The 54,249-nt window shown below is 64.2% G+C and carries 61 protein-coding genes (1 of these 61 only partly in view); 25 read left to right on the forward strand and 36 right to left on the reverse strand.

The features are described 5' to 3' along the window. Positions 1–83: 83 nt before the first annotated feature. The 6 genes from JAB6_RS16375 to JAB6_RS16400 all read right to left on the reverse strand — a co-directional run bounded on the left by JAB6_RS16375 (position 84) and on the right by JAB6_RS16400 (position 5,876). Positions 84–1,103, reverse strand: coding sequence for an aldo/keto reductase (locus JAB6_RS16375; protein WP_070303649.1), 1,020 nt, complete (start codon positions 1,101–1,103; stop codon positions 84–86). A gap of 11 nt (positions 1,104–1,114) precedes the next feature. Beyond that, positions 1,115–2,338: a UxaA family hydrolase gene (locus JAB6_RS16380; protein WP_070303650.1), complete on the reverse strand. Its 1,224-nt coding sequence runs from the start codon at positions 2,336–2,338 to the stop codon at positions 1,115–1,117. After that, entirely contained in the window at positions 2,335–2,670 is a 336-nt protein-coding gene (locus JAB6_RS16385) for a UxaA family hydrolase (RefSeq protein WP_070303651.1), read from the reverse strand. Before JAB6_RS16385 ends, JAB6_RS16380 begins: the two co-directional genes overlap by 4 nt. Positions 2,671–2,695: 25 nt before the next feature. Beyond that, the gene (locus JAB6_RS16390) at positions 2,696–3,613 is read right to left on the reverse strand and encodes a GntR family transcriptional regulator (RefSeq protein ID WP_034759665.1); all 918 of its coding nucleotides are present in this window, start codon (positions 3,611–3,613) and stop codon (positions 2,696–2,698) included. A 114-nt stretch (positions 3,614–3,727) separates the two neighbouring features. Continuing rightward, the gene (locus JAB6_RS16395) at positions 3,728–4,864 is read right to left on the reverse strand and encodes a D-mannonate oxidoreductase (RefSeq protein WP_070303652.1); all 1,137 of its coding nucleotides are present in this window, start codon (positions 4,862–4,864) and stop codon (positions 3,728–3,730) included. Between the two features lies 1 nt (position 4,865). Then, the gene (locus JAB6_RS16400) at positions 4,866–5,876 is read right to left on the reverse strand and encodes a zinc-binding alcohol dehydrogenase family protein (RefSeq protein ID WP_070303697.1); all 1,011 of its coding nucleotides are present in this window, start codon (positions 5,874–5,876) and stop codon (positions 4,866–4,868) included. Positions 5,877–6,215: 339 nt separating this feature from the next. On the opposite strand from JAB6_RS16400, the gene JAB6_RS16405 reads away from it, so the two are divergent. Then, the gene (locus JAB6_RS16405) at positions 6,216–7,250 is read left to right on the forward strand and encodes a MerR family transcriptional regulator (RefSeq protein ID WP_070303653.1); all 1,035 of its coding nucleotides are present in this window, start codon (positions 6,216–6,218) and stop codon (positions 7,248–7,250) included. Between the two features lie 67 nt (positions 7,251–7,317). Then, positions 7,318–8,397, forward strand: a complete 1,080-nt coding sequence (locus JAB6_RS16410; RefSeq protein ID WP_070303654.1) for a hypothetical protein — start codon at positions 7,318–7,320, stop codon at positions 8,395–8,397. Here the strand turns inward: JAB6_RS16410 and JAB6_RS16415 are convergent. Both JAB6_RS16415 and JAB6_RS16420 read right to left on the reverse strand, forming a co-directional pair. After that, positions 8,394–9,596, reverse strand: coding sequence for a D-amino acid dehydrogenase (locus JAB6_RS16415; protein WP_070303655.1), 1,203 nt, complete (start codon positions 9,594–9,596; stop codon positions 8,394–8,396). The genes JAB6_RS16410 and JAB6_RS16415 overlap by 4 nt on opposite strands. After that, entirely contained in the window at positions 9,593–10,045 is a 453-nt protein-coding gene (locus JAB6_RS16420; protein ID WP_070303698.1) for a helix-turn-helix domain-containing protein, read from the reverse strand. Before JAB6_RS16420 ends, JAB6_RS16415 begins: the two co-directional genes overlap by 4 nt. An 87-nt stretch (positions 10,046–10,132) precedes the next feature. Between JAB6_RS16420 and JAB6_RS16425 the strand changes: the two genes are divergently transcribed. Next, on the forward strand, positions 10,133–11,326 hold the full coding sequence (locus JAB6_RS16425; protein ID WP_070303656.1) for an MFS transporter: 1,194 nt from the start codon (positions 10,133–10,135) through the stop codon (positions 11,324–11,326). A gap of 7 nt (positions 11,327–11,333) precedes the next feature. Here JAB6_RS16425 and JAB6_RS16430 read toward each other — a convergent pair whose 3' ends face one another. The 4 genes from JAB6_RS16430 to JAB6_RS16445 all read right to left on the reverse strand — a co-directional run bounded on the left by JAB6_RS16430 (position 11,334) and on the right by JAB6_RS16445 (position 14,743). Continuing rightward, positions 11,334–12,029, reverse strand: coding sequence for a Crp/Fnr family transcriptional regulator (locus JAB6_RS16430; protein WP_034759676.1), 696 nt, complete (start codon positions 12,027–12,029; stop codon positions 11,334–11,336). A gap of 155 nt (positions 12,030–12,184) precedes the next feature. Next, the gene (locus JAB6_RS16435; protein WP_034759680.1) at positions 12,185–12,832 is read right to left on the reverse strand and encodes a response regulator; all 648 of its coding nucleotides are present in this window, start codon (positions 12,830–12,832) and stop codon (positions 12,185–12,187) included. A gap of 32 nt (positions 12,833–12,864) precedes the next feature. Further along, entirely contained in the window at positions 12,865–14,097 is a 1,233-nt protein-coding gene (locus JAB6_RS16440) for a GAF domain-containing protein (protein ID WP_070303657.1), read from the reverse strand. A 64-nt stretch (positions 14,098–14,161) separates the two neighbouring features. Further along, entirely contained in the window at positions 14,162–14,743 is a 582-nt protein-coding gene (locus JAB6_RS16445) for a DJ-1/PfpI family protein (protein ID WP_058051378.1), read from the reverse strand. A 171-nt stretch (positions 14,744–14,914) separates the two neighbouring features. Between JAB6_RS16445 and JAB6_RS16450 the strand changes: the two genes are divergently transcribed. From JAB6_RS16450 to JAB6_RS16460, 3 genes are all read left to right on the forward strand, one after another. Next, entirely contained in the window at positions 14,915–15,325 is a 411-nt protein-coding gene (locus tag JAB6_RS16450) for a hypothetical protein (RefSeq protein WP_070303658.1), read from the forward strand. A gap of 27 nt (positions 15,326–15,352) precedes the next feature. Further along, entirely contained in the window at positions 15,353–15,826 is a 474-nt protein-coding gene (locus tag JAB6_RS16455) for a host attachment protein (RefSeq protein ID WP_070303659.1), read from the forward strand. An 83-nt stretch (positions 15,827–15,909) separates the two neighbouring features. After that, on the forward strand, positions 15,910–16,209 hold the full coding sequence (locus JAB6_RS16460) for an antibiotic biosynthesis monooxygenase (protein ID WP_034759700.1): 300 nt from the start codon (positions 15,910–15,912) through the stop codon (positions 16,207–16,209). An 8-nt stretch (positions 16,210–16,217) separates the two neighbouring features. On the opposite strand, the gene pncB is transcribed toward JAB6_RS16460, so the two are convergent. Continuing rightward, entirely contained in the window at positions 16,218–17,408 is a 1,191-nt protein-coding gene (pncB, locus tag JAB6_RS16465; RefSeq protein WP_070303660.1) for a nicotinate phosphoribosyltransferase, read from the reverse strand. A 79-nt stretch (positions 17,409–17,487) separates the two neighbouring features. Then, a complete protein-coding gene (locus JAB6_RS16470; protein ID WP_070303661.1) occupies positions 17,488–18,351 on the reverse strand; it encodes a cysteine hydrolase in 864 nt (287 codons plus the stop codon). 72 nt (positions 18,352–18,423) lie between these two features. Between JAB6_RS16470 and JAB6_RS16475 the strand changes: the two genes are divergently transcribed. Continuing rightward, positions 18,424–18,663, forward strand: coding sequence for a TIGR02450 family Trp-rich protein (locus tag JAB6_RS16475; protein WP_034759713.1), 240 nt, complete (start codon positions 18,424–18,426; stop codon positions 18,661–18,663). Here the strand turns inward: JAB6_RS16475 and JAB6_RS16480 are convergent. The 3 genes from JAB6_RS16480 to JAB6_RS16490 form a co-directional block, all read right to left on the reverse strand. Next, entirely contained in the window at positions 18,645–18,818 is a 174-nt protein-coding gene (locus JAB6_RS16480; RefSeq protein ID WP_254671650.1) for a hypothetical protein, read from the reverse strand. The two genes, JAB6_RS16475 and JAB6_RS16480, sit on opposite strands and share 19 nt — an antisense overlap. Before the next feature lie 329 nt (positions 18,819–19,147). Continuing rightward, positions 19,148–19,654: a nuclear transport factor 2 family protein gene (locus JAB6_RS16485; RefSeq protein ID WP_175444562.1), complete on the reverse strand. Its 507-nt coding sequence runs from the start codon at positions 19,652–19,654 to the stop codon at positions 19,148–19,150. Positions 19,655–19,798: 144 nt separating this feature from the next. After that, positions 19,799–20,404: an FMN-dependent NADH-azoreductase gene (locus JAB6_RS16490; protein WP_058051372.1), complete on the reverse strand. Its 606-nt coding sequence runs from the start codon at positions 20,402–20,404 to the stop codon at positions 19,799–19,801. A 133-nt stretch (positions 20,405–20,537) separates the two neighbouring features. Here JAB6_RS16490 and JAB6_RS16495 point away from each other — a divergent pair, with 133 nt between their 5' ends. Further along, the gene (locus JAB6_RS16495; protein WP_034759729.1) at positions 20,538–21,455 is read left to right on the forward strand and encodes a LysR family transcriptional regulator; all 918 of its coding nucleotides are present in this window, start codon (positions 20,538–20,540) and stop codon (positions 21,453–21,455) included. A 159-nt stretch (positions 21,456–21,614) separates the two neighbouring features. Beyond that, positions 21,615–21,842, forward strand: coding sequence for a hypothetical protein (locus tag JAB6_RS16500; RefSeq protein ID WP_034759733.1), 228 nt, complete (start codon positions 21,615–21,617; stop codon positions 21,840–21,842). Positions 21,843–21,845: 3 nt separating this feature from the next. On the opposite strand, the gene JAB6_RS16505 is transcribed toward JAB6_RS16500, so the two are convergent. The 6 genes from JAB6_RS16505 to JAB6_RS16530 all read right to left on the reverse strand — a co-directional run bounded on the left by JAB6_RS16505 (position 21,846) and on the right by JAB6_RS16530 (position 26,819). Beyond that, positions 21,846–22,157 (reverse strand): MerR family transcriptional regulator, encoded by a 312-nt coding sequence (locus JAB6_RS16505; protein ID WP_070303663.1) that lies wholly within the window; start codon positions 22,155–22,157, stop codon positions 21,846–21,848. 3 nt (positions 22,158–22,160) lie between these two features. Beyond that, positions 22,161–23,081: a DnaJ C-terminal domain-containing protein gene (locus JAB6_RS16510; RefSeq protein ID WP_070303664.1), complete on the reverse strand. Its 921-nt coding sequence runs from the start codon at positions 23,079–23,081 to the stop codon at positions 22,161–22,163. Between the two features lie 96 nt (positions 23,082–23,177). Next, entirely contained in the window at positions 23,178–23,858 is a 681-nt protein-coding gene (locus JAB6_RS16515; protein WP_070303665.1) for a beta/gamma crystallin-related protein, read from the reverse strand. A 159-nt stretch (positions 23,859–24,017) separates the two neighbouring features. Continuing rightward, on the reverse strand, positions 24,018–25,013 hold the full coding sequence (locus JAB6_RS16520; RefSeq protein ID WP_070303666.1) for a beta/gamma crystallin-related protein: 996 nt from the start codon (positions 25,011–25,013) through the stop codon (positions 24,018–24,020). 101 nt (positions 25,014–25,114) lie between these two features. Continuing rightward, positions 25,115–25,987 carry a beta/gamma crystallin-related protein gene (locus JAB6_RS16525; RefSeq protein ID WP_070303667.1) on the reverse strand — a complete coding sequence of 291 codons (873 nt, stop codon included), beginning with the start codon at positions 25,985–25,987 and terminating at the stop codon, positions 25,115–25,117. Positions 25,988–26,165: 178 nt separating this feature from the next. Beyond that, positions 26,166–26,819, reverse strand: coding sequence for a beta/gamma crystallin family protein (locus JAB6_RS16530; RefSeq protein WP_081368163.1), 654 nt, complete (start codon positions 26,817–26,819; stop codon positions 26,166–26,168). Positions 26,820–27,008: 189 nt separating this feature from the next. Here JAB6_RS16530 and JAB6_RS16535 point away from each other — a divergent pair, with 189 nt between their 5' ends. The 3 genes from JAB6_RS16535 (at position 27,009) to JAB6_RS16545 (ending at position 31,659) form a co-directional block, all read left to right on the forward strand. After that, positions 27,009–28,403 (forward strand): MATE family efflux transporter, encoded by a 1,395-nt coding sequence (locus JAB6_RS16535; RefSeq protein WP_070303668.1) that lies wholly within the window; start codon positions 27,009–27,011, stop codon positions 28,401–28,403. Positions 28,404–28,420: 17 nt separating this feature from the next. Beyond that, positions 28,421–29,260, forward strand: a complete 840-nt coding sequence (locus JAB6_RS16540; RefSeq protein WP_070303669.1) for a PhzF family phenazine biosynthesis protein — start codon at positions 28,421–28,423, stop codon at positions 29,258–29,260. A gap of 191 nt (positions 29,261–29,451) precedes the next feature. After that, the gene (locus tag JAB6_RS16545) at positions 29,452–31,659 is read left to right on the forward strand and encodes a S9 family peptidase (protein ID WP_070303670.1); all 2,208 of its coding nucleotides are present in this window, start codon (positions 29,452–29,454) and stop codon (positions 31,657–31,659) included. 70 nt (positions 31,660–31,729) lie between these two features. Here JAB6_RS16545 and JAB6_RS16550 read toward each other — a convergent pair whose 3' ends face one another. The 3 genes from JAB6_RS16550 to JAB6_RS16560 form a co-directional block, all read right to left on the reverse strand. Beyond that, positions 31,730–31,915: a CsbD family protein gene (locus JAB6_RS16550; protein WP_034759763.1), complete on the reverse strand. Its 186-nt coding sequence runs from the start codon at positions 31,913–31,915 to the stop codon at positions 31,730–31,732. A 175-nt stretch (positions 31,916–32,090) separates the two neighbouring features. Beyond that, entirely contained in the window at positions 32,091–32,735 is a 645-nt protein-coding gene (locus JAB6_RS16555; protein ID WP_070303700.1) for a methyltransferase domain-containing protein, read from the reverse strand. Positions 32,736–32,805: 70 nt separating this feature from the next. Then, entirely contained in the window at positions 32,806–34,890 is a 2,085-nt protein-coding gene (locus JAB6_RS16560; protein WP_070303671.1) for a M13 family metallopeptidase, read from the reverse strand. A 289-nt stretch (positions 34,891–35,179) separates the two neighbouring features. On the opposite strand from JAB6_RS16560, the gene JAB6_RS16565 reads away from it, so the two are divergent. Continuing rightward, complete coding sequence (locus JAB6_RS16565; protein ID WP_307788907.1) at positions 35,180–35,431, forward strand: flagellar protein FliT; 252 nt, start codon at positions 35,180–35,182, stop codon at positions 35,429–35,431. Between the two features lie 109 nt (positions 35,432–35,540). Beyond that, entirely contained in the window at positions 35,541–35,741 is a 201-nt protein-coding gene (locus JAB6_RS29000) for a hypothetical protein (RefSeq protein WP_139143408.1), read from the forward strand. Positions 35,742–35,847: 106 nt separating this feature from the next. Here the strand turns inward: JAB6_RS29000 and JAB6_RS29880 are convergent, their stop codons facing one another. Continuing rightward, on the reverse strand, positions 35,848–36,966 hold the full coding sequence (locus JAB6_RS29880; RefSeq protein ID WP_139143409.1) for a FimV family protein: 1,119 nt from the start codon (positions 36,964–36,966) through the stop codon (positions 35,848–35,850). Positions 36,967–37,138: 172 nt separating this feature from the next. On the opposite strand from JAB6_RS29880, the gene fumC reads away from it, so the two are divergent. From fumC to JAB6_RS16585, 3 genes are all read left to right on the forward strand, one after another. After that, on the forward strand, positions 37,139–38,533 hold the full coding sequence (gene fumC / locus JAB6_RS16575) for a class II fumarate hydratase (protein WP_070303673.1): 1,395 nt from the start codon (positions 37,139–37,141) through the stop codon (positions 38,531–38,533). A gap of 96 nt (positions 38,534–38,629) precedes the next feature. After that, on the forward strand, positions 38,630–38,851 hold the full coding sequence (locus JAB6_RS16580; RefSeq protein ID WP_035825476.1) for an RNA-binding S4 domain-containing protein: 222 nt from the start codon (positions 38,630–38,632) through the stop codon (positions 38,849–38,851). Between the two features lie 124 nt (positions 38,852–38,975). Then, positions 38,976–39,260, forward strand: a complete 285-nt coding sequence (locus tag JAB6_RS16585) for a hypothetical protein (RefSeq protein WP_070303674.1) — start codon at positions 38,976–38,978, stop codon at positions 39,258–39,260. 4 nt (positions 39,261–39,264) lie between these two features. Here JAB6_RS16585 and JAB6_RS16590 read toward each other — a convergent pair whose 3' ends face one another. From JAB6_RS16590 to JAB6_RS16625, 8 genes are all read right to left on the reverse strand, one after another. Further along, entirely contained in the window at positions 39,265–40,893 is a 1,629-nt protein-coding gene (locus tag JAB6_RS16590; RefSeq protein WP_070303675.1) for a DUF692 family multinuclear iron-containing protein, read from the reverse strand. 17 nt (positions 40,894–40,910) lie between these two features. After that, on the reverse strand, positions 40,911–41,213 hold the full coding sequence (locus JAB6_RS16595; protein ID WP_070303676.1) for a DUF2282 domain-containing protein: 303 nt from the start codon (positions 41,211–41,213) through the stop codon (positions 40,911–40,913). A gap of 264 nt (positions 41,214–41,477) precedes the next feature. Then, positions 41,478–41,678, reverse strand: a complete 201-nt coding sequence (locus JAB6_RS16600) for a YjfB family protein (RefSeq protein ID WP_034781856.1) — start codon at positions 41,676–41,678, stop codon at positions 41,478–41,480. A 57-nt stretch (positions 41,679–41,735) separates the two neighbouring features. Beyond that, positions 41,736–42,272, reverse strand: coding sequence for a molybdopterin-guanine dinucleotide biosynthesis protein B (gene mobB, locus JAB6_RS16605; protein ID WP_058051167.1), 537 nt, complete (start codon positions 42,270–42,272; stop codon positions 41,736–41,738). Positions 42,273–42,366: 94 nt separating this feature from the next. Further along, positions 42,367–43,851, reverse strand: coding sequence for an alkaline phosphatase family protein (locus JAB6_RS16610; protein ID WP_070303677.1), 1,485 nt, complete (start codon positions 43,849–43,851; stop codon positions 42,367–42,369). Positions 43,852–43,951: 100 nt separating this feature from the next. After that, on the reverse strand, positions 43,952–44,626 hold the full coding sequence (locus JAB6_RS16615; RefSeq protein ID WP_070303678.1) for a general secretion pathway protein GspB: 675 nt from the start codon (positions 44,624–44,626) through the stop codon (positions 43,952–43,954). A gap of 1 nt (position 44,627) precedes the next feature. Then, positions 44,628–46,262: an ExeA family protein gene (locus tag JAB6_RS16620; RefSeq protein ID WP_070303679.1), complete on the reverse strand. Its 1,635-nt coding sequence runs from the start codon at positions 46,260–46,262 to the stop codon at positions 44,628–44,630. A 51-nt stretch (positions 46,263–46,313) separates the two neighbouring features. After that, a complete protein-coding gene (locus tag JAB6_RS16625; RefSeq protein ID WP_070303680.1) occupies positions 46,314–46,838 on the reverse strand; it encodes a hypothetical protein in 525 nt (174 codons plus the stop codon). 414 nt (positions 46,839–47,252) lie between these two features. Here JAB6_RS16625 and JAB6_RS16630 point away from each other — a divergent pair, with 414 nt between their 5' ends. Then, a complete protein-coding gene (locus JAB6_RS16630; RefSeq protein WP_139143410.1) occupies positions 47,253–47,531 on the forward strand; it encodes a hypothetical protein in 279 nt (92 codons plus the stop codon). Between the two features lie 51 nt (positions 47,532–47,582). On the opposite strand, the gene JAB6_RS16635 is transcribed toward JAB6_RS16630, so the two are convergent. Further along, positions 47,583–47,870 carry a hypothetical protein gene (locus JAB6_RS16635; protein ID WP_034759823.1) on the reverse strand — a complete coding sequence of 96 codons (288 nt, stop codon included), beginning with the start codon at positions 47,868–47,870 and terminating at the stop codon, positions 47,583–47,585. A 348-nt stretch (positions 47,871–48,218) separates the two neighbouring features. On the opposite strand from JAB6_RS16635, the gene JAB6_RS16640 reads away from it, so the two are divergent. The 7 genes from JAB6_RS16640 to JAB6_RS16670 form a co-directional block, all read left to right on the forward strand. Continuing rightward, entirely contained in the window at positions 48,219–49,091 is an 873-nt protein-coding gene (locus tag JAB6_RS16640; RefSeq protein WP_070303681.1) for a BadF/BadG/BcrA/BcrD ATPase family protein, read from the forward strand. A gap of 2 nt (positions 49,092–49,093) precedes the next feature. Further along, complete coding sequence (locus JAB6_RS16645) at positions 49,094–49,828, forward strand: GntR family transcriptional regulator (protein WP_046685618.1); 735 nt, start codon at positions 49,094–49,096, stop codon at positions 49,826–49,828. Beyond that, the gene (nagA, locus tag JAB6_RS16650; RefSeq protein ID WP_070303682.1) at positions 49,825–50,937 is read left to right on the forward strand and encodes an N-acetylglucosamine-6-phosphate deacetylase; all 1,113 of its coding nucleotides are present in this window, start codon (positions 49,825–49,827) and stop codon (positions 50,935–50,937) included. Before JAB6_RS16645 ends, nagA begins: the two co-directional genes overlap by 4 nt. Beyond that, positions 50,927–51,940 carry an SIS domain-containing protein gene (locus tag JAB6_RS16655; RefSeq protein WP_034759831.1) on the forward strand — a complete coding sequence of 338 codons (1,014 nt, stop codon included), beginning with the start codon at positions 50,927–50,929 and terminating at the stop codon, positions 51,938–51,940. Before nagA ends, JAB6_RS16655 begins: the two co-directional genes overlap by 11 nt. A gap of 132 nt (positions 51,941–52,072) precedes the next feature. Continuing rightward, entirely contained in the window at positions 52,073–53,332 is a 1,260-nt protein-coding gene (locus JAB6_RS16660) for an ABC transporter substrate-binding protein (RefSeq protein ID WP_070303683.1), read from the forward strand. Between the two features lie 7 nt (positions 53,333–53,339). Next, positions 53,340–54,209, forward strand: a complete 870-nt coding sequence (locus JAB6_RS16665) for a carbohydrate ABC transporter permease (protein ID WP_070303684.1) — start codon at positions 53,340–53,342, stop codon at positions 54,207–54,209. 12 nt (positions 54,210–54,221) lie between these two features. Then, positions 54,222–54,249, forward strand: the beginning of a protein-coding gene (locus JAB6_RS16670) for a carbohydrate ABC transporter permease (RefSeq protein ID WP_070303701.1). Its footprint extends 821 nt past the window's final position; 28 of the gene's 849 nt are visible here — the first part of the coding sequence; its start codon is at positions 54,222–54,224; the stop codon falls past the right edge of the window.

Here is a 54,249-nt window from a genome sequence, read left to right on the forward strand (position 1 = left end):
TCGTGGGCTCGGAGATGTGTATAAGAGACAGCACCAGCACCGTGCCGGCAGCTGCCAGAAGTGCTGGTGGGCGTCGATGCGCATCATGCGGCCACTCCCGCAGGCAGCGGCGCGCGCGCATCGATCAAGTCCGCGTCCCGCAGCGCCAGCCACAGGGCGTCGGGCAGCGGCGTAGCGAACCAGTCCAGGTTTTGCCGCAGCTGCGCCAGGTCCTGGCCGCCCGGGATGCAGGAAGCGACGGCAGGATGGGCGAGCGGAAACTGCAGTGCCGCAGCCTGCAGCGGCACGCCGAATTCACGGCAGACGGCGTCCAGGCGCGCCACGCGCTTGAGTATCGCGGCCGGCGCATCGGCGTAGTTGAATTTGCCGTTCCCGGCCAGCACGCCCGAATTGAACGGGCCGCCGATCACGATGGCGTTGCCGCGTTCCACGCACAGGTCCAGCAACGGCGACAGCGAGGCTTGTTCCAGCAAGGTATAGCGGCCGGCCAGCAAGGTGCAATCGAGGTCGAATTCCGCCATCGCGCGCAGCACGATTTCGCATTCATTGACACCTAGGCCCACGGCCTTCACCTGGCCGCTGGCGCGCAGTTCATCGAGGGCGCGAAAACCGCCACCGGCCGTCAGTTGGCGCCAGTAGTGCTGATCGTGTTCGCCATGCGTGGCCTTGCCGATATCGTGCACGAACAGAATGTCGATGCGGTCCAGCCCCAATCTTTGCAGGCTGTCCTCGTGCGAACGCAGCACGCCGTCATACGTATAGTCGTAATGGGGACGGAACGGCAGCGGCGCGGCAAAGCCGTCGTCGCCGGGGCGCACGGAGGCGTCGGGCCGCATCAGACGGCCCACCTTGGTGCTGATCACAAATTCATGGCGGGGCCGCTCGCGCAGCGCCGCGCCCACGCGGCGTTCGGACTGGGTATAGCCATAGAACGGCGCCGTGTCGAAGAAGCGCACGCCGGCATCCCACGCGCCATCGAGCGTGATGCGCGCCTGCGCGTCGCTGACGGGCTGGTACAAGCCGCCTATCGGCGCGCAGCCCATGCCGATGCAGGGCAGCGACAGGCCCCCGCGCAGCAAGGTATGCAATTGTGTGACATCCATGAATCCGGCCCTCAAGCGGCGCGCAATGGGAAGCAGCCTGGCCCCACCGCGTCGAATTGTTTATAGGTCAGCACGAATTCCTGATGGCCCAGGTCTTCCGAGCGGCTCAGTTCTCCGTTGGCCACGTTCAGCACGGCGGCGACGATCTCCGCACCCACTTCTTCGAGGCTGGCTTCGCCCGTGAGGATCTTGCCCGCGTTGATATCCATGTCGTCGGCCAGGCGCTCGAAGGTTTGCGGATTGGCGCACACCTTGATGACGGGCGAGATCGCGGAACCGACGACGGAACCGCGGCCCGTGGTAAACAAGGTGATGTGGGCGCCGCAGGAAATGAGTTCGACGATTTCCGCGTTGTCGGACACGTTCGGGAAGCCGAAGCGCGGCTCGCCGTCCGGCACCACGTCGAGCAGGTACAGGCCACCTCCGGCCGGCTGGTCGCCCGGCTTCAAAATGCCGACGATGGGCGAGGAACCGCTCTTGGCGTAGGCGCCCAGCGACTTTTCTTCCTGCGTGGTCAGGCCGCCATCGGCGTTCCCCGGCGAGAAGCTGCCATGGCCCATGATGGTGTAGTAGCGGGCCGCCTTGGCCACGGTTTCGACGATGGCATTGCCCAGGTCCGGACTGACGGCGCGCCGCTGCATGTGGTATTCGCAGCCCACCAGTTCGCCCGTCTCTTCGAAGATGCAGGGGCTGCCGGCCGCGATCAGGGTGTCGAACGCGACGCCGACGGCCGGGTTGGCGCTGATGCCGCTGGTGCTGTCGGAGCCGCCGCAGATGGTGGCGACGACCAGTTCATCGATCCCCATCGGCACACGCTCCTGCCGCGCCAGGTGTTCCAGCGCCCAGCTGATCCACTCAACACCGCTGCTCACGCTGGGACGGGTGCCGCTGTTTTCCTGGATGGTAATCGTGTGCACGGGGCGGTCGCTGTCGGCCACGGCGCTGGAGAGGCCATATTTGTTGAAGCCTTCGCAGCCCAGGGAGACCAGCAGCACGGCGCCCACGTTCGGGTGCGTCAGCAAACGGCGCATCACCTGGTCCGCGTATTCATTGGGGAAGCAGCCCGTAAAGCCGATCAGGTGCACGGGCTGGCCGGGAAAGGCATTGACCATCAGGCGCGCCACATGGTGCGCGCATTCGACCATATAGGCCACGACCACGATATTACGGATGCCCTTGCGGCCATCGGCACGCAGGTAGCCCGACAGGGCGGGTGTCGTTACGGGAGCGTTCATGCTTGGTCGTCCTTGTCCAGGAAATGGTGGCCGTCCTGGCCCAGGGTAAACGTGGGGATGTAATCGCTTGCCAGGTTGTGCGTATGGATATGCTCGCCGATGGCGACGGGGGCCGTGATGCTGCCGATCAGGGCGCCGTAACGCAGCACCTTGTCGCCCACGGCCAGCGCGCGGCGCGCCACCTTGTGGCCGATGTGGATGTTTTGCGCCAGGGTGACGGGCACGCCATCGATGGCGACGACGTCGCCGCAGGCCAGGGCTGTCCTGGCGATCAGGCAGTTATCCTCGGGCGACATCAGCAGCAGGCTGCTAGGCTGGGAAGCGAGGCTCATGGCGCACCCTCCCCGGCAAAAACGGCTAGGCGGCCGGCTGGCTCAGTTTTTCCCGCGTGCCGATCGACGACAGCATGGTGCTGCGCGAGGAATCGAGATGCGAACGCATGCACTCGAGCGCCTTCGGTATGTCGTGCTCGGCCAGCGCGTGCAGGATCGCCAGGTGCTCCTGCACCGCGTATTTGTTGCGGCCCTTTTCCTCGCCCTTGTCCCACTGGTAGTGATAGTGAAACACGAACGAGACGATATCGTAGAAGCCCTGCGCGAAGCGGTTGTTCAAGAGGCCGATCAGGAAGGTGTGGAACTCGCGGTCCAGCGCCGGAAACGCGTTGTGGCGCGTGTCGATCCTGGCGGCCAGCTTCTCGTGCTGCTTGATCAGCCGCGCCAGTTCCGCATACGCCGGATCGCCATGCGGCAGGTGCGCAAACTGCTCCACGGCCGCCATCTCGAACATGCGCCGCATGTCCGCCAGTTCGGTGGCGAACGAGCGGTCGAACGCGCACAGGCGCCAGCCGCCGCGCGGCTTCTTTTCGATCAGGCCGAAGCGCGAAAAGCCGATCAGGAATTCGCGCACGCTGACGGTACTGGCGCCCGCCTCGCGCGCCAGCTCCGCTTCCGAGAATTCCGCGCCGGGCGGCATGTCGCGCTGGTACACGCGTTCCATCAGCACTTGCTGGATGCGCTCGGCCCCCGACTGCAATTCGGAGATATCGAAGTAGTCGCCCGGTATGGGTTTGCGCAGCAGGCGCCGGTCCGCCGGGCTGGCGATCAGCCGCCGCGTTGACAGGTAGGCGATCGCGCTGCGGATGGCCGTGCGGCTGCCCTGGCAGATCGTGGTCAGGAACTGCTCCGTCGGCAGCATCTCGCCCACTGCGACATTCTCGGCGAGAAATTGCAACAGCAGGTTGGTACTGCGCTTGAAGACGGTGGCGGGTTTGGACATGGATGAATGAACGCGCTATGCCAGCGAAAGGGAAAGTGGATGAGTGGGCCATTTTAGTCGATATCGGATTGGATCGGCATGCCAGAAAAGAAACAACTGCGGTGACGGGGGCCTTCATGGCTGCGCTCCCGGCGCCAGCATGGCGCGCAGGCGCGGCTGCGCCAGGGCGGGACACAGCTGCCGCGCCAGCGCCGCCACGGGCGCCATGCGCCGCTCGATCTTGCCGGCGTGGTGCTGGGCGATGTCGGCCAGGCGGTGCGCGAGGAAGGGATTGCCGAAGCGTTCCCTGACCTGCGCCACATACGCCAGCGCCGCGTCGCCGTGCCGCGCGCCCATGGCGGCAAACACGGGCAGCACTTCCTCGTGCCACAGGGCTTCCAGCGCGGCGCGCATGGCGCCATCGTCCATCGCCTCGCGCACCGTCATGCCGGCCGGGCTGCCCCGTTCCATCCACAGCTGCGCCAGATAGGTGTGACCGAGGTTGAGCAGGAACAGCTTGCGCTGCTCATACTCGCGCAGGCTGTCCGTCACCACCAGCTGCGGGTGGCGGCACGGCAGCAGCATGCCTTCCTGCGCCTCGATGGCCCACAGCGCATACGGTTCGGCCACCGCGCCTATCGGTTCAATCGGTTCGGAAACGATGCGGTCGACGAGGGAATTGATCCACAGGCAGCCCGTTTGCAGATACCCGATGAACGCGGCATCGCAGCGCCACTGCCGCGCCAATGTCACGATCACCTGGCGCAGTACATGACCGTTGTCGGCCACCAGTTCGCACGGAAAAATCGAGATGGGCGTGGCGCCGGCCAGGAAGCGGTGGTGCAGCAGCACCAGCAGCTTGGCGGGAAAGCTGGCGGGAACGGTCGCGCCATCGAGCATGCCGGCGTGGTCGGCGTCATCGAGCTGGTAGCCCGTATCGCCCGTATTCGAGATGATCACGCGCGCGGCCACGGCCGCATCGCGCACCTGCCGCCAGTCGCTGCCGGCCTGCCACGCCTGCGTGACGGCGTCGGCGCGGCGCTCTTCATCGACTTGCGCGCCGTCCTGCCAGCCACGGATGCGTACCGGATAGCCGCCGGCCTGGCGAAACGCCGCCACCCGCGCCGCGCCCTGCGCGCTGCCGGTGGTTTGCACGATGGTGATATGGCCCAGCGCCTCGCCTGTCTTCGCCGCTTCGCTGACGAACAGGTCGGCGTGCGCCTGCAGGAAGCGGCTGGTGCCAAATTGCAGTATGGGGTTGAGATCGCTCATCTCAAACCTCGACGATGGCCTTGATGACACCGGCCTCGGGCTGCATCCAGCGATCGAGCACGCCCGTAAATTCATCGAGCGTGGTGCGGTGGGTATTGAGCAGCGCGGTGGGGACTTTGCCCGCCTTCATGGCCGCCACCACTTCCTCGAAATCGTCGACGGTGGCGTTGCGGCTGCCCAGCAAGGTCGTTTCGCGCTTGTGGAATTCGGGGTCGGAAAAGGACAGGCGGTCGCGCACGATGGATACCAGCACATAGGAGCCGCCATGGGCGACAAAGTCCAGGCCCCGCTCCATGGCGGCGATATTGCCGGTGGCGTCAAACACCACGTCGAAGAATTCACCGCCTGTGGCGTCCGACAGCTGCTCCTTGTCGCCGTCGCCCAGCTGCACCGTGCGGGTGATACCAAGCGCGTCGCGGCAGAACTGCAAACGGTCGGCGCGGCCGTCGAGCACCGTGACGTCGGCGCCTTTCAAGGACGCGAACAGCATCACGGCCATGCCGATCGGGCCGGCGCCCACCACCAGCACGCGCTTGCCGGCATCGACCGCGCCGCGCTTGACGGCGTGCGCGCCGATGGCGAGAAATTCGATCATGGCCGCGTCGTCGAGCGAGATGCCTTCCGTCTTGAAGACGAAGCGCTCGGGCAGCGCCAGGTATTCCGTCATGCCGCCGTCGCGGTGCACGCCCAGCACTTCGATGCGGGTGCAGCAGTTGGTCTTGCCCTGGCGGCAGGCCACGCAGGTACCGCACGACAGGTAGGGCATCACGTAGACCTGGTCGCCCACGGCCAGGCGCGAGCCGGCTGGCACGCTGTCGATATGGCCGGACAATTCATGGCCCATCACGCGCGGGTAGCTGAGGAAAGGCTGGGTGCCGCGGAAGATATGCATGTCGGTGCCGCAGATGCCGACGCGGCGTATGCGCAGCAGCACTTCACCCTCGCCGGGCACGGGCACGGGGCGCTGTTCCATGCGCAAACTGCCGGGCGTATCGCAAACGATACTTTTCATCATGGTCGTCTCTCTCGCCGCCCGGATCTTGCCGGTGGCATATTATATTTAACGTACAAACCAACTGTGAAAAAAATCCGTCTGTGCGGATTGTCTTTCCAGCCCTGCCAATGGCGCGTCTTGCTGCGCCGCACAACGATTAATCCGTCATACCGCCTGGCCCGAACCTGTTTGTTTTGCTGTAGCTGTCGTTCGGTTTTATAAATATACCGTACAAAAAAATGAAGGTCAACGGATTCTTTTGCGGGTTTTTTCGAGGCCTCTGCTACATTCCTGCTTGACCCTGACGTTACGTCAGGCGCCATCGTGGCGGCACGCACTGAAGACAAGGAGAAGACGATGCTGTTGAAAATCGGTGAACTGGCCGGGCTCACGGGCCTGACCATCCGCACCCTGCACCACTACGACAGCATCGGCCTGCTCTCGCCTTCGGCGCGCACGCAAGCTGGCTACCGCCTGTACCAGCACGGCGACATGGACCGGCTGCACCGGATCATGGCGCTGCGCAAGTTCGGGTTGTCGCTGGCCGATATCGCCAACGCCCTCGCCGGCCCGGAGCTGCCGCTCTCCTCCATCGTGGCGCGGCAAATCGCCATGCTGGAGCGCCAGATCGCACAGGCTTCCACCTTGCGTGAACGCCTGCGCACCCTGCAAACGCAACTGACGCAGGGGCAGGCGCCGGAACTGGCCGAGTGGCTCACCACTATGGAGTTGATGACCATGTACGACAAATACTTTAGTCACGAAGAACTGCAACAACTGCCGCTGCTGTCCGATGCGGCCGTGGAACAGGAATGGAAAGCACTGGTAATGAAGGTGCGCGCCGTCAAGGACGCGGGCGCAGGTCCCGGCGATGCGCCAGCGCAGGCGCTGGCCACGGAATGGATGGTCAAACTGGTGCGCGACACGGGTGCCCACCCGGGCCTGTTCGCGCGCCTGAACAACATGCATGCGCAGGAGCCATCGATGCAGGCGACGACCAGCATCGACGCGGACCTGATGCAGTTCATCCTCGCCGCCTTCAATGCCTCGCGCATGGCGCTGTACAAACCCTTCCTCGACGAGCACGAATACGCGCATCTGCTGGCCAACTACGGCAAGCGTTCGGGCGAGTGGCCAGCCCTGATCGCCGCCGTGCGCGCCGCCATCGATGCCCGCACGCCGCCCACCGATCCGGCCGTGCTGCAGCTGGCTCGCCAGTGGCTGGAACTGTTCCGCTCCTACGCGGGCACGGACCCGGCCACGCAGCTGAAGTTCCGCCAGGCGCACCAGCAGGAACCGCGCTTGATGGAAGGCAGCTTCGTCGACGCGGCCATGTTGCAATACCTGGGCGCGGCGATGGCTGTCGTGGCGCAGGAGCGCCCCGGCGCATAGGTTCAGGTGTGGCATCTCGTGGGCGCGGCCATGTAGAATCGGCCTTCGCCCACGAGAGGATTAACCGATGCGCCGCTTTCTGTTTGCTTGCCTGACCCTGCCCGCCCTGAATGCCGCCGTGGCCGCCGAGCCGCCCGTGCAAGGGGTGTGGCAGGGCACCGTGGGCAAGGCCAATATCGTCGCCTGCTTCAACCAGCCCAGCACCACGCAAGGCGCGGACCGCAGCGGCAGCTATTACTACACGCGCTACAAGACACCGATCATGCTGGCCAAGCCGAACGGCAAGACGCTGTGGCAGGAACTCGACGCCAAAGGCAATACGACGGGCACGTGGTCGCTGAACGCGCCGCAGAGCGAAAAGGTCACCGGTACCTGGACGGACCCGAAAAGCGGCAAGACCCTGCCCCTGGCCTTGACCCTGCTGGAAGCGGCGGGCGACCGCGACCATCCGTCCTGCGCCAGCGACGCCTACAACCTGGCGCTGGAAGATTTTCCCGGCACCAAGGTAAGCAAACCCGTCATCTTTGAAGGCAAGCAATACCGCAACCTGCAAGTGGGCGACACCATCACCGTGGAACTGATGGCGCCAGGCGATGGCATCGCGAAAATCAACGCGCAGCTGCGCGGCGTACTGGCGAAGAACAAGAAGGACCTGGAAGATTTCTATGAGACGCGCCGCGAATACCTGGGCCGCAACGGTTTCACGACGGAAGACGAAGTGTATGCGGATCCCACCTACTGGTCGCCGCGCTGGGTGACGGTCAAGTTCTACCGCTGGGCGGCCGGCTATGGCGCCAGCGGCATCTCCATCAAGTTCCGCACCTGGGATGTGAAAACGGGCCAGGAAACGGACGTGTGGAACTGGTTTGGCGCCAGCGCCAGCGATGGCGACGACAAGGCCGAATTGCCGGATCGCCTGCGCCAAGCCCTGTTCAAGGACGTGAAGATCGATGCCGAATGCAAGGGCACGGATTATGACGGCCGCGGCCGCTTCCACCTGTCATTGAAGCCGGAAGGCGTATCGTTCTGGCAAGATCCGAACGGCAGCGGCTGCGAAAACGACTTTTTACTGCCCTACAGCAAGGTCGGCCTCTTCCTCACCGTCAAGGGCCGCGCCGCGCTCAGCGATTTGCTGCCGAAGAACTAGGCGCCATCCACCATCGTCGCCACCATCTCTGCCGTAGCGGCCGCCAGGGTCCAGCCCAGGTGGCCGTGGCCCGTGTTGTAGTACACGCCCGGCGCCTTGCCCGGCCCCACTTTGGGCAGCATGTCGGGCAGCATGGGACGCAAGCCGGCCCAGGGCACGACCTTGCGCGTATTCACACCAGGAAAGCACTGCTCCACCCATTGCAGCAGCGGGCGGATGCGGTCGGCGCGGATGTCGTGGTTGACGCCGTTGAATTCCGCCGTGCCCGCCACCCTGAGCCGGTCTTCACCGAGGCGGCTGCTGACCAGCTTGGTCGCGTCGTCGAGCAGGCTGACGGACGGCGCGGCCGCGCGGCTGGCAGCGTCATCCAATTGCACGGTGATCGAATAGCCTTTCACTGGATATACGTTCACATGTTCACCCAGGCTGGCCGCCATGGTGCGGCTGGCCGTGCCCGCGCAGATGACGACGGCATCGAACAGGCTGCTGTCCTCGCCTATGCTGACGCGCACCTTGCCGTGCTCGCGCGCCAGCGCCGTGACTTCCTCGCCATAGCGGCACGCCACGCCCAGGCGCACGCAGGCGTCGGCCAGGCCGCTGGTGAATTTATGGATGTCACCCGTGGAGTCGCTGTCCGTGTAGTAGCCGCCGTAGAAGTCACCCTGCAAGGCCGGTTCGATGGCGCGCATTTCCTGCGGCGTGACGGCGCGCCGCTGCAAGCCGCCCTGCGCCAGCAGGCGTGATACGCCGGCCGCCCGCTCGAAGCTGGCCTTGTCACGGTAGACATGCAGGATGCCGGCGCGGCGGTGATCGAAATCAATCTTCTCTGCTTGCGCCCACGCAAACAAATGTTCGCGCGCGGCGATCGCCATGCGGGCCGTGGCGATGGTGTTGCGCTCGTAAGCCGGCATGGCGGCGAGAAACTCCGCAAACCAGCTCAGCTTGTGCCAGCTGGGCCAGGGATGGAGCAGCAAGGGCGCATCGCGCCGCGCCATCCATTTCAGGGCATTCAGTATCGTTGCCTTGTGGTTCCACACTTCCGCGTGCGAGGCCGACAATTGCCCGCCGTTCGCATACGAGGTTTCCATGGCCGCATAGCGGTGGCGTTCGATCAGGGTCACGTCCGCCCCCCGCTTGGCCAGCGCATACGCCGTCGTCACGCCCGTGATGCCACCGCCCAGCACGGCCACGCGCTTCATTGCGTCAACACCTTGTGCACGATCGTGTCGCCCGCCTGCAACACGCGGCCGTCCGGCGCCAGCACGTCCATCCTGCACACGGGCGCGTGCGTATCGCGTTGCAACAAGGTCGAATGCGCCTCGCCCGCTTCAAACAATTGCGCCTCGCTCCACTGGCGCAAACCGACGACGACGGGAAACAGCGCCAGCCCCTTTTGCGTCAGCACGTATTCCTGGTAGGCCGTGCCGTCCGAGGCGGGCGCAACCGTAAAGATGCCCTCTTCCACCAGGGTGTGCAGGCGGTCGGCCAGGATGTTCTTCGCCACGCCCAGGCTTTTCTGGAACTCGCCAAAGCGGCGCATGCCGTCGAAGGCGTCGCGCACGATCAGCAGCGACCAGCGCTCGCCGATCACGTCGAGCGCGCGCGCCACGGGACAGGGGTCGGTTTTCAGGCTCTTGCGCTTGGCCACGGGCATTCTCCAGGATTGAGTGGTTGCATTTTAAAACTTCTCGGCGTAGACTCCAACTGGTTTTAATTTGAAACCACTTACAAGACCATGCGCGATACGAACTCCCCCATCACGACAACACTTCCTCCCACCCTCGTCTGGCTGTTTGCCACGGCGGCCGGCCTCAGCGTGGCCAATGTGTATTACGCCCAACCTTTACTCGCCACGCTGGCGCACGAGTTCGGTATGACGGAGGCGGCCAGCGGCATGGTCATCACGGCCACGCAGATCGGCTGCGCGCTGGCCCTGCTGCTGCTCGTGCCCTTGGGCGACATGCTGAACCGGCGCCGCCTGACCCTGTTCCAGCTGGGCATGCTTGCCATCACCCTGGTGGCGCTGGGCTGCGCCCGTTCCACGGCAGCCTTGCTGGGCGGCATGCTGATGGTGGGTTTGCTGGGCACGGCCATGACGCAGGGTTTGATCGCCTACGCGGCCAGCGCGGCGGCCAGCCATGAGCGGGGAAGAGTCGTCGGCATGGCGCAGGGCGGCGTGGTGATCGGCTTGCTGCTGGCGCGCACCCTGTCCGGTGTCGTGGCCGATGTGGCCGACTGGCGCGCCGTGTATTTTGTTTCGGCCGCCATCGCTTGCGCCCTGTTGCTGCTGCTGTGGCGCATGCTGCCGCCGGCCAAGTCGCAAGGCCAGAAGCTCGCCTATGGCGCCCTGCTCGCCTCGATGCTGGACATGCTGCTGCACAACAAGGTGTTGCGCGTGCGCGGCATGCTGGCCCTGCTGATGTTTGCTGTCTTCAATATTTTCTGGAGCGCCCTGGTGCTGCCCCTGACGGCGCAAGGCTATAGCCATGCGGCCATCGGTGCGTTTGGCCTGGTCGGCGTGATCGGTGCGCTGGGCGCGGCGCGCGCGGGCGCCATGGCGGACAAGGGCCGCGCGCAATGGACGACGGGCGCGGCCCTGCTGCTGTTATTAGCCGCGTGGCTGCCGCTGGGCTTTGCGGGCGAAGCCCTGTGGCCCTTAATCGTCGGCATCATCGCGCTGGACCTGGCGGGCCAGGCCATCCACGTGACGAACCAGAGCCTGATTTTCAAGCAGAACAGCGACGCGCACAGCCGTCTGGTGGCGTGCTACATGCTGTTTTATGCGGTGGGAAGCGGACTCGGTGCGATTGCCGCCACCAGCGTGTATGCGCTGGCGGGCTGGCATGGGGTATGCGCGCTGGGCGCGGCGGTCAGCTTGCTCGCCCTGCTGTTCTGGCGGCTGACCTTGCCTGCTGAAAAAGCTGAGTGATCAATGCTTAATTCAGCATGGCCGTGGCTGAACCATGGCGGTAGGTTTTCAAGGCATCGGGCTGGATCTGGATCAGCGAACCGCTGACTTTAATCAGGTGCAAGTCCGTCAGCTGGTGCAGCACGCGCGACAGGGTGGCGGGCGCCAGGTTCAGGAACGATGCCAGCAGACTTTTCTTCAGGTCCAGCTTGACCTCGTTCGAACGCTGCTGGTCCGATGCCTGCAGCAAATACTCGACCACGCGCTGGGTGGCGTTCTGCACGGAGCAGCGCTCCACGTTGCGGATGAAACCCATCAGGTGGTGCGACAGGCTGTTCATCATCTGGCGCGCGATGCGGGGCGACTGGTCCAGCAGGCGCAGCAGTGCATGCGGCGGGATGCGCAGCAGCAGGCAGTGCTCGAGCGCTTCGGCGCAGAACGGATATGGTTCATCGAGGAAAATCATGGCTTCGCCAAAGCTCTGGCCCGGACGGATCAGTTCCAGAACCTTGTCGGTCCCTTCCATGGAAAACACGCTCAGCTTGACGAGACCGAAAACCACCACGTAGGCGCCTTCCGCCACTTCGCCCTTGCGGAACAGCACTTTGCCTTTTTCCACTTCGACGCGCACGACATCCTGGCGCAATTGTTCTAATTGCGAAGGGGAAATATGGCGGAACAGAGCCTGGCTCGATAGCAAGCCATCGACGTTGACCTTATGCATGACACTCTCTTATTAGATTAGCGAATGACTAAGAGTGTAATGCGCAGGCACGGTCAAGGCCATACGTCAAAGGAACTAGGGTTGTCTAGGCCGGAACGCCATGCAGATCAAACAATCGCGGATTCCTTGCCCACTATTTGCGCTTTGTTTGATCTCTATTTGCTTAACTCGCGCTCGACGGCGTAGACGGCGATCTGCACGCGGCTGCTGAGCTTAAGCTTTTTGAGGATGTTTTGCACGTGGATTTTCACCGTGCTTTCGGCCACGTCGAGCTGGCGTGCGATTTCCTTGTTGCTCAGTCCTTGCGCCAGGCAGGCCATGGCTTCGCGTTCGCGCGGCGTCAGCTTGTCATAGTCTTCCTGGGGCGCATTCTGCCCCGCGCGGAACTGCGACACGAGCTTGGCCGTCATGGCATCGGCGATCACGGATTCGCCGGCGGCGGCGCGGCAAATGGCCTGGCCAAGCTGCTCGGCTTCGATATTTTTCAGCAAGTAGCCGCGTGCGCCCGCGCGCAGGGCCGCGCCGAGGTCGGCCGCGTTTTCCGACACGGTCAGCATCAGCACCACCATCTGCGGCAGGTCCTGCAAGATCAGCTGCAACGCCTCGACGCCAGTCACGCCGGGCATGTTCAAGTCCATCAGCACCACGTCGGGCTGCAGTTCGGCCGCCAGGCGCACGCCGTCCAGCCCGTTCGATGCCTCGCCCACCACCTGGAATTGAGGATTGCGCTGCAGCAGCAGCTTGACGCCGCTGCGCAGCAAGGTGTGGTCGTCGACCAGCAGGATTTTGATTGGTGCGTTCACGTGTTTGTTGCCTGATAAAGATGATTCATTTGTTACGCGGCCTGGCGCCGGGCTGCCGGCAAGGCCAGCGAGATCGTCGTGCCGCCGCCGGGCGTGCTGTCGATGGCAAATTGCGCACCGAGCCGCTCGGCTCTTTCCTGCATGATACGCAAGCCGATCTGCAATTCCGTTTTCTTGTCGCGCAGGTTGGCGGCGAAGCCTTCGCCATCGTCGCGCACCTGCAGCGCAAAATCGCGCCCGTTGTCCACGCGCAGCGCCACGTTGCTCGCTTGCGCGTGCTTGCGGATATTCGACAGCGCTTCCTGCACGATGAACAGGATCTGCAACTGCTGCTCGGGCGCCAGCGGCGCGCCATTGCCGCTCATCTCCAAGGTGCCGATCACGCCCGTCTGCAGCTCGAACTTGGCCAGCACTTCCGACAGCTTGCTTTCGAGGTCGCTGCCATGCCAGCGCGTGCGGAAATTGACCAGCAATTCGCGCACGTCCTGGTAGCTTTGCTCGACGCCCATGCGCATCAGCGGCAGCACTTCGGCCGCTTCGTCGAGCTGGCCCCGGCGCACGGAATCGTCGAGCATCTGCACTTGCAGGCTGATGAAGTTCAGGCTTTGCGCGATGCTGTCATGCAAGCCTTCGGCCAGCAGGCTGCGTTCGCGCGCCACGGCAAATTCCTTTTCGCGCGCGATCAGGCGCTGGTTTTCAATGGCGATGCCCAGGCTCTGGCCCAGGGTTTCCAGCCAGCCCTGCTGCTGCGCCTGCACGGCTTGCGGCTGCGCAAAGTGCAGCGAAAAGCTGCCGACCACCTGCTCGCGTGCAAGGATGGGAAAGACGGCGATGGCAATGAAACCTTCGTCCTGGCAACGGTAGCGCTGCAACGCTTCGACCTGGCGGAAATCGCGGATCTGGATCACGCCCTGCGCCACGGCCGCGCCGCACAGGCAATCGTTGTTGCGGATGCAGTGTTCCTCTTCCACCATGGCGTCGGAAATGCCCTCGTGCACGATGATGTGCACGGTGTCCTGCTGCGGATCGAGGATGCGCACGGTGCCGCCTTCGGCCTGCGCGAACTCCATCACGTGGCGCAGGAAGCCACGGCACAGCGCATCGATGGCGTGCTGTCCCGCCAGCAAGGTGGAAATCTCGTGCAGGGTGGCCAGCTGGCGTTCCTGCGCGGCGCTCAGGCCCGATGCGGCTTGCGCCAGGCGGCGCTGGCGCCAGCGCGACGCTGGAAGTTGTTTGCGGGAAGGTTGACTGCGCGGCGCATGCATGAAGAACTCGAATCTGAAAAGTGGAGCGCCCGGCAAGCGCTGCGGCCTGCCGGGCTGGTGAAGGTTACAAATGAATCTCGGTACCGAGCAGCTTGACGAACTGCGCCAGCCAGGCCGGATGCGCGGGCCAGGCGGGCGCCGTGACGAACTGGCCATCCGTGACGGCGTCCGTGACGGCGATATCGGCATACGTGCCACCCGCCAGTTTCACTTCCGGTGCGCAGGCGGGATAGGCGGAAATGCGCTTGCCACGGATGACGTCGGCGGCAGCCAGCAATTGCGCGCCATGGCAAACGGCCGCAACAGGCTTGCCCGCCTCGGCGAAATGGCGCACGGCGGCGATGACTTTCTCGTTCAGGCGCAGGTATTCCGGTGCACGGCCGCCGGCGATCATCACGGCGTCATAGTCTGCAGGGTCGATCTCGTCGAAGCTGGCGTTCAGGGTGAACAGATGGCCCGGCTTTTCCGTGTAGGTCTGGTCGCCCTCGAAATCGTGGATGGCCGTCTTGATCGTCTCGCCGCTTTTCTTGCCGGGGCAGACGGCATGCACGGTATGACCGAGCATCAGCAGGGCCTGGAATGGCACCATCGTTTCATAATCTTCTGCAAAATCGCCGGTCAAAAACAGAATTTTTTTCGCTGCCATTTGGTTCTCCTATGAAAGATTGATCCCGCAAGACGTATCTTAGCGCGACTTGGCAGCCATACTGGATATTTATCAAACTTTTGCGCCTTGATCGAGGATTTTACAGGCTGAGGCGGAATTATTTGCAGCCTTGCCGGTCAAATCAAGGACACCTCGTTGAAAGGCCGGGCCATGGACAGCAGCACACTGATACGTATCTTCGACCATTTAGCCGATGCCGAGCGCGCCCGCAACCGGTTGCTGGCCGAAGGTTTCCCTTCTCACGCCGTGCAGCTGGACGCGGGCGACGACGAGGCTGGCCCCGTGCAGGGCAATTTCACGGTCGGCAATTGCGACACCCTCACCAGCCGGCTGGAACGGGCGATCAATGCCCTGTTCGGCGGCGACAACCATATGTACCGGCGCAACTACGGCAAGACGGCGTTCCGCGGCATGGTCCGCCTGGTGGTGGCCACGCGCCACGCCGAGGAACAGCAGCGCGCGCACGCCATCGTACAGGCGTGTGGCGGCAGCGATATCGAACAGCGCACGGCCCGCTGCGGCCAGGACAGGCACGGCGGCATGGCGGCCCTGTCGCGCTAGCTGGCGCGCACAGCAAGGAGAACAAGCATGGACGTCACATGGGTGGTAGTGGCCGACAGCAGCCGGGCCCGGCTGTTTGCGCTGGGACAGCAAAACCAGCTGGGCGAGCTGCAAGATTTTGTCAATCCGGCGGCCCGCGAAAACGAGAACGCCTTGAACAGCGACGCCAGCGGACGCTTCGGCAGCGGCATGCGCGCGGGGACCCAGGCGGGCACGCAGGCGCACACGACCGAGCCACGGGTGACCCCAGTCGAGCATGCGAACGAACAGTTTGCCCGGCATATCGCGCAAGTACTGCAACAGGGCTTGCAGCAACAGCGCTACAACAAGCTGTGCCTGGTCGCCGCACCGAAGTTCCTGGGGCAGTTGCGTCTAAGCCTCGATGCCCAGGTGGAAAAACGGCTCAGCCATGCCCTGGCCAGGGATGTCGCCAGCATGAACGTGCCCCAACTGGAAGCCTATTTGCAGCAAGCGCTGGACAGGGACGGCGGCGACAGCTGAACGGCAGGTGGCCCGGCGCCACCCGCAAGCGGGCACAATCTGTGGCAAGATCTGCGTTCTTTCTTTCAAAACCGGAACTTGCCATGATTTTTGAAATTGCCCACATCCAGATCAAATCGGCCACGCACGCAGCCTTCGAAGCGGCCGTGACGAAAGCCGTCCCCCTGTTCCAGCGCGCACGCGGCTGCGAGTCGATGCGCCTCGAGCGCTCGATCGAAAATAGCGATGCCTACCGCCTGGTGGTGGGCTGGACAACCCTGGAAGACCATACCGTGCATTTCCGCGGCAGCGACGACTTCCAGGCATGGCGCGGCCTGGTCGGTGAATTTTTCGCCGCCCCGCCGCAGGTCGAGCACATGGATACGGTGGTCACAGGCTTCTAGACCGGCACCTACACTGCGGGGTGGTGAAAGACCTGTCGCAGGTAGGCGAGGAAGGTCTCATCCTTGCACAGGGTCTTGCCCGGCGAATCCGACAGTTTCGCCACGGACTGGCCATTGCAGCGCACCAGTTTCATGACGATGTTGAGCGGCGTCAAGCCGACATCGTTGGTGAGATTGGTGCCGATGCCAAAGCCCGTCATGATGCGGTCGGCGAAGTGCTGGTACAGGGCAAACGCCTTGTCCAGGTCCAGGCCGTCGGAAAACACGAGGCGCTTGGTATTGGCGTCGATGCGCAGGGCCGCGTAGTGGGCCAGCGCCTTCTCGCCCCACTCGACGGGATCGCCCGAATCGTGGCGCAAACCATCGAACAGCTTGGCGAAATACAGGTCGAAGTCAGCCAAAAAGGCATCCATGCCCACCACGTCCGTCAGGGCAATACCCAGGTCGCCCCGGTATTCCTGCACCCAGTCTTCCAGTGCCGCCTTTTGAAAGTCGCGCAGACGTACGCCAAACGACTGGAATGATTGCATGTATTCATGCGCCATGGTGCCGATTGGCACGATGCCGAGCTTTTTCGCCAGGTAGACATTCGACGTGCCCTTGAAGTACTCGGGCACCTCGCGCGCCAGACGCTGCACCACTTCGTCGTGCCAGGCGCCGGAAAAACGCCGGCGCACGCCGAAGTCGGAAAATTCAAACGGGTGCTTGCGCCGCGGCAGTTTACCGAATTCCTTGACCGCTTCCACTTTCAAGCCCAGGCGGTGGCGCCCTTCGCGCATGGCCGCATCGAGGTCGAAGCGGCGGAAATACAGTTCGTTGATGATGTACAGCACGAAAATCTCGAAGCCCATCACATGCACCTGCGGCCCGGCCGCGTGCACGAGCAAGGTGTCGCCATCCGTGCTCACGTCGATGAACTTGCGCTGGAAGCGGAACACCGTCAGGAAGTCAACGAAGTCGCTCTTCATGAAGCGCAGGGTGCGCAGATAAGCCAGCTCGTCGTCGGCAAACGACATCGAGCACAGGTGGTCGAGCTGTTCTTCCAGCTCGCCCTTCAGTTCGGCCAGGGGAAAGGCGGTGGCGTTGCGGCAGACAAATTCGTATTCGGTATGGGTATTCGGATGACCGTGCAGCAATGCTTGCCACATTGTAAATTTATACAGATCGGTTTCCAGCAAACTGCGCACTATCGGGGTCATGTGTGTTTTCTCCAACTTCCTGAAGCCAGAATAGTACGCCACCGCAAGCATTTCAGCAGGGTTCGCTTGCAGGAAAGCATTAATTGCTTGCGTTTGCCAACAATTCAGGCAAAACGTCGGCGGATGTCGCCAGCCGCACGCCACGCTCGTGCATGGCTGCAAGGAAGTCGCGCTGCTGTGCTTCAAAGCCTGTGACGGGGCTCATGCAGTCCGTCAGCAGCACCAGCCGCGACAGGGCCGTCTTGCCTTGCTGCGCTTCCAGATAGTCGGCGATGTGCTCGGTGCTGGCTTTCACGCAGTGGCTGCCCGCTTCGCCGGTGACATAAATCTGCTGCGCCGGCAGCAAGGTGGCGAGGAAGTCCAGGTTGAGCTGGGTGGCCGCATCCTGCGCATCGGGCACTTCCGCCATGACGGCCGAGTAATGCTCGGTCCATGGATTGGAACCCTTGCTCAGCTTGGCTACCACTTGCAGGTGATCCACTTCCCACGCGTTGTAGGCGGCGCGCACGGCCGCGTGAATATTCTGGCCCCAGCTGCCGATCTCGCAATGCACGGGCCACACCATCAGCTGATAGCGCCCCGCTTGCTGCAAGGCATCGAGGTAAGCCAGCGCACGCGGCAAGGCATCGCTGGCGGCGGGCAGGAACAAGCGGTCGCGCACTTGCTGGGCCGTGATCTGCGTGAATGGCGGCACGGCGCCGCCATCGCCCGAGCGCCAGAAGGCTGGGTGGGCAATGTCGTAGCGGTGGTGGGCGTCGAGCGTCACGCTGATTTGCGTCAGGCCATTGCCCCCTTCGCGGATCAGCTGCGCCACGCGCAGCATGTCGGCGTGGGCGCCGGGCACGGCCAGGGCCGGTGCTGTGCCGGCAGGCAGCCATTCGGCGGGCAGGTCGCAAAAATCGTTTTGCGGGTCGATCACAAGCAGGTGCAGCTGGCGTTTCATGGCGGTCCTCGTGCGTGGCGGGAACTTGCATGATAATGGCAACATCGCCATCACGCCAATCCCGGGCCCGCCATGCACCTTCCACATCGCAATAACTTGCGTCCAAACAAATTACTCAACAGCAAATGGACAGCGGTGACACCCGTCAACAAGGAAAAACATTTTCTCGTCATCAAGGTATGCGCCGCAGCCACGCCGGATGAACCCGTCACGCACGTGGAACTGGAAGCCGTGCATTCGGGCAGAGTGCAGATCCTGCCCTGGCGCGCGCTGCAGGATGCGGCGCAATGGCATCAGGGGTGGAAGACGTAACGGCGCTGGCGCCGCTCGACCAGCTGCAATGCCACCTCGGCCGCTTCGCTGACGGCTTCGGCTTCCGTCGCAAACGGATGGTCGGCCAGCACGCGGTGCTTTTTGACGATATTGTTCCTGTGCATGGGATTGCTCGATGGGGTGTACAGGGACACATAGGCGCCCCACAGTTTGCAACCGCGTAAGGGTTCCGCCGTGTAATTTATTTCATACGTATCAACGTACTTTATCGGCACGATGTTTGCTCCAAAAATGACATCCCCGGGTAGCCTGTCTCAACGGCCCTACCCGGCGTAGGGTTGGAATACATGCAATCGCGCTTGCTCAGGATACTGACTCACTTATCTGCTTTTTATTACGCGGCACAGGGAAAAACTTGAACGCCTGCCTCACTTGAGGCATGGCGGCACGCCCACTGAAAGTATAGACGATGCGAAAAAATTATGAGAAGGCAACTCTGTACTGAACGCCGCAGGCGCCTGCCCTATTTCGCCGCCTCGGCCGCGGGATGCATGGACCAGACGACGCTGAGGATTTTCCATTGACCATCGCGCTTGACCATCTGCCACGCTTCGACGCCATAGTTGGACAATTTGTCGCCGACGAGGAATTCGTAGTCGAAGTTGACCCACGCGACATGGCGGTCCTGGGTGATCTTGACGTTGTAGAATTTTTCTTCCGTGCGCAGGGGTTCGCGCTTGATGTAGTTGGCGAAACCGACGTAGCCGGCCGCCGCGACGCCGTCGAAGTGGACGTCCGTCGTGTCGCGCATTTTCTGGATGAAAGCGTCATCGGCCGGCGAGGCGAACAGGATGTTCGTGTGCAGCATCAGCGACGACAGCCGCTTGACATCCTTGGCGATCAGCGCCGCCTGGAAGTCGGCGACGACTTTTTCAATGGCGCGGATATCCTCGGGCGTGGAGGCGTGGCGGCCCACGTGGGACGGCGCGGGAGGCGCGGTCTGTGCCAGCGCAATACCTGCTGAAAACAAAGAACATCCGAACAATACTGCACTGGCCAACTTGTGGTGCATGAGGGACTTTCATGGCGAACGGCTCGCCGGCCTGGCACGGGGCGTGCCGCCGGCAAGCTTATGCCAAGCATGCCAGCTTGGCAATCCCTCGAAAGGCGTATATCAGGCAGCCAGGGCTTCGATCGACGCGCGGCCCTTGGCGATCGCGCTGGTGACGGCGTCCTCGCCCATGGCCACGCCTTCGGCTTGCACAAACTCGATGTCCGTGATGCCGATGAAGCCCAGCGCCGTGCGCAGATAGGTGCTCAGGTAGTCATACGCGGCGCCCGGGCCTTCGCTGTAGACGCCGCCGCTGGCCGTGAAAATCACGGCTTTCTTGCCCGTAGCCAGGCCAACGGGGCCATTGGCCGTGTACTGGAAAGTGCGGCCCGCGCGCGCCACGTGGTCGATCCACGCCTTCAGGGTCGAGGGTACGGAAAAGTTGTACATAGGCGCGGCCAGCACCAGCACGTCGGCGGCCAGCAATTCATCGACCAGGGTATCGGACAATTGCACGGCCGCGGCCGCCTGCGCGCTGCGCTGCTCGGCCGGCGTGAAGAACGCGCCCATGACTTCTTCCGTCAGGTGCGGCACCGGTTGCGCGGCCAGGTCGCGCACGACGATGGTGTCACCTTGCGCGGCCAGTTTGGCGACGAATTCGCCCGACAGTTGACGCGACAGGGAACCGCTGTTGCGCACGCTGCTATTGATGTGTAGTACGTTTGCCATGATGCACTCCTTCAAGATCGATAGATGGGGTGCGGCGTTTGCTGCACTTGCACACATCATAGTTCGGGTCTACCATCGATGAAACCGTGTAAAAATAAATGGTTAGCATCGAATTTTTAGATATGGAGTTATCATGAGAGAACCGGGCCAGCCTTCGCTCGACCAGTTGCGCGTCTTCGTCGCCGTCATCGACGCAGGCGGTTTCGCCCACGCGGCGCGCCAGCTGCACCGCACGCAATCGGTAATCAGCTACACCATCGCCAACCTGGAAGAACAGCTGAACGTGGTGCTGCTCGACCGCGGCAAGCGCAAGCCCACGCTGACGGACGCGGGCAAGGCTCTGCTGGCCGATGCGCGCGCCGTGGCCCTGAAGGTCGATGGCATGCGCGCGCGGGCCAAGGCACTGGCCGGCGGGCTCGAGGCGGAAGTATCGGTGGTGGTCGACGTGATGTTTCCCACCTGCGTGCTGGTGCGCGTGCTCGAGGCGTTCCAGGCGCAGTTCCCCACCGTCGCCCTGCGTTTGCGCATCGAAGCGATGGGCGCCGTGGCGCAACTGGTGATGGATGGCAGCTGCCACATCGGCCTCGGTGGCTGGATGACGGCCACGGCCAGCGTCTTCGAGCGTATGGCCGTCGGCCATGTGCGCCTGATTCCCGTGGCCGCGCCCAGCCACGCGCTGGCGCAGCTGGCAGGGCCGATTGCCTCGAGCGTGGCGCGCGAACACGTGCAGCTGGTGCTCAGCGACCGCAGCGTGCTCACGGAGGGCCAGGATTTCGGCGTGCTGGGATTGCGCAACTGGCGCCTGGGCGACCTCGGCTCCAAGCACGCGCTGCTGCGCGCGGGCCTGGGCTGGGGCAACATGCCCGAAGCGATGGTACGCGAGGACCTGGCCGAAGGCCGTTTGGTGCACCTGCCGCTGGCCGTCGACAATGGCGAGAATTACCCGATTTATTTGATCCAGCGCGCCGACACGCCGCCGGGGCAGGCGGGCAAGTGGCTGACGGAGCGGTTTGCGGAGCAGTTGCCGTTGCTGCCAGAGGCAGGGTTCTAGTTAAGCGAGAGTGAAGGTATGATAGTAACCCGCGGCGGAAGTCTGGGGTCAGACCCTCAACACCGCTAACGCAAGGCTCAGTGCCAACGTTTCCGGGGGTCTGACCCCGGCCGTTAACAGAGTCAACCCGGAGTCAACTTTCAGTTACAAGGATTCACCATGGCCGGCATCGACGACTTCGTCAACAAACAAAAACCTGGCGCGCGCTTCGTCATCACGGCGCAGATGCTGCGCATGACGCCGCAGCAGTTCGACTCGCTGGCGCAGGAATGGATGGAAGACGGCGGCCCCGGCTTCGACGTGGCCGGCATACCGCACCGCGTCGTCGTCGACGGGCAGTTTTATATCGGCAGGATCACCGTGCAGCGGCACGGCGATCCTGCCTGAGGACTACTCGACGCCCAGCACGTGCAGGCGCCGGCGCAGGCGCGCCACTTCTTCCGACAGGTCGACCACCAGCGCGGCCAGTTCGGCGTTCGCGTCGAACACGGATTCGATTTCATGCAGGCGGCGCGCGCGCACCAGGTCCAGGCTCGTGAAGCGCCAGGCCGTCAGCTGGCCCGCCGGCGGGCCGTCCTGCAGCAGCACACCCGTCCGCACGTGCTGCACCACCCAGTCCGGCTCCACGGCGCAGGCGCGCGCCAGCTCTTCCAGGCTCAGGGCACGGTCTTCCAGCAATTCGCCAATTACCTTGTTTGTCATGATCTAGCCTCCCAGCTTCTGGCGCGGATTGAAAGCCATCTCGCGCGCCATGGTTGCATACAGTTCGCGCGCCTTGTCGTCGTTCGCCGGCGGCAGCACCACTTCCAGCAGCAGATACAGGTCGCCCGGCTGGGCGGCGGGAATGCCGCGTCCCTTCAGGCGCAGCTTGCGCCCCGTCTGCGAATTGGGCGGCACGGTGACGGTCACCGTGCCCGATGGCGTGGGCACGTCGATGTCGCCGCCCAGCGCCGCTTCCCATGGCGTGACGGGCACCGTCTCGAAGACGTCGCGCCCTTCCACCTTGTAGCGCGCATCGGGACGGAAGCGGATTTCCAGGTATAAATCGCCGGCGGGCGCGCCGCCGCTGCCGGGATTGCCCTGTCCCTTCATGCGCAGCTGCTGGCCTTCCGTGACGCCTTTCGGTATCGTCACTTCCAGGGTGCGCTCGCGCGTCACCACGTGGCCTTGCGCATCCGCTTCGGGCACGCGCATGACGATGTGGCGCTTGGCGCCCTGGTAGCTGTCCTGCAGGTCGATGGTGATGGCGGCGTGGCTGTCCTCGCCCTGCATCTGGAAGGTGCTGTTGGCGCGGCGCCGTCCGCCCACGTGGGCGAACAGGTCGGCAAAGAAATCGCTGTCGTCGGCGCCCGACGATTCGTAGCCCGCACCCCAGTCCGGCGGTGGACGGAAGGGCTGGCCTTGCGCGCCCTGGTTGCGGCCCAATTCATCGTAGGCCGCGCGCTTTTCCGCGTCGCCCAGCACGCCGTAGGCCTCGTTCAGGGCCTTGGTGCGCTTGTCGGCGTCCGGCTCCTTGCTGACATCGGGATGGTATTTGCGCACCAGTTTGCGGTACGCTTTCTTGATATCGGCCTCGGACGCCGTCTTCTCGACGCCAAGTTCCTTGTAGTAGTCCTTGTATTCCACCGTGCCTGCTCCCCATGGTTGAAGTGCCTATGGGAAGAGTACACGAATTGGTCAAAGGACAGCGTGCGCACAATACAGCGCCGCCCGGCGGCGGGATCAGCGCACGCGGCGCACCGAAGAAATGCGGCGGTCGAGGCCACCGTGCAGGCGGCCGTAGCTGCCTGGTCCCATCACCACGCAGCGGCCGCGGAAGTTGGCGTCGACGCAGAATTCCCAGCGGCCGTAATTGACGACGACCGATTCGGCGCGGTCATTGAAACCATAGCGGCTCAAGTCGTGCACTTCGCGGTCCAGGCGCACGGGGCGGCCGCGCATGCCGGCGTCGGGGAACAGCAGCACGGCGCCATTCGCGTCGGGACGGTGGCCGCCGCCGTGGCCCGGATAACCGGGATAGGGGCGCTCCGGCTCAGGACGCGGGGGGCGCGGCGGATACGGTCGGTGGTCGCCGCCGCCATGGCCCGGGCGGCCCACTTCGCGCACGGAGGAAACGGCGTCGTTCATGCCCGGCATGCTGCCGTAGCGGCCAGGTCCGAAGGTACGGCAGTTGCCACGGTAATTGGCGTCCTTGCACACTTCCCACGTGCCCGAGCGCACGATGATGCTCGAGGTCTTGTCGTTAAAGCCCATGCGCGACAGGTCGCCCGTGTCGTAACGCAGGGTCACGGGGCGGCCGCGGAAACCGGCGTCCTCGAACAGGGTGATTTCGCCCGCGGATGCGGCAAGGGGGGCGAGCAAGGTGGCGGCGCACAACAGCGCGGGCCGGAAAGATAAAACCATGACAACTCCAATACTGATGACATTTTCGCCAGTGTAGACCAGGCGGCAGGCGGCGAGTGTAACAAAGGGCAAGCAAATGTCAGCGCACGGCAGCGAATGTAAAAACCGCCTGGCGGGATGAACCCGGCAGGCGGCCTGTCAACGCGGCGCAGGAAGGAATCAGCGTACGCGGCGCAGCGAGGAAATCTGGTTTTCCATGGCGTTCAGGCGGCCGTATTCGCCCGGCCCGATCACTTCGCAGCGGCCATGGAAGTTCGAGTCGCTGCACACTTCCCACTGGCCATCGTTGACGACGATGGACGAGGCGCGGTCGTTGAAGTTGTAGCGCACCAGGTCTTCCGCATTGCGGTCCAGCGCCAGCGGTTCGCCGCGCATGCCCGCTTCGGGGAACAGCAGCACGGCGCCGCGCTGCTGGTACTGCGGCTGCTGGTATTGCGGATATTGCGGCTGATCGTACTGCGGCCGCTGGTACTGGTTATCGTACTGCTGCTGGCGGCGCGCTTCGCGCTCGTCGACCATGCGCGCCGACGAGACGCGCCCATCGAGGCCGCGTCCCAGGTCGTCGTGGCGGCCAGGGCCGAAGATGCGGCATACGCCGTTGTAGTTCGAATCGCTGCACAGCTGCCAGTAGCCGTTATAGACGACGATGCTGCTGGTGCGGTCGTTGAAACCGATATTGACGAAATCGTCCGTGTCGCGGTTCAGGCGCGCCGAGCCGCCATTCTGGCCCGCGCCCGAATACACTTCCAGGGTGCCGCCACGGCCATAGCCGCCGCCATGGCCCCGGTCGGGATCGCGTCCGGGACGCCCCGGGTTGTAGCCATCGCCGCGCCCCGACTCGCGCACCGAACTGATGGCGTCGTTCATGCCCGGCATCGAGCGGTATTCGCCCGGCCCCAGGGTGCGGCAATTGCCGCGGAAACCGGCATCGGTACACACGTCCCAGGTACCCGAACGCACCAGGATGCTCGACGCCTTGTCGTTGAAGCCCATGCGCGACAGATCGTCCGTCGTCTCGCGCAGGTTCACTGCGCGGCCACGCAGATCAACGTCTTCGAACAAGGTGATATCGCCCGCATGGGCGGCCGCATGGGCCCCCAGCGAGAGCAGCAAGGTGGCCGCGCATGCCAGCGTGTGTTTGAAAGGGCCCGTCATGATTAACTCCATTCTTCATTCTTTGGTGATGATTTGCCTGGCAAAACGCCAGGATGCCATTGTAACAAGTGCCAGCCCGCAGGGAAGGTCCGATCGCGCGTTCAGTACAGGCGGCGCAGCGAGGAAATGCGCTTGTCGAGCGCCGTGTCCAGCACTTCATACCTGCCCGGCCCCATGCGCTCGCAGGTGCCGTTGAACTGCGAGTTGGTGCAGACTTCCCAGGTGCCTTCGTTGATGGCGATGGATTCGGCCTGGTCGTTGAAGTTCAGGAGCACCAGGTCGCTGACGTCGCGGTTCACCTGCAGCCTCCGCCCCTTGAGGAACGCGCGGCCATACAGCACCACCAGGCCCTCGTCATTTTGCGGACGGTTCTCCTCGCGCGGATCGACCAGGCGCGCCGATGACACGCGCCCATTCAGGCTGCCCAGGTCATCGTGGCTGCCAGGCCCGAATACGCGGCAGCTGCCATGGTAGTTGGAATCGCTGCACAGCTGCCAGTAGCCGTACTCGACGCGCGCGCTGCTGGCGCGGTCGTTGAAGCCGATGTCGACCAGGTCGTCGCGGTCCGCATTCACGCCCGCCGACGCGCCGCGCTGGCCGCCGCCGGCGTACAGCTCCAGCGCCGCGCGGCGTCCATTGCCGCTGCCACCGCCCTGCCCGGCGCCGATTTCGCGCACGGATGAAATTTTATCGTTCATGCCCGGCATCGAGCGGTAGTCGCCCCGTTGCAGCGTCTTGCAATCGCCCTTGAAATCGCCATGCGTGCACACTTCCCAGCTGCCCGAATCGACCTGGATGCTCGAGACGGTGTCATTGAAATTGACGCGCGACAAGTCGTCCGTCGTATCGCGCAAGACCACGACCCTTCCCTTGAAATTGTCATCGGTGTACAGGCGGATCTCGCCGGCCTGCGCCGCGAGATGGACAAACAGCGAACTGGCGCACAGCAGAGCAAAGGCGAACGGGCGATTCATGGAAGGTCTCCGGTGGCGGCAAAGGCAAGTGATCGACATGACAACTGATGTCAGTGTAGCCATCCGTAGAAAAAACGGTGTAACAAAGTATGGGAAAAGCACAATAAATTGTTACCAAAAGCAATAGCCGGCTCTGCACGAACCGGTTATTGCAATTTGAGATGCTAACTGACCCGCATCAGCGCACTTCGCGCACCGACGAGATGCGGTTGCTCATGCGCTCCAGGCTCGCGTACTCGCCCGGTTCCAAGGTACGGCAGCGGCCACGGAAGCCCACGTCCTCGCACACTTCCCAGTAGCCGGAGCGCACGCGCACGCTTTGCACCGTGTCGTTGAAGTCGCGCTCGCGCAAGTCGGCTGAAGCGTTGCGCACGCTCAAGCTGCGGCCGGCGAAATCATCGCGCGTATAGAAGGTCAGTTCGCCGCCCAGCGAGCGCCCTGGCAAATGGCCGCGCTCCCGGTCGCGTTCCCAGTGACGATCCCGATCGCGATCGCGGCCAGGATGCCCACCCCAGCCGCCGCGCACTTCGCGCAACGACGTGATCTTGTTGGCGCGGTCATCGAGCGACGGATACTCGCCCGCCTCGAGCAGGAAGCAATCGCCGCGGAAATCGGCTTCCTCGCACGCTTCCCAGCGGCCCGAGCGCACGCGGATGCTTTGCGTCGTGTCGTTGAAACGGACGTCTTCGAGGTCGGCGACGGCATCGCGCACGGTCTGCGAGCGGCCGTGATAGTCGTCGCGCGAATACAGGGTCAGTTCGCCGGCGCCGGCCAGTTCGGCCGTCATGGCGGCGCCCAGCAACAGCGCGCAGTTCAGGGTGTGTCTCAGCATGGTCTTGCTCCATAGTCAGGGTACTGCGGTTGACTATTTGGTCATTTTGCCAAATAGAGCGCGCAGTCTATCCGCGACTGGCCCACTTAGCTGTAACAAATGATTACCGCGCCCGAGCGCCCGGGGCGCCACGGCGGACAAGCACGGCGAATGCCGGTAGAATCTTGTGTTTAGTCAAGCTTTCCGCCCATGCCACACACTACCTCGTTCACCCTGCCCGCCATCCGCACTGAAGTCTCGTCACTGTGGAAGCTGGCCTGGCCCATCCTGATCGGCCAGCTGGCCACCGTCGGCATGGGCGCGGCCGACGTGGCGATGACGGGCCATACGAATCCCGAGGAACTGGCGGCCGTGTCGCTGGGTGCGGCCATCTGGTCCATCGTGCTCGTCACCGTGAGCGGCATCATGATGGCGATCAATACCCTGGTGGCGCATGAAATCGGCGCCGCGCGCCACGACCGGGTGCCGCACATCGTGCGCCAGTCGCTGTGGAAGGCGCTGCTCGTGGGCCTGGTCGCCTGTCTGCTGACGAACATGGCGGCGCTCGTGTTCGACCATCTGATGCTCGAACCGGCCGTCGCAGCCAAGGCCAAGCTGTTCGTGCACATCATCAGCTGCGCGCTGCCGCCGTTCGCCGCCTACCGCGCGCTGTACGGCTACAGCACCAGCATCAACCAGACCAAGCCCGTGATGGTGATCGCGCTGGCCGCGCTGGCGCTGAACATTTTCGTCAACTACCTGCTGATCTACGGCCACTGGGGCATGCCGAAGCTCGGTGGCGTGGGCTGCGCCGTGGCCACCACCTGCTGCGTATGGATGATGCTGCTGGCCATGCTGGCCTGGATCAGGATCGCGCCCGCCTACCGCGCCACGTATCCATTCACGCACTGGGAATGGCCCGAGCTGTCGTCCATCGGCCCCATGCTGCGCCTGGGCCTGCCCATCGGCGTCACCTACTTTGCCGAAGTGAGCGCCTTTGGCGTCATCAGCCTGCTGGTCGCGCGCTTCGGCGTGATCCAGGTGTCGGCGCACCAGATTGCCCTGAATTTCTCGTCCGTCGTCTTCATGGTGCCGCTCACGTTTGGCATCGCGCTGGTCACGCGCGTGGGCCATGCCGTGGGCGAAGCCAATTTGCGCAAGGCCCGTTTCATTTCGTGGGTGGGCGTGGCCATGTCGCTGACGGCGGCCATCGTCTCGGCCGCCGTCATCACCCTCTTCCGCCACCAGATCGCGCAAGCCTACACGTCCGACCCGCAGGTGCAGGCGCTGTGCGCGCAGCTGCTGCTGTTCGCCGCCCTGTTCCAGCTGTCCGACGCGACGCAGGTGGCCACGTCCTGCGCCATCCGCGGCTACAAGGTGACGCGCCAGCCGATGCTGATCCAGCTGCTGGCCTTCTGGGGCTTCTCGCTGCCGATCGGCTATGTACTGGGCCTCGCGCCAGCTGGCTTCATCTGGTCGCCGGCCGAACCGATGGCCGCCGCCGGTTTCTGGATCGGCCTCGTCACGGGCTTGACGGTGGCCGCCGTGCTGCTGACCTGGTATCTGAACCGGCTGTCGCTGCAGCGCCTACGCGCAGCGCCATAACTTTCAAGGAATCCGCCATGCCGCAGCCGCGCCCCTTCAGGCAAGTCGATGTGTTCAGCAAGGTGCCCTTCATGGGCAATCCGCTGGCCGTCGTGCTCGACGCCGACGGCCTCGATACCGCGCAGATGCAGGCCATCGCGCGCTGGACGGGCCTGTCGGAAACCACCTTCGTGCTGGCGCCGTGCGACCCGGCAGCCGACTACCGCGTGCGGATTTTTTCGCCCGAGATGGAATTCCCGTTCGCCGGCCACCCGACCCTGGGCACGGCGCACGCCCTGCTCGACTCGGGCATGCAGCCGAAAGGCGCGCGCATCGTGCAGGAATGCGGCGTCGGCCTCGTGCAGATCGAGCGGCAGGCGGGCGCCGGGCTGGCGTTCCAGGCGCCGCCGTGCACGGCGCGCGCGCTCAAACCCACTCTGCTGCCGCTGCTGCAAACCGCGCTGGGCGGCACGCCGGCCGCTGCCGGCACCGTCGTCGACATGGGCATCCGCTGGCTATGCGTGTCGCTGGCAAGCGCCGCCGCCTGCCTGGCCGTGCGTGTCGATATCGCATCGCTGACGGCCTTGCTGGCCGCAGCCGGAGCGGACGGCCTGGCGCTGTACGGCCCGCACGCTGCGGGCGGGCCGGCCGATTACGAAGTGCGCGCGCTGCTCAGCGAACATGGCGCGCTGGTGGAAGACCCCGTCACGGGCAGTGCCAACGCCTGCATCGCGCACCTGCTGGCCGGTGGCGACTACTGCGTCCGCCAGGGCACCTGCCTGCAGCGCGACGGCCGCGTGTCCGTCAGCTTCCGCGATGGTCAAGCCTGGATAGGCGGCGCCTGCCTGAGCGTCGTCACGGGGTCGATATTGGCCTGAACCGGGCAAAGCGCCATCGAATGGATGGTGCCTGGATATTTTTCACGAAGGAAATACGGCCGGCATGCCCATATTCCGTGGCCGGGGCTATCGCATAAACATGCATGCTCTGGTATCGTCTTACGCTTAGGCAACGCTCAAGTTCGCCTATGCATGCAGTGCCCTTCATCCTTCCAACTACCGAGACATCCATGCGTTTTATTCTTTGTTTTCTGGCCGCGATGGCCAGCGTTCCCGCATCGGCTGAAAAGCTGACCCTGGAACGCATCCACGCCGATCCGGCGCTGGCCGGCCCCGGCGTGCGCAACCTGAAGGTCTCGCCCGACGGCGAGCGCGTCACGTTCCTGCGCGGCCGCGCCGACAACCAGTTCCAGCTCGACCTGTGGGAATTCAAGCTGAAGGACAAGAGCACGCACCGCCTGGTCGACTCGAAGGCGCTGGTGCCGAATGAAACGATTTCGCCCGAAGAGCAGGCACGCCGCGAACGCGAACGCACGGCCAGCCTGAACGGCATTCTCAGCTACAGCTGGTCGCCCGACGGCAAGCAGCTGCTGGTGCCGCTGGCCGGCAATCTGTACCTGGTCGATGCGGCCCATCCGGACAAGGCGCGCCTGGTCGCCAAGGGCAATGTGCTCGATCCGAAAATCTCGCCGAAAGGCCGCTACGTGTCCTTCGTGCGCGACCAGAACATCTATGTGATCGACCTGAAGTCGGGCCAGGAACGCCAGCTGACCACCGATGGCAAGGGCACGATACGCAACGGCGAAGCCGAATTCGTGGCGCAGGAAGAAATGGGCCAGCGCACCGGCTACTACTGGGCCCCCGACGATTCCGCCATCGCCTACAAACGCTACGACGAAGCACCGGTGCCCGTCGTGCGCCGCTTTGAAATCTTCGCCGACCGCACGGACGTCGTCGAGCAGCGCTACCCTGCCGCCGGCGACCCGAACGTACTGGTGCAGCTGCTGATCGTCTCGCCGGAAACGGGCGTGCAGCGCCAGGTGGATCTGGGCACGAACCCGGACATCTACCTGGTGCGCGCCGACTGGAGCGCGGACAGCAAATCGCTCGTGTACCAGCGCCAGTCGCGCGACCAGAAGATCCTCGACCTGGTCGCCGTCGACGCAGCCACGCTGGCGCAGCGCACCCTGCTGACGGAAACGTCGACAACCTGGGTCAGCATCCATGACGACCTGCGCTTCCTGTCGAACGGCACCTTCCTGTGGTCGTCCGAGCGCACGGGCCGCAATCACCTGTATTTGTACGACATGAGCGGCAAGCTGCTGCACCCGGTCACGTCCGGCGCATGGGGCATCGACAGCGTGCTGGCCGTGAACCAGAAAACCGGCAAGGTATTCGTCGCGTCGAACCGCGACGCCGTGATCGACAAGCAGACCTACGCGCTGGCGCTCGATGGCAGCACGGCCGACAAGCCGCAGCGCGTGACGAAAGCCGACGGCTGGCACGACACGACGTTCTCGCGCAATGGCGAAGTCTTCGTCGATACGTATTCCGACCCGGCCACGCCGCCGCAGGTGAGCATCCGCCGTCCTGACGGCGCCATGGTGGGCTGGCTGGAAGAAAACGCGCTGAATGCCAGTCACCCGTACGCCAAATACAAGGCGGACCACCTGCCGACCGAATACGGCACCTTGAAGGCCAACGATGGCCAGACGCTGTATTACTCCATCGTCAAGCCGTCGAACTTCGACGCAAGCAAGCGCTACCCCGTCTACCTGTCGACGTATGGCGGCCCGCACTCGCAGCACGTGGCTCGCCGCTGGGGCAACAACTTCGACCAGTACATGGCGCAGCAGGGCTTTGTCGTCTTCCGCCTCGATAACCGCGGTTCATCGCGCCGCGAGCGCGCGTTCACGGACGCCATCTACCACAACCTGGGTGCGGCCGAAGTGGCCGATCAACTGGTCGGCATCGACTGGCTGGGCAAGCAAAGCTTCGTCGATGCCAAACGCATCGGCGTATTCGGCTGGAGCTATGGCGGCTTCATGACCCTGCGCCTTCTGTCGGCAGCGTCCGACAAGATCGCCATGGGCGTCTCGGTAGCGCCCGTGACCGACTGGTCGCTGTACGACACCCACTACACGGAGCAATTCCTCGGCATGCCGAAGGAAAACGTCGATGGCTACAAGGCCAGCACCGTGTTCGCCCACCTCGACGGCCTGAAGTCGCCGCTGCTGCTGGTGCACGGCATGGCCGACGACAACGTCTTGTTCAGCAACAGCACGCGTTTGATCGACGCGCTCGTGAACCGCGGCGTGCAGTTCGACCTGATGACGTACCCGGGCGCCAAGCACGGCATCTCGTCGCGCGCGGGCCAGCGCCACGTGTACAAGAAAATCGAGATGTTCTTCAAGCAGAACCTGGGCGTAGCGAAGTAAAGCGCACCCGCAAATGAAAACCGCCGCCTGTCTCGCGACAGGCGGCGGTTTTTTTTATGCGTGCGTCAGATTACGGCTTGCGCGTGACGGTTTCGACCGCATCCTTGACGTCGCCAACCTTCTTCTGCACTTTGCCTTCGACCTGGTTTGCCAGGCCCTTGGCTTGCTGTTCTTCGCTGCCGACGACCTTGCCAGCGGCTTCCTGGATTTTACCGCCGACTTCCTTCAGTTTACCTTCGACTTGATCTTTGTTCATGATAAATCCTCACTGTAGTTGGTACATCTGTTGTCCTGCCCCGAAGGGCCGGTACTGCGGCTCACACGCCGTTGCAAACTGCTTGCTGCGTGTCGATGTGTCCATACTACGCTTGAGGTTGCAAAAACTATGTACGGTCCCTAACACATGCCAAAAATCAGCTAATGACGCGAAATCAGCCTGCTTTGCGCCACACGGTGGCCAGCCAAGGCTGCTGCTCGCGCGGCAAGCCGTGCGGACGGTAGTACTGCTCGACCAGGCTGAATCCGGCCGCCTGCACGTACGCGGCCCATGTCGCTTCGTCGTGGTAGCTGCCGTAGCGCGCGCCGTTCCAGCCTTCCTGGTTCTGCCCGCGCGGATTCGAGCTGAACAGCACGCCGCCCGGTTTCAGGCACGCGTACAAGGCGCGCAGCACGCCGGGCAGGACGGCGCTGGGCACGTGGAACAGCACGGCATTCGCGAACACGCCGTCGAACTGCGCGGCAGGCAAGTCGAGGTCGACGAAATCCTGCTGCCATACGGTGCAGCCGCTGTAAGCGCGCGCCATCTCGACGAAGCGGGCGCTGCCGTCGACACCGGTGGCATGGTGGCCCATGGCCGTGAACGCTTTCAGATCGCGGCCCGGGCCGCAGCCGAGGTCGAGAATCTCCACAGGCGCCGGACGGCCGATGGCGTTCAGCAGCGCGCTGATATTCTGGCTGACGTCGTGGTCGCGCGTGCCTTCGAAAAACTGCTCGGCGCTGGCGTCGTAATGGGCCAGGGTGCGTTCGGTGATGGCGTGGATGGGGTCTTGCTGATCTTGCGGTGGGGTCGGCTTCATGGCGGTCCTGTCGATATGTTCCGCCATTTTACGGTGCCGGCGCCCTGTGCGCCGGCACCGTCACCATTTGCTACCAGACGCGCACGCGCTGTTCGGGTGCCAGGTACAGTTGCTGCCCCGGCTTGACGTCGAAGGCCGGGTACCAGGCGTCGAGGTTGCGCACGGTGGCGGCGCGGTATTGCGCCGGCGCATGGCCATCCGTGAGGATTTGCTGGCGCGCCGCCGCTTCGCGCGCCTTGCTGCGCCAACTGACGCAATAACCGGTGAAGAAGTCGCGGTCCGCGCCCGGCTGCGCCGGCGTGCCCTGCTGCGACAGGGTGAACGCGTCATGCGCGGCCGCCACGCCGGCCAGGTCGGCCAGGTTTTCGCTCAGGGTCAGCTGGCCATTCACAGCCAGGTCGGAAAACGGCTTGTAGGCCGCGAACTGCGCCACCAGTTGCTTCGAGGCCGACTGGAAATGCGCCAGGTCGGCTGGCGTCCACCAGTCGCGCAGCTTGCCCTGGGCGTCGAACTGCGCACCCTGGTCGTCAAAACTGTGGCTGATCTCGTGGCCGATGGTGGCGCCGATGCCGCCGTAGTTGGCCGCGTCGGACGCTGCCGGATCGAAGAATGGCGGCTGCAGGATGGCGGCCGGGAAGTTCAGCGCATTTTGCAGCGGCAGGTTGACGGCGTTGACCAGCTGCGCCGGCATGGCCCAGGCCTTGCGGTCGGGAGACTGGCCCAGCTTGGCCAGCTCCTGCCGGTAATGGAACTGTTCCGCCCGCTGCACATTGCCCAGCGCATCGCCGCGCACCACGCGCAAACCCGCATAATTTTCCCAGCGCTCCGGATAGCCGACGCCCACGTACAGGGTCTTGAGTTTTTCCTGCGCCTGCGCCTTGGTGGCCGGCGCCATCCAGTCCAGCTTGTCGATGCGGCGCGAGAAGGCGGCGACGATATTCGTCACCATCTCCTGCACGCGCGCTTTCGATTCAGGCGGGAAATAGCGTTCCACGTACAGCTTGCCGACGGCGTCGCTCAAGGCCGCATTCGTCGCGGCCAGCGCGCGCTTGCTGCGCGGCGACTGCTGCGGCGTGCCGCTCAGGGCGCTGCCATAGAAAGCAAAGCGCTGGTCGGCGGCCGCCTTCGGCAAGATCGTGCTGAAATGGTTGATCGCGTGGAAGGCCAGAAAATCCTTCCAGGTGGCCAGCGGCACGCTACCCACCAGGGCCGCGCTGCCCGTCATGGCCGTCGGATGCCAGACGATGAAATCAGTCTGCTTGCCCAGGCCCGCCGCCTGGAAGAAGGCTTTCCAGTCCAGCCCAGGCGCCTTGCTGGCGAAGTCGGCGGCGCGCCACGCGTTATTGCCCTTGGCGACATCGGCCGAATCCTCGCGGCTGGCGTGACTGGCGGCAATTTGCTGCTCCAGCGCAAATACGCGCGCGGCCCGGGCCGGCGCATCGCTGTAGCCGGCCTGCTTGAGCATGGCGGCGATATGCGCCTGGTAGCCTGCGCGCAAGCCCTGCATGCGGGCGCTGTCGCTCAGGTAAAAGGCGCGGTCGGGCAAGCCCAGTCCGCCCTGCAGCAGATAGGCCACATTGCGCGTGGTGTCGTTCAAATCTTGCGCCACCCACAGGCCGAACAGGTTTTCCGTATAAAAATTGGTGGAATTGAGCGGGTCGACATCGGCGCGCAGGCTTTCGCCCAGCGCGCGGGCCAGTCCCGCCTGGTCGCGTATGCCATCGATCTTCTGCAGCAGCGGCTTGATCGGCGCCCAGCCCTTCGCCTCGATAGCCGCTTCGTCGATCCAGGAACGGTAAAAATCGCTGACCTGGCGCGCGGAGGCATCGGCCTGTGGCGCCTCCGCCAGGCCTTCGACGAGGGCGATGATGCGCTCGTTGGTGGCGTTGGCGAGGATGGCGAACGAGCCCCAGCTGCTGCGGTCGGCGGGAATCTCCGTGCTGCGCAGCCAGTCGCCATTCACGTAGTCATAGAAATCGTCGCCGGGCAAGACCGCCGTGGGCGCCGCCATCGCGGCGGCGGGACTGGCGGCCTCCTCCTGTGCATGCGCGTGGACGGTGCCCCCGGCCAGCGCGATGCCGGACAGGGCCAGCACCATGGCGCGCTTGCGCCAGGAAGCAGGGAAAGAGGAAGCGGCAGCAGTGGCAACGCGCATGGTGATCCTTTCAGGCAAAGTAACGACAGTAGTGTGCAAAATCATAACGCGTTTTGAGGCGCCGCAACACACTCCCCTGCCACCGCGACGCCAGCAGACATGCGGCTTGGCGGGCGATGTCGGCAGCAGCCAAGCAATCATCTAAATTATTTTCACTTTTTTTTCAAAAATACCCTCAAGTTCCGCTTGGACCTGCCGTTAATCTGGACAAGCGGTAATCCATTCACTAGTTACGGGTGTGCTCATGACCTCCAACGACGTTCTTTCGATGTATGAAAATATTGCAGGAATGACCAATAAAATGGTCGTGGCCGCACGTTCGAGCGACTGGGATGGCCTGGATACCCTGGAAAACCAGTGTGCCAGCGCCGCCAGCGCGACCATGACAGGCAAGGTGCCCGCTCTGGCCGGCGCCTCGCGCCTGCGCAAGATCGACTTGCTCAAGCAAATCCTGGCCAACGACCGCGAAATCCGCGCCATCACGGAACCATGGATGACGCAACTGCCGAACGCCATGCAGGGTTCGCGCGCACGCATGTAAAGCTTGCCGCGCCAGAAACGACAAAAGCACCCGCGGGTGCTTTTTTTACGTCTGCCGCCATGCCAGCGAGCGCGCCATCTGCGGCGCCCGGAAAACAAGGAGGGGGAATTTGGAAGGCGAGCCCCAGGTATCTCCTGGCGTCGCCTCGCTGCCGGTTGCATCCGGCGTTCGCGAGCACATCGTCGGCATCGCGAACCGCTTCCAGACCCAGGCGTTTATGCAACGCTACACCTGTTTGCCGCGCCACACTATCGTTGGTGACTGCGCCAGGCTGGGGCTGTTTTGTCGTAAAGCAAGTCCACTGAATTAATCATATCACCATCTTTAAGAAATAGGCAACGCGATTGGCCGGCGTTTCCATGTATTTTTTCAATATCTTTTTTTATATCAATTTTCGGCGCCGCCTTGCCATGCCTTTAACGCGAGAACGGCTCCGGTTCCGGCTCGGCCGCCCCTTCTTCCACGGCTTCCGTCAGCACGGGCACATCCTTCTTCTTGCGGCTAAACGGCTTGCGCAGCAAGACCCAGTACTTCGACGGCGCGCGCGACCCCGTCGCCTGCCTGCGCTTGCGCACGATATACACGATGACTGCCGTCAACAACAGAAAGAGCAAGGTACCGATACCGAGCCACAACAGACCGTTGCCGCCCGCCTTCTTGTCCTTGTCCGCGGCGGGCGCCGCGTGCAGTGGCTTGGGCTTGGCATGGGGCGCCTGCGCTTCGACGGGCGCGGCGGCTGGCACAGCGGTGGTGGCGGGCAGCGCCAGCGCCTTTTGCAAGTCGCCGATCTTGCCTTCCAATTCGCCGAGCTTTGCATTGAGGGCTGTGTTTTTCTCATCGAGCGCCATGCACGCTTGCGCCTGCTCCATATCGGCTTGGGGCGCGCAAGCGGCCACGGGCGCCGTGGCGCGGCGCGGCGGACGCAACACGGGAGCCATCTGAGTGGGCGCGGCGGGCGGCGGCACGAACACACGCGGCGGGCGCACGAGGCCCTCGGCGCGCGCGCGGGCCGCCAGTGCGGCGGCGTCGGGCGACGGCGCCAAGGGGGCAGGACGCGGTAACGGCAACGACGTTGGCATGGCCGCCGGAACGGCAGGCCGGACTGGCGCACTGACGGGGGCGGCGGCGGGCGGCGCCGGTGTCAGCCACAAGGTAGCCAGGCGCACGACGGCGCCATTGCCATTGCCCAACAATAAGTACAAATGCACGTGACCCGCCTGGATCGCTTGCCGCGTAGCCACACGCACATACTGGCGTCCACCGCGCTCCAGCGGACTGATCGTCAAGGTTTGCAAGGCCTGGTCCATGCCAATGCCGCCGCCCCGGTACACATCGGGCGAAGCCAGGCGCACGGCCACGCCGTTGGTCTCCTCGGGCGCCAGGGCCGTCAGTTCGATTTCGGCCAGCAGGGGCTGGCCCACGTGCGACAGCACGGCCATCTCGCCCAGTTCGGCCGCGCCCGCCACAGGCGGCAAGGCCAGGCTGGCGGCGGCGCACGCGATCAAAGACCAACGGGGAAGGATGCTGCTCTGCATGGACTGATCGCTTTGATAACAGGATAGATAATGGGGACTCGCCTGTCTTTAACGGCAGGAAATCGCAAAAATATAGATGGCCCAGGGTAAAAATGATGCAATACAGCATCATCCTGTGTCTTTTTGACGCCTGGAGTACACTCGATCCACCTCTATCGATGAAAGGGATGTCATGAGTAGCAGAATCGAACGCGACAGTTTCGGCCCGATCGACGTACCCGCCGACCGGCTGTGGGGAGCGCAAACGCAGCGCTCGCTCGAGCACTTCCATATCTCCACGGAAAAGATGCCGCCTGAACTGATCGCCGCCCTGGCCACCGTCAAGCGCGCGGCCGCCCACGTCAACCTGGACCTGGGATTATTGGATGGCAAGAAAGCCGTGGCCATCACACAGGCTGTCGACGAAGTACTGGCCGGCAAGCACGACGCGGAATTCCCGCTGGCCGTCTGGCAGACGGGCTCTGGCACGCAAAGCAATATGAACATGAACGAAGTGCTGGCCAACCGCGGCTCCGAGCTGATCGGCGGCTTGCGCGGCGCCGAGCGCCTGCTGCACCCGAACGACGACGTCAACCAGGGCCAGTCCTCGAACGACATCTTTCCGACCGCCATCCACGTGGCCGCCGCCCAGGCCGTTGCCAATACGGTTTTGCCGCCACTGCGCCAGCTGCGCGCCACCCTGGATGCTAAGGCGACGGAATTTGCCGACATCGTCAAGATCGGCCGCACCCATTTGCAGGATGCGACACCACTGACCCTGGGCCAGGAGTTTTCCGGCTATGTGGCGCAGCTGGACTTCGCCGAGCACATCATCACGGCATCGTTGCCGCCGCTGCTGCAGCTGGCCGCCGGCGGCACGGCCGTCGGCACGGGCTTGAATGCCCACGTGGAATTTGCCGGCCGCATCGCGGCAGAACTGGCGCGCCTGACGGGCCAGCCGTTCGAAACGGCCAGCAACAAGTTTGCCGCGCTGGCCGCCCACGATGCCCTCGTCGCCGCCCACGGCGCACTGAAAACCCTGGCCACGGCCCTGATGAAAATCGCCAACGACGTGCGCTGGATGGCGTCCGGCCCCCGCTCCGGCCTCGGTGAAATCACGATCCCCGAAAACGAGCCTGGCAGCTCCATCATGCCGGGCAAGGTCAACCCCACCCAGTGCGAAGCGCTGACCATGCTGTGCTGCCAAGTGTTCGGCAACGACGTGGCCATCACGGTGGGCGGCGCCTCGGGCAATTTCGAGCTGAACGTCTTCAAGCCCTTGATTGCGCACAACTTCCTGCAAAGCGCGCGCCTGCTGGGCGACGGCATGCGCAGTTTCGACGAGCATTGCGCGCACGGCATCGCACCGAACCGCGAGCGCATCGCCGAACTGATGGAGCGTTCCTTGATGCTGGTCACGGCGCTGGCGCCGCACATCGGCTACGACAAGGCGGCGCAGATCGCCAAGCAGGCCCAGCACGAAGGCACGACCCTGAAGGAGGCGGCGCTGGCCTTGGGCTTTGTGACGGAAGAGCAATTCGGCGCGTGGATCGTGCCCCTGGAGATGACGCGGCCCAACAAAAGTTAAGGCTCAGCCTGCATTCTCCCTGGCTTCATGTAAACTATGACCTTAGTTGATGACGTCATCAAGTGTTGAAAACACATCATTGCAATAAGGGATACAATGCAAAAAGTAAGCTTTGATTTAACATCCGAGTTCGTCGAGCTGAACCAGCTGTTGAAGCTGGTCGGCTTGTGCGACAGTGGTGGCGCAGGCAAGGTCATGGTCGATAGCGGCGTGGTGAAGGTCGATGGCAAGAAGGAATTGCGCAAGACCGCCAAGATCCGCGCCGGCCAGGTCGTCAGCGTGGGCGATATCCGTATCACGGTCGTCGCTCCAGTCTGACCCCGGCATGGGGCGCGAAAGCGGCCCCATGCGTCCAGCCAGCACCCCGCCAGCCGGCTGCCTGCATCAAGCTGCAAACACGTCGTTATTGCCAGATAAATATCGATTGCAGAAGGGGAGCGCCATGGACCATCCTGAACAAGGTACGCGCAGCCAGGAACGCCTGATCGGCGACTTGCGCCAGGTCATAGAAAACGCGGAAGAATTGCTGCGTAACACAGACAAATACACCAGCAGCCTGTACCAGAGCGCGCGCGCCAGGCTGGAACTGGCCCTCGTCGCGGCCACGGCCGAGCTGGCCCGCTTTGAAGAAGAGCAGGTGACGCGCATGATGGACGCCACCCTGGCGGCGAATACCCTGTACCGCGATCAGACGGGCGAAGCGCGCCTTCTGCGGGCTTTCGAATAAACCGTTACGCCGTCAACACCGCATGCGCCAGCCACTGGCGCAAGTGTGCGGCCAGGTCGAATGCCGGGTCCAGCGCGAATGCCGCATCGAGCGCGGCGCCAAACGTTTGACCTTGCCGTAAAGCCAGCAAGGCCGCATGCGCGGCCGCATCGAGTATCAGCACCTGCGCCTTCCAGCGTGTCCGGCAAACCAGCGCGTAGCTGGCCACCTGCATCTCTTGCGGAAACATCCCCTGCCCGTCTCCCTCCTGATGCGCCCACCACAGGGCCGCCACTTGCCAGTTCGATGCCAGCAAGGCGCAAGCGGGATGCAAGGTAAAACAGCGCGCTTCCAGTTGATCGGGATGCAGGGCGGCCAGCGCATCGGGCGCCAGGCCCTGCGCATCGGCCGCGTAATGGGCCAGGTGCACGGCCCATTCCAGGCGCGCCATGTCCGGCAGGTAGGGCAAGTCGGCCACAGGTGGAAAACTGGTCAGAAAATCGGCGAAACGCTCGCCAAACTGATTCAAATCAGCGCTATCGGATGGCATCTGCCGGCCATACGCGCACGCCAGGCCGCCAAAGAATGCCTCGCCCACCAGCGCCAGCACGACGGGATAGGCGTGGCCCAGGGTGCGGCGCCAGGTGGCGCTCAAGTTGCCGCGGTACAGTGAATAACGCTGCGGTACCGATTCTCCCGCGAACGATGGCAGGGTTGCCGCAGTATCGAGCAAGGCCATGGCAAACGCTTGCTGGCTAGCCGCCAGCGCGTCAGGCGACACGGGCGGCGGGGACGGCGGGGACGGCAGCGCCGCTCCCTGCCATGGTGGCTGCGGCGCATGGCGCGCCAGCATGGACTGCGCCTTGTCCGCTTCTCCCAGCAAGACATCGAGGGCGGGCAAATCCGTATCCCATTCGACGAGGGTGGGAATGGCACCAAAGCGCAGCAAGGCGGCCGCATACAAATCCCAGACGGGATCGGCGATGGCGGCACCGTGGTGGTCGATCACGGCATGCGGCGTCAGCAAGTGGCCGCCCAGGTGCAGCTCGCCCACGCTGCCCGGCGCGATGGATTGCATGGCTGCCAAGGCGTCTTCGCCGTGGTTGCACTGGTTCACATACAGATTATTGATATCGAGCAGCAGCCCGCAGCCGCTGCGGCGCGCCAGCTCCGCCAGGAATTGCGCCTCGCTCATGCCATCGTCGGCAAAACGCAGGTAAGTGGAGACATTCTCCAGCAAGATCGGCCTTTTCAGCACATCCTGCACCCGCCCCACTCTGGCGCACAGCAAATCGAGGGCGGCGCCATTCAAGGCCAGCGGCAACAGATCGTTGAGTTGCCGCTGCGCCACGGCGCCCCAGCACAGGTGTTCCGACACGAGGGCCGGCTCGATGCGCTCGACCACGGCGCGCACGCGCTGCAGGTGCGCCTCGGAAAAGCCGTGCGCGGAGCCCAGGCCCAGGCCCACGCCATGCAAGCTGATCGGGTAATCCTCGCGCAGGGTCTGCAGCACGTGCCAGTCCCAGCCCGATGGCTGCAGATAATTCTCAGTATGCACTTCCAGCCAGCCCACCCTGGGCCGGCGCGCCAGAAAATCGCGGTAATGCGCGGCGCGCAGGCCGACGCCGGCAAGCGCCTGGATGAGCGGCGGCATGGACAGGCCGCGGCCGCTTAGGGTTGCGTGGCCGGTTTGGCAGCTTTGCCGGCCTTGATGGGCTTGACGGAGCCTCCCGCCTGTTCGCACGTGCCCTTGGCAACATAGGTCCATTCCGTGGGCAGATTGTCCGCCTCAGCCTGGCCTGCGCAGGAATGCGCGCCATCGGACGAGGCGCAATCGTTCTGCCCCGCCTTGGCCACGCCATAGCATTTTTCCTTGTCGCCGGGAGCGGGCCCATCGTGCGCAGCCGCGTTGATGGTGGCGCCGGCACAGATGCCCGCGAGGGCGGCGGCGATGAGAGCTTGACGTTTATTCATGGAAATCCTCTTGCTGGGTCAAAGTAATCGATAAGTAATCATTTAGTCACGGCACGCCCCTGCTGCACGATGGGCAACGCGAGGTGATGGACGTCATTCTACTGAATCGGCCGTGCCATGGCGAACCATGTTCAATCAGTCAAGCTGGCAGCGGTGGGAAGGAAGGCGGAAGGAAGACAGACAAAAACACCCACTCGCCACCGTCGATGACGGTGGTGTCGGCGTAGATAGCGCGAGCGCCAGGCTGGCGCCGCCGGACTGCGCTCAGGCAGTCGTATTGATGCGGTTGCCGAGGTGAGCCGGCAGACTCGGCGCCGACTGTACTGGTGGCAGCGCTGCCAGCAAGGCAGTGGCAGTCGAGCTTTGGATATCCTGAGCTTTTTTCAGGACAGTCAAGCCAACGGCTTGCCGCGTGCCTGTCTCCGCCATCGTGGTTGACAGTTGAGCAATGCTTCCGACGTCCATACGTTTCTCCAATGAGGTTCTACCCTTGTTAACGGATGCCGCCGGCAAACCTTTAGCTTATTTTTCCAGCTTATTTTCCAACTGCAGCAGCAACCAGGCCAGCACGTGCTCGCGCGCATTCAAGTCCAGCCATTGCACGCCCTCGCGCAGGTCGGCCGGCGCCGGACTGTCGGAGGCGACGGCGATCACATGCGGGTCATGCGGATACAGGGGCGCCTGCCCCACTTCCGGGCGGAACACTTCCAGCTTGGGGATGGGATCCGTCTTGAAACCCTCGACCAGGGTCAAGTCTGCCGGCCCCATGCGGGCCAATTGCTGCGCCAGGCTCGGCTCGGGCGCGCCGCGCAGCTCATGCACGATGGCAAAACGGTACGGCGACGCCACCAGCACTTCCGCCGCCCCCGCCATGCGCAGGCGGGCGCTGTCCTTTTGCGGCGGTTCCAGCGCCAGGTCATGGTGGCTGTGCTTGACCAGGTTGACGCGCAAGCCGCGCGCCGCCAGTTCCTTCACCACAAATTCCAGCAGGGTCGTCTTGCCGCTACCGGAACGGCCGATCACACCGAGTACCGGGTGGGCGGGCATCGCATCGTGCATGGTCACTCCTTGTTTGAGAAGGAGTGATTATACGCAGCCCTACGGGCGCGACCGCCGGCGCCGGCCCGGCGCATTGCCCAAGTCACCACCCAAGTCAAGCGGCTCCGGGTTTTCCGCCATTCCCGGCACTGGCGGGCGCCGGTGTGCCGCCCTGCCGCCGGCGCCTGCCCGCCGACTTCGGCACTGTCGCGCCTGCCGTTTTGCCCGCCGTTTTACTCGCCGTTTTACTATTTCCCGCCTGCGCATTCCTGGCCGTGCGCGCCAATTGCCGGTGGGCGGCGATCGCGCCCGCCTCGGCATCGGACTGGAACGGCACGGCGGCAGCGGCGGCCACTTCGCCATCAGGCTGGCAAGCGGGCGCCAGCGGCGCAAAATCCTGCGCCCGCGCATCCGCTTCCCATGCGGCGCGCTGTGCCAGCACAGCAGCGGGCACGGCAGGCGCCGCGCGCGCTTGCGTCAGGGTCAGCACGGCGCCCAGGCCGCTGGCGGCCGCCACGCGCGCGCCCATCTGGGGCAAGCCGCCATCGGCGGCGCGGCAAAAGCGCTGCAGGATGGTTTTGATGATCGACGTGTGGTCGACCACCTCGTGGCTGACGCTGCCCGGCGCGATCAGCGGCGACACGAGCAGCATGGGCACGCGCACGCCGTACTGGCGAAACGCGGGATCGTCGTCGATCGCGGGGCCAGGCGGCACATGGTCGAAAAAGCCGCCGTGCTCGTCATAGCTGAGGATCAGCAAGGTGCGCGCCCAGGCCGGCCCGCGCGACAGGGCCTGGTAGACCTGTGCCACCAGCGCCTGGCCGGCGCGGATATCGGCCGGCGGGTGGTCGTCATTCTCAAAAAAATGCGGATCGATCCAGCTGACCGAGGGCAAGGCGCCCACCAGCGCATCGCCGATGAAACCATAGCGGCGGGCGCTGGAACCGAACGGTTCGTACAGCTCGGACGAACGGTAATGGTCGTCCGTCAGCGCCAGGCTCCAGGGTTTCCAGGCGGAATAAAATTTCCAGCTGACCTGGGCGCGGTCCAGGTGGCGCACGAAGGATTTGTTTGTGTACAGGGGCACGCGCTTGCTGTCGCGGCTGCCGGCTGCCTTGCCGCTGACGGCATACAGGCGGTTGGGCCAGGTGGCGCCCGGAACGGAGCTGTAGCAGCGGTCGCAGACGCAGAACTGCTGCGCCAGGAAATCGTACATGGGCAAGTCGGATGCATTGTAATAGCCCATCACCAGGTCGATGTCGGGGTCGCCCGGATGCGTTTGCGCATAGTCGTCGACAAAGCCGCCATTATTGTTCTGCAATTGCTGCGCCACCGACATGCCCGTATGCGACGGGTCTTGCTGCGGGCCAAACGCCGTGCGCCGCAAATGGTGCACGGGGTAGCTCACGCCCGCATGCACGTTGGCATGGCCGGCCTGCAAGCCGTCGATGTCGGCACGCCCGCCTTCCAGGCTCAGGTAGCCGAGCATGTGATCGAACGATCGGTTCTCCATCATCAGCACGACGATATGGTCGATGCGCGCCAGGTTTCCCAAGCCATGCGCATCAAAAGCACCCTCACCCGCTGCGGCAGCAATCATCGGAACTCCCCGGCCGCGCACACGGTCGCAGCGACCCTGGTTCGACCAGGCCAGGCCAGTATGGTTCAGCTACTGTTACCCGGCCTTGATGCACAACAATTCAATACGGCACGCGGTAGCGGTAGCCCTTGAAACTGAAGATGGCCGCCTTCGGCTGCAATTTTTCCAGTACCAGGCCCGGCGCCAGTTCCTCGCCTTCGTGGCGCAGGACCTTGTCGATCAGCAGCAGGCGGTCGGCCGGATTCTTCGAATAGATATAGCCGCCGATGGCGACCGGGGGGATTTGCCGCTGTATCGGCTCGGGCAAGTCGCGCATGCCGGGCACGGTCTCTTCGGCCGATGGCGCCGCCGCAGGGACGGGCACGGCCGGCGCCGGAGCGGGGACTGGCGGCTCTTGCTTCGGTTCCGCCATGGGCCTGGCATGCTGCACGGGCGCGACGATGGGTGCCGGCGGCACGGGTACGGGCACAGCCACAGGCGCAGGCGCAGGGACTGCGGGCGGGACTGCTGCCGGCACCGGCGCTGGCACGGCCTGGGCCAGCACGGCAGGCGCGGCCGCAGGCGCCGTGGCCGCTGCCTGCCAAGGCTGCCACAGCAGCAGTGCGGCGGCCACGGCCACCGCCACGCCGCCCAGCGCCAGCCAGACGGGCGCACGGCTCGCCGCGCCCGATGCTGCGCCATCGTGCAGCTGCACTTGCGGTGCGTGGATCGACGGCAACTCGCCCAGCTGGCGCTCGGCTTGCGATTTTTTCAGTGCTTCAAGTATGTAGGACATCTTATTTCCCCGCCACCATCGCCGTCGCAGCGGGCGCTGCCACGGCAGGAGCTGCGCTGCTCAGGCGCGGCTCCGCGTTGTCACCGAGCTGCATCAGGCGTATATACGTTTTCGGGCCCGCCAGGCCATCGGCCCGCAGGTTCTGGCTTAGCTGGAATGCGCGCAACTGGCTTTGCATCTCGGCATCGAGCGGCAGATTGGCGGCCGGCGCCGGCAAGCCCCGCTGTTGTGCCAGGCGCTGCGCCAGCCAGTCCACGTCGGCGCCGCGCGCGCCCAGCGGCACTTCGTCGCGCCAGCCGCGCGGAGCGCGCCAGAAGGTCGTGAAACTGCCATCGCTGCGCTGCGCCAGCTGGGCCAGCGGCAGGCTTTGCTGCTTGCCATCGAGCATCAAGGTAGCGCTCCCGTCCTGCACGCGCGTGAGCAGCGCCAGCTGTTCCGCACCATCCGCATCGCGCAAGGCCAGCATGGCGGGACGGTCCAGCACGCGCAGCTCGGCGATACCGCCCCGGCTGTGCAGGCAGCGCAGGCCGGCGCGGGCGCCCGCCTGGCAGGCATCGCCGGCCTGCAACTGCTCGCCCCACAGGGCGGCCAGCTGGCGCAGCACGGCGTTGCGGTCCGGCACCTTGGCGGGCGCGGGCGTGGATGCGGCGGCAGCCGCCACGGCGGAGGCGGCCGGCACAACGGCGGCCACGGCAGGCGCAACAGGCACGGCGGGCGGACGCGGCATGAAATGCCAGGCCAGCGCGGCCGTGACGACGGCGCCGGCCAGCACGCCGCCCGCCACGTGCGGCCAGCGCAGGCCCCGTCCGGCAGCCGGCTTGCCCTCTTCCGCAAACACTTCTTCAGCGGCACGGCGCAATATCTGGCGCGTCACTTGCGGCTGGTTTTCCACGTAAGCACCCAGCAGCGCGCGGTCGCACAGCAGGTTGATGCGGCGCGGCACGCCGTGGCTCATGGCGTGAATGTGCGCCATCAGCCGCGGCGCGAACGGCGTCTGCGCCGTGCAGCCGGCCACGGCCAGCCGGTGGCGGATGTAGCTTGCCGTCTCGTCCGCCGTCAGAGAACCGAGGTGGTAGCGGGCGATCACGCGCTGCGCCAGCTGTTCGAGTTCCGGCCGGGCCAGCATGGCGCGCAATTCCGGCTGGCCGATGAGGATGATCTGCAGCAACTTGCGCTCGCTCGTCTCCAGGTTCGTCAGCAAACGCAACTGTTCCAGCACGGCGGCGGACAGGTTTTGCGCTTCGTCGATGATCAGCACATTGTTCTTGCCCTGCGCATGGCTGGCCAGCAAGTGCGCATTGATGGCGTCGACATAGCCTTTCACGCTGGCCACGCCGGGCGCCAGGGCGATGCGGAATTCCTCGCAGATCGACAGCAGCAATTCCTCGACGGACAGTTTCGGATTGAAGATATACGCGAGCTGGCAGTTTTCCGGAATCTGCTCCATGAAGCAGCGGCACACGGTGGTCTTGCCGGCGCCGATTTCTCCCGTCAGCAGCACGAAGCCGCCGCCGCTGCCCACGCCATACAGCAAATGCGCCAGCGCTTCGCGGTGGCGTTCGCTCATGAACAGGTAGCGCGGATCGGGGGCGATCGAAAACGGCGATTGCTTGAGCTGGAAATAATGCGTGTACATGGAGACCCTGCGGATGAAACGATCAAAATGCGCAGCGGCAAGCCGATACCCTCATCGGGTGCGGGCGGGCGGCAACGGCTTGTATTTGGCGCAATAGACTTTCGCCTTGCTGCGGAAGTAGACGATTTTACTGCCAGGCACGGAACCACGGACAGGAAAGGCGGAATTGTCGAGTTTATTGAAACGCAGGCCCGAGACGCCGCGAATGGCCGGCTCCAGCTTTTCCGGTGTCGAGTCCGCCACCACGCCCATGAAGACGAGGGGACTGGTGTCGTCGCTGACGATCACGTCGGTAATCGGCGCGCCCCACAAGGTGGCGTCCGTGCGGAACCAGTAGGCGCCCCCTTCATGCTTGTAGGCGGGGCCGAAGGCCGTCAGCAGATACGCATAAAAGGCCTTGTTGTCGATCTGGTCGATGCACAGCACGGCATTGCCCACCACTTGCCCGAACGTGGACGGCGGCGGCTTTTGCTGCGCCAGCACGCCGGACACGGGCACGCCGCAGGCCAGCAGGGCGAACGCCGCCAGCAAGGCCGGCGCACGCCACGGGCGCATCGATGAACGGCGCACGCGCATGATCAGCGCTTGCGCTCTTCTTTCTTGACCTTCTTGGCTTCCTTCTTTTCCTTCATGGTCTTGGCCGGTTCCTTCTTGGCTTCTTTCTTGCTGTCCTGTGCCTTGCTCATCATCTACTCCATGCCTGGGCGGAAATGCCTGAGCCATTATGACACTCCCCCATGAAAATGCCACGTCATTTCCCCCATGCAATAGATCCCGCCCGGCAAGCACGGGCAGCGCATGCGCTTATTTGCAAAAAGACGTTTGCATTTTTATTTTATTATGTTTTAATACACGAACTTTATAAATAGATATCATTTCGGTGCGGCGTGACCAGCACGGAAACAAGCATACAAACTGGGGACAGGACATGGCCGGCATACGGCACGACCATGTGTAATCGATTTACAGCCCTCGGCGGAAACAGACAATATGATGAGAACAATGATCTTGCTGGGCGCGGCCTTGACGCTCTGGGCCGCTGGTAACACGCAGGCGGCAGAGACGCCGCCGGTTCAGATGGCCGCCTACCAGGCGACACCCCCCACCCTGGCCACGCGCCTGGCCAGTTTCCATTCGCCGGACGCCAGCCTGCGCGTCCCCGCGTCGCATGAACCGGGAACGCATTCGCTGCTGCTGGTCACCATCGTGCTGCTGAGCCTGCGCATGCGCGCCAGCAGCACCACCAGCAGCGAAAAATTCAGCACCTGACGTGAAAACGGCCGCGCAAGGCGGCCGTTCCAGTCACGCGTCAGCGCACGATCAGTGCAGGCACAGACGGCGGCGCGTCTTTTCGATCAGCGCCGCATCGTAGGGATACAGGTTCTCGATAAAGAACAATTCCGTTTCCGCTTCATCTTCCAGGCACATTTCGATCATGACCGGGCCGTCGCTTTCGCGGCCCAGGAAATCCTTCGGCCAGCGGTTCTTGCGGTGCGTGCGCATCATTTCCATGCCCAGCGCAGCCAGCGGCGCCGACACGCCAGCGGCCAGCGCCTCTTGCTGCCAGTCGTCCCAGTACTCGCTCTTTGCTGCCTTGTCGTTCATCATGCTCTTCCAACTCAGGTGTAAAAGGCGGACTTTACTCTTCATGGCGTCCCTTGCCAAGCATGCATACAAGCAATATCACACGCCCAACAACAGACCAGTTGCAAAAAATTGGCATTAAACAAGGCCAATTTCAATACCATTCAGCATCCACAAAAAATCCTTTATTAACAAATACTTGCAATCAATCCCTCGGGCATGGCGCGACGCCGCGCAACGCAATTATTAATACCACTTAAATACCTGTTGACAAGCCCTCGGGGCGACAATATAGTGCCTTCAGCTTTTTCGCCGCCCGACAAATAAAAGAACCGAGACAGGCGCACTCAACCAAACGCGGGACTGCACAATATGATCGAATACATAATCGGCGTCGACGGCGGGGGAAGCGGTACCCGCGTACGCCTGGCGCGCCTCGACGGCCACGAGCTGGCACAGGGACAAAGCGGCCCCTCCGGCCTGGGGCTGGGCATCGAACGGGCCTGGAGCTCCGTGGCGCATGCCGTCACCGTGGCCTTCCGCACGGCCGGCCTGGAACAGCCGTCATTGCAGCGCATGGCCATCGGCCTGGGCCTGGCCGGCGTGCACAACAAGCAGTGGGCCGCCAGCTTCGTCGAACACAATCCCGGCTACGCCTTGGTGGCGCTGGAATCGGATGCCCTGACCACCCTGCTGGGCGCGCATGCGGGCCAGCCGGGCGCCATCGTTGCCATCGGCACCGGCAGCGTGGGCGAAGTGCTGCACGCGGACGGCAGCCGCCATGAAGTGGGCGGCTGGGGCTTCCCCTCCGGCGACGAGGCGGGCGGCGCCTGGATCGGCATGCGCGCCATCAACCACGCGCAGCAAGTGGTCGACGGCCGCGTGCCCGGCAGCGCCTTCGCCACGGCCGTCATCGATGCCTGCGGCGGCCAGCGCGACGCCATGCAGGTGTGGCTGGCCGAAGCCAGCCAGACCAATTTCGCGCAACTGGCACGGCTGGTGCTCGAACACGCGGCCAGCAATGCCGTGGCGCGCACCATCCTGGTCGACGCGGGCCGGCAGATCGCACTGATCGCCAGGGCGCTCGACCCGGCCGGTGCCTTGCCCGTGGCCCTGTGCGGCGGCCTGGCGGCGCCCTTGTCGGGCTACCTGCCGGCGGAACTGTTGCAACTGGTCGTGCCGGCACAGGGCGACTCGGCCGCAGGCGGTCTGCGCCTGATACGCAAGCACTTGCAGGAGCAATGACCATGCTGGCCAAACTGTCCACCTTCAAACCCAATCCGGCCAGCGACACGCCGCTCTACATGCAGCTGGCGAACATGCTGTCGGACGGCATCGCCAGCGGCGACTGGCGCGCCAACCAGGCCTTGCCTTCCGAGCGCGTGCTGTCGGACATCCTGGAAATCTCGCGCGTCACGGCGCGCAAGGCCATCGACATGCTGTGCGACCGGGGCATGCTGACGCGCAAGCGCGGCTCGGGCACCTATATCACGCCCAAGCTGGAACAGCCGCTGTCGCGCCTGACGAGCTTTTCGGAAGAATTACGCCAGCGGGGATTTACGGCCGGCTCGCGCTGGCTGCAGCGCGACATCGGCTCGGCCGCACCGCTGGAACTGCTGTCGCTGGGACTGTCGCCGCACATGCCGGTGGCGCGTTTGCGCCGCCTGCGCACGGCCGACGAAGTGGTGATGGCGATCGAAACGACCACCATTCCCGCGCTGTACATGCCGGACCCGCAGCAAGTCACCGATTCGCTGTACGGCTACCTGGAATCACGCGGCACCATCCCGATGCGCGCGCTGCAGCATATCCGCGCCGTCAACGCCACGGCGGAACAGGCCAAGCTGGCCAATATCAAGACGGGTGAAGCCATGCTGCACATCACCCGTGTCAGTTATCTCGACAACGGCGCAGCGGTGGAACTGACCCACTCGTATTGCCGCAGTGATTATTATGAATTCGTAGCGGAGTCGCGCAGATGAGCAGCACTATCAAAGGCAATATCCTTACCCCCGGCGGCTGGATCCACGGCGCCATCGCCTTCGGCGAGCGCGTCGACAGCATCACCGGTGATTCCCGCCACCCGTCGGGCAACAGCGACGATTATATTCTGCCCGGCTTTATCGACCTGCACGTGCATGGCGGCGCCGGCAAGGACATCATGGAAGGCGGCGAAGCCGTCTACACCATCGCGGCCATCCACGCGCGCCACGGCACCACCAGCCTGCTGGCCACCACCATGACGGCTCCGCCGGAAGATATCGACATGGCCCTGACGGCCATCGGCATCGCCGCCAACCACCGCCGCCCGAACACGGCGCGCGTGCTGGGCGCCCACCTGGAAGGCCCGTACATCAATTCCGGCAAGCTCGGTGCGCAGCCGAACTTCGCGCGCGCCGCCACCCTGGCTGAAATCGAACGCCTGCAAACCTTGGCCAAGCTGCGCGTCATCACCGTGGCGCCGGAAATCGCCGGCCACCTGGACCTGGTCCGCGCCCTGGCCGACGCCGGCGTGCGCGTGCAGATCGGCCACACGCTCGGTTCGTACGAAGACGGCGTGGCCGCGCTGGAACACGGCGCCATGGGCTTCACGCATCTGTTCAACGCCATGAGCGGCCTGCACCACCGCGAGCCGGGCATGGTCGGCGCCGCCCTTGCGCACGCCGAATACGCGGAACTGATTCCCGACCTGCTGCACGTGCATCCAGGCGCCATCAAGGTAGCCCTGCGCGCCATCCCGCGCCTGTACTGCGTCACCGATTCGACCGCCGCCACCGGCATGCCGGACGGCGAATACATGCTGGGCCGCCACGCCGTGCAGAAATGCATGGGCGGCGTGCGCCTGCCCGACGGCACCTTGGCGGGCAGCACCCTGACCCTGGACCAGGCGCTGCGCAACCTGGTGGGACTGGGACTGGACCTGGCCGACGCGTCCAAGCGCGTGTCGACCAACGCCGCCGATTACCTGGGCCTGGAAGAACGCGGCCGGCTGGCCCCCGGTACTTACGCCGATCTGGTGGTACTCGATCGCGATCTCAAACTCAAAGCTGTGTATATAGAAGGAGAAATCTGTGACCTCAATGATGCTTAAAGAAGCCATTTCCGCCGCCGAATGCGTCGCCCTGCAACTGGCCAGCGACACGGAACGCTACGCGGAACTGGGCCGCAAATTGAGGAGCACCTCGTTCTCGACCGCGCTGACCATCGCGCGCGGCAGCTCGGACCACGCCTGCAACTACGTCGCCTACCTGATCATGGCGCGCCTGGGCCGTGTCGTGGCCTCGCTGCCGATGTCGCTGGTCACCCTGAACAAGTCGCCGCTGGTGACGCGCGACACCTTGGCCATCTCGATCTCGCAATCGGGCCAGAGCCCGGACGTGGTCGAGCCGATCCGCTACTTCCGCGACGGCGGCGCCACCACCGTGGCCCTCGTCAACGACATCGATTCGCCGCTGGCACACGCCGCCGAATGGGCCATGCCCCTGCGCGCCGGCAAGGAACAAAGCGTCGCCGCCACCAAGAGCTTTATTACCAGCCTGGTCGCCGGTGCGCGCATGGTGGCACAGTGGCAGAACGATCCCGAACTGCTGGGCGGCCTGGAAGCGCTGCCCGAGGCGCTGCTCGAAGCGACCCGCGTCGACTGGTCGCCAGCGATCGACGTGCTGGCCCCGGCCCGCAACATCATGGTTGTCGGACGCGGCATCAGCTTCCCCGTGGCGCTGGAGTCGGCCCTGAAATTCAAGGAAACGTCGGCCCTGCAGGCGGAAGCGTTCAGCGGCGCCGAAATCAAGCACGGGCCGATGGCCCTGATCGAAGACGGCTACCCGCTGCTGATTTTCGCCACGCGCGGCCCGACCCAGGCCGGCCTGCTGCAGCTGGCCACAGAGATGCGCGGCCGCGGCGCCAAGGTCTTGCTGGCGGCGCCCGCCGACGTGGCCGAGCGCGACCTGACCCTGCCCGTAGCGGCCACGCCGGACCTCGACCCGATCGTCGCCATCCAGTCCTTCTACGTGATGGCGGCGAAACTGTCGGCCGCGCGCGGCATGGATCCGGATGCGCCGCGTCACTTGAGCAAGGTCACCAAGACCAACTAGGCACTACCCGGCAGCTACGCCCCCGGCACGGGGCGCGGCTGCCGTCAGAAGCACCCGAATATAAGCGACGGCAAGGGCATGTACCCGCGCCGCGGACTCATGGACATTGGAGCGCCACGCTCCAGGATAAAAATGACGATCAAGAGACTGTTGGCGGTTGTTGCCTGCGCGGGCCTGCTCGCGCCGCAGGCATGGGCTGCCGAGAAAATCGAATTCTGGACCTTCAGCATGAAGCCCAAGTTCACGCCGTATTTCAATGCGGTGGTGGCGCGCTATGAGGCGCAGAATCCCGGCGTCAAGATCGAATGGATCGACTTCCCGTGGGACATCATCCAGACCAAGCTGGTCACGCGCATCGTGGCCGGCACGCCGCCCGCGCTGGTCAGCCTGAACGTGCCCTGGGCCGACGAATTTGCGCGCGACGGCTTGCTCACCCCCGTCGATGGCCTGATCGGGGAAGCGCGCGCCAGCTACATTCCCAGCGCCCTGGACGACTTGCGCTTCAAGGGCCGCACCTACGGTTTTCCCATGTACAGCAATGTCGCGGTGATCGCCTTCAATACCGCCATCTTCAAGCAGGCGGGCCTCACGCGCGGCCCCGCCAGCCTCGATGAACAGCTGGCGTACGCGCGCCAGATCGCGCAACGCACGGGCAAGGCCGGCATCGCCCCGGCCCTGTCCAAGATCGACGGCCTGTTCATGCAGCAGGGCCTGTCCGTCATCACCGACAACCGCGCCGTCTTCAATTCGCCGCAGCACGTGGCGCTGGTGCAGAAACTGGCCGACACCTACAAGGTCGGTGGCTTGTTGAAAGAAAGCCTGTTCGCCGAAGACAATTTCCCGGCCGTGATCGACGCCTACAAGGGCGGCCGCCTGGGCATGCTGCTGGCGCCGCCGACGGCCATGCAGCGCATCCGCGGCGACGCGAAAGACATCTACTCCATCACCGACGTGGCGCCCGCGCCGCTGGGCCCCACCGGCATCGCCGATGGCGGCTGGCTCGTGCACTTCGCCATTCCGAAAGGCGTGCCGGCGCGCCAGCTGCCGTCGGTCGGCAAGTTCGCGCGCTTCCTGACAAACGACGAGAACCAGCTGGCCTTCGCGCGCCAGGCCAGCGTCTTTCCCACCACCGTGAAAGCGGCGGCCGATCCGTTCTTCCTCGCCACGCCAGCAAACGCGGGCGCGGCTGAAAAAGCGGTGGCCGCCGGCGCCCTGTCGATGGGCCACTCGCGCACCCTGTACGTGGCCGGCATCGACGACTACGACGAGTTGCGCCGCTCGCTCGTGAAAGCCGTCGAAGCCGGGGTCACGGGCAAGCAGGATGTGAAGCAGGCATTGGACCAGGCCGTCGCCATCTGGAACCGCAAGCTGGCCACTCTGCCGCGCCACTAAGGACACCATGAAACTCGCCCACCGCCACAGCCTGCAAGCCTGGCTGTTCCTGACTCCCGCCCTGCTGCTGCTGGCCGCCTTTTCCTTCTGGCCCGTCGGCTACGGCTCCGTGCTGGCGTTTACCGACTACAGCCTGATACGCGAGACGCGCTTCGTCGGTTTCGATAACTTCCGCTACATCTTCAACAACGAGATGTTCGTCTCGGGCCTGAAAAACTCGCTGATGTTTTTGCTGATGGTGCCCTTCGTGCAGGTGGGCGCCATCGTGCTGGCCGTGCTGGTCAACAACCGCCTGCCCGGCATCCGTTTGTTCCGCGCCGCCTTCTACGTGCCCGTGGTGACCACCGTTTCCGTGGTCGGCATCATGTGGGGCTTCATGTTCCATGAACAGGGCGCGCTCAACTACGTGATGATGACGTTAAAGCTCGTGAACGCGCCCGTGGGCTGGCTGACGAACGACAGCCTGGCCCTGTTTGCCGTCATGTTCGTCACCCTGTGGCGCGGCCTGGGCTGGTACATGGTGATGTATCTGGCGGCCCTGCAATCGATACCGTCGGACATGCAGGAAGCGGCCATGCTCGATGGCGCCAACCGCTGGCAGCGCTTCTGGAAGATCACCGTGCCCATGCTGCGCCCCACCATCATGCTGTGTTCCATCCTGTCCGTGCTGGCGGCCCTGAAGGCGTACCAGGAAGTCGACGTGCTGACCCAGGGCGGGCCGATGAATTCCACCTTCACGGCGCTGTACTACGCGTATGACCAAGGCCTCAAACACTTAAAACTGCCGCGCGCGCTGGCGGCCAGCTTCGTCGTCTCGCTGTTCTGCATAGCCATCGCCCTGCTGTGCCTGCGCTATCTGAAACCGAAGCACCGCTAACCGGGAATGACCATGACAAACCGCTCCCGCCCCCTGAAAA

Source organism: Janthinobacterium sp. HH104, from assembly GCF_001758715.1.
Classification (GTDB): domain Bacteria; phylum Pseudomonadota; class Gammaproteobacteria; order Burkholderiales; family Burkholderiaceae_D; genus Janthinobacterium; species Janthinobacterium aestuarii.

Excerpts from the sequence above, each read along its gene's own strand:
- JAB6_RS16645 (WP_046685618.1), top strand. The coding sequence starts at position 49,094 with ATGCTGGCCAAACTGTCCACCTTCAAACCCAATCCGGCCAGCGACACG.
- JAB6_RS16530 (WP_081368163.1), bottom strand. The coding sequence starts at position 26,819 with ATGCTGAGACACACCCTGAACTGCGCGCTGTTGCTGGGCGCCGCCATG.
- JAB6_RS16590 (WP_070303675.1), bottom strand. The coding sequence starts at position 40,893 with ATGCCGCCGCTCATCCAGGCGCTTGCCGGCGTCGGCCTGCGCGCCGCG.
- JAB6_RS16495 (WP_034759729.1), top strand. The coding sequence starts at position 20,538 with ATGAGAGAACCGGGCCAGCCTTCGCTCGACCAGTTGCGCGTCTTCGTC.
- JAB6_RS16620 (WP_070303679.1), bottom strand. The coding sequence starts at position 46,262 with ATGTACACGCATTATTTCCAGCTCAAGCAATCGCCGTTTTCGATCGCC.
- JAB6_RS16460 (WP_034759700.1), top strand. The coding sequence starts at position 15,910 with ATGATTTTTGAAATTGCCCACATCCAGATCAAATCGGCCACGCACGCA.
- JAB6_RS16665 (WP_070303684.1), top strand. The coding sequence starts at position 53,340 with ATGAAACTCGCCCACCGCCACAGCCTGCAAGCCTGGCTGTTCCTGACT.
- fumC (WP_070303673.1), top strand. The coding sequence starts at position 37,139 with ATGAGTAGCAGAATCGAACGCGACAGTTTCGGCCCGATCGACGTACCC.
- JAB6_RS16410 (WP_070303654.1), top strand. The coding sequence starts at position 7,318 with ATGCGCCGCTTTCTGTTTGCTTGCCTGACCCTGCCCGCCCTGAATGCC.
- JAB6_RS16425 (WP_070303656.1), top strand. The coding sequence starts at position 10,133 with ATGCGCGATACGAACTCCCCCATCACGACAACACTTCCTCCCACCCTC.
- JAB6_RS16445 (WP_058051378.1), bottom strand. The coding sequence starts at position 14,743 with ATGGCAGCGAAAAAAATTCTGTTTTTGACCGGCGATTTTGCAGAAGAT.
- JAB6_RS16520 (WP_070303666.1), bottom strand. The coding sequence starts at position 25,013 with ATGACGGGCCCTTTCAAACACACGCTGGCATGCGCGGCCACCTTGCTG.
- JAB6_RS16615 (WP_070303678.1), bottom strand. The coding sequence starts at position 44,626 with ATGTCCTACATACTTGAAGCACTGAAAAAATCGCAAGCCGAGCGCCAG.
- nagA (WP_070303682.1), top strand. The coding sequence starts at position 49,825 with ATGAGCAGCACTATCAAAGGCAATATCCTTACCCCCGGCGGCTGGATC.
- mobB (WP_058051167.1), bottom strand. The coding sequence starts at position 42,272 with ATGCACGATGCGATGCCCGCCCACCCGGTACTCGGTGTGATCGGCCGT.
- JAB6_RS16455 (WP_070303659.1), top strand. The coding sequence starts at position 15,353 with ATGGACGTCACATGGGTGGTAGTGGCCGACAGCAGCCGGGCCCGGCTG.
- JAB6_RS16540 (WP_070303669.1), top strand. The coding sequence starts at position 28,421 with ATGCCGCAGCCGCGCCCCTTCAGGCAAGTCGATGTGTTCAGCAAGGTG.
- JAB6_RS16500 (WP_034759733.1), top strand. The coding sequence starts at position 21,615 with ATGGCCGGCATCGACGACTTCGTCAACAAACAAAAACCTGGCGCGCGC.
- JAB6_RS16415 (WP_070303655.1), bottom strand. The coding sequence starts at position 9,596 with ATGAAGCGCGTGGCCGTGCTGGGCGGTGGCATCACGGGCGTGACGACG.
- JAB6_RS16505 (WP_070303663.1), bottom strand. The coding sequence starts at position 22,157 with ATGACAAACAAGGTAATTGGCGAATTGCTGGAAGACCGTGCCCTGAGC.
- JAB6_RS16555 (WP_070303700.1), bottom strand. The coding sequence starts at position 32,735 with ATGAAGCCGACCCCACCGCAAGATCAGCAAGACCCCATCCACGCCATC.
- JAB6_RS16440 (WP_070303657.1), bottom strand. The coding sequence starts at position 14,097 with ATGCATGCGCCGCGCAGTCAACCTTCCCGCAAACAACTTCCAGCGTCG.
- JAB6_RS16565 (WP_307788907.1), top strand. The coding sequence starts at position 35,180 with ATGACCAATAAAATGGTCGTGGCCGCACGTTCGAGCGACTGGGATGGC.
- JAB6_RS16535 (WP_070303668.1), top strand. The coding sequence starts at position 27,009 with ATGCCACACACTACCTCGTTCACCCTGCCCGCCATCCGCACTGAAGTC.
- JAB6_RS16545 (WP_070303670.1), top strand. The coding sequence starts at position 29,452 with ATGCGTTTTATTCTTTGTTTTCTGGCCGCGATGGCCAGCGTTCCCGCA.
- JAB6_RS16375 (WP_070303649.1), bottom strand. The coding sequence starts at position 1,103 with ATGGATGTCACACAATTGCATACCTTGCTGCGCGGGGGCCTGTCGCTG.
- JAB6_RS16380 (WP_070303650.1), bottom strand. The coding sequence starts at position 2,338 with ATGAACGCTCCCGTAACGACACCCGCCCTGTCGGGCTACCTGCGTGCC.
- JAB6_RS16490 (WP_058051372.1), bottom strand. The coding sequence starts at position 20,404 with ATGGCAAACGTACTACACATCAATAGCAGCGTGCGCAACAGCGGTTCC.
- JAB6_RS29880 (WP_139143409.1), bottom strand. The coding sequence starts at position 36,966 with ATGCAGAGCAGCATCCTTCCCCGTTGGTCTTTGATCGCGTGCGCCGCC.
- JAB6_RS16430 (WP_034759676.1), bottom strand. The coding sequence starts at position 12,029 with ATGCATAAGGTCAACGTCGATGGCTTGCTATCGAGCCAGGCTCTGTTC.
- JAB6_RS16550 (WP_034759763.1), bottom strand. The coding sequence starts at position 31,915 with ATGAACAAAGATCAAGTCGAAGGTAAACTGAAGGAAGTCGGCGGTAAA.
- JAB6_RS16405 (WP_070303653.1), top strand. The coding sequence starts at position 6,216 with ATGCTGTTGAAAATCGGTGAACTGGCCGGGCTCACGGGCCTGACCATC.
- JAB6_RS16595 (WP_070303676.1), bottom strand. The coding sequence starts at position 41,213 with ATGAATAAACGTCAAGCTCTCATCGCCGCCGCCCTCGCGGGCATCTGT.
- JAB6_RS16400 (WP_070303697.1), bottom strand. The coding sequence starts at position 5,876 with ATGAAAAGTATCGTTTGCGATACGCCCGGCAGTTTGCGCATGGAACAG.
- JAB6_RS16390 (WP_034759665.1), bottom strand. The coding sequence starts at position 3,613 with ATGTCCAAACCCGCCACCGTCTTCAAGCGCAGTACCAACCTGCTGTTG.
- JAB6_RS16585 (WP_070303674.1), top strand. The coding sequence starts at position 38,976 with ATGGACCATCCTGAACAAGGTACGCGCAGCCAGGAACGCCTGATCGGC.
- JAB6_RS16600 (WP_034781856.1), bottom strand. The coding sequence starts at position 41,678 with ATGGACGTCGGAAGCATTGCTCAACTGTCAACCACGATGGCGGAGACA.
- JAB6_RS16660 (WP_070303683.1), top strand. The coding sequence starts at position 52,073 with ATGACGATCAAGAGACTGTTGGCGGTTGTTGCCTGCGCGGGCCTGCTC.
- JAB6_RS16395 (WP_070303652.1), bottom strand. The coding sequence starts at position 4,864 with ATGAGCGATCTCAACCCCATACTGCAATTTGGCACCAGCCGCTTCCTG.
- JAB6_RS16630 (WP_139143410.1), top strand. The coding sequence starts at position 47,253 with ATGATGAGAACAATGATCTTGCTGGGCGCGGCCTTGACGCTCTGGGCC.
- JAB6_RS16625 (WP_070303680.1), bottom strand. The coding sequence starts at position 46,838 with ATGCGCGTGCGCCGTTCATCGATGCGCCCGTGGCGTGCGCCGGCCTTG.
- JAB6_RS16475 (WP_034759713.1), top strand. The coding sequence starts at position 18,424 with ATGCACCTTCCACATCGCAATAACTTGCGTCCAAACAAATTACTCAAC.
- JAB6_RS16635 (WP_034759823.1), bottom strand. The coding sequence starts at position 47,870 with ATGATGAACGACAAGGCAGCAAAGAGCGAGTACTGGGACGACTGGCAG.
- JAB6_RS16470 (WP_070303661.1), bottom strand. The coding sequence starts at position 18,351 with ATGAAACGCCAGCTGCACCTGCTTGTGATCGACCCGCAAAACGATTTT.
- JAB6_RS16385 (WP_070303651.1), bottom strand. The coding sequence starts at position 2,670 with ATGAGCCTCGCTTCCCAGCCTAGCAGCCTGCTGCTGATGTCGCCCGAG.
- JAB6_RS16450 (WP_070303658.1), top strand. The coding sequence starts at position 14,915 with ATGGACAGCAGCACACTGATACGTATCTTCGACCATTTAGCCGATGCC.
- JAB6_RS16515 (WP_070303665.1), bottom strand. The coding sequence starts at position 23,858 with ATGGTTTTATCTTTCCGGCCCGCGCTGTTGTGCGCCGCCACCTTGCTC.
- JAB6_RS16580 (WP_035825476.1), top strand. The coding sequence starts at position 38,630 with ATGCAAAAAGTAAGCTTTGATTTAACATCCGAGTTCGTCGAGCTGAAC.
- JAB6_RS16655 (WP_034759831.1), top strand. The coding sequence starts at position 50,927 with ATGATGCTTAAAGAAGCCATTTCCGCCGCCGAATGCGTCGCCCTGCAA.
- JAB6_RS16640 (WP_070303681.1), top strand. The coding sequence starts at position 48,219 with ATGATCGAATACATAATCGGCGTCGACGGCGGGGGAAGCGGTACCCGC.
- pncB (WP_070303660.1), bottom strand. The coding sequence starts at position 17,408 with ATGACCCCGATAGTGCGCAGTTTGCTGGAAACCGATCTGTATAAATTT.
- JAB6_RS16525 (WP_070303667.1), bottom strand. The coding sequence starts at position 25,987 with ATGAATCGCCCGTTCGCCTTTGCTCTGCTGTGCGCCAGTTCGCTGTTT.
- JAB6_RS16560 (WP_070303671.1), bottom strand. The coding sequence starts at position 34,890 with ATGCGCGTTGCCACTGCTGCCGCTTCCTCTTTCCCTGCTTCCTGGCGC.
- JAB6_RS16610 (WP_070303677.1), bottom strand. The coding sequence starts at position 43,851 with ATGATTGCTGCCGCAGCGGGTGAGGGTGCTTTTGATGCGCATGGCTTG.